The organism is Streptomyces sp. NBC_00038 (assembly GCF_026343635.1).
GTDB lineage: Bacteria > Actinomycetota > Actinomycetes > Streptomycetales > Streptomycetaceae > Streptomyces.
Genome location: NZ_JAPELQ010000001.1, coordinates 4,872,554 through 4,927,448, shown reverse-complemented (window position 1 = coordinate 4,927,448; position 54,895 = coordinate 4,872,554). Strand labels below are relative to the sequence as shown.

General features: G+C 69.8%; 53 protein-coding genes, 1 tRNA gene, 1 pseudogene and 1 riboswitch (2 of these 56 cut by a window edge). Of the genes and pseudogenes, 26 read left to right on the top strand and 29 right to left on the bottom strand.

The features are described from left to right. From ispF to OG219_RS22130, 4 genes are all read left to right on the top strand, one after another. Positions 1-509, top strand: partial view of a 2-C-methyl-D-erythritol 2,4-cyclodiphosphate synthase gene (ispF, locus tag OG219_RS22145; RefSeq protein ID WP_266829087.1) — the 3' portion only. 13 nt of this gene lie to the left of the window's left edge; only the last 509 of its 522 coding nucleotides appear in the window; its start codon lies off the left edge, out of view; it ends in the stop codon at positions 507-509. 201 nt (positions 510-710) lie between these two features. Then, positions 711-2,111 carry a cysteine--tRNA ligase gene (cysS, locus tag OG219_RS22140; RefSeq protein WP_266829085.1) on the top strand — a complete coding sequence of 467 codons (1,401 nt, stop codon included), beginning with the start codon at positions 711-713 and terminating at the stop codon, positions 2,109-2,111. A gap of 143 nt (positions 2,112-2,254) precedes the next feature. Then, complete coding sequence (gene rlmB, locus OG219_RS22135; protein WP_266829083.1) at positions 2,255-3,199, top strand: 23S rRNA (guanosine(2251)-2'-O)-methyltransferase RlmB; 945 nt, start codon at positions 2,255-2,257, stop codon at positions 3,197-3,199. A gap of 117 nt (positions 3,200-3,316) precedes the next feature. Further along, positions 3,317-4,996, top strand: coding sequence for a DoxX family protein (locus OG219_RS22130; protein WP_266829081.1), 1,680 nt, complete (start codon positions 3,317-3,319; stop codon positions 4,994-4,996). Between the two features lie 92 nt (positions 4,997-5,088). Here OG219_RS22130 and OG219_RS22125 read toward each other — a convergent pair whose 3' ends face one another. From OG219_RS22125 to OG219_RS22115, 3 genes are all read right to left on the bottom strand, one after another. Continuing rightward, the gene (locus OG219_RS22125; protein ID WP_266829079.1) at positions 5,089-5,820 is read right to left on the bottom strand and encodes a nucleotidyltransferase family protein; all 732 of its coding nucleotides are present in this window, start codon (positions 5,818-5,820) and stop codon (positions 5,089-5,091) included. A gap of 84 nt (positions 5,821-5,904) precedes the next feature. Further along, a complete protein-coding gene (locus OG219_RS22120) occupies positions 5,905-6,363 on the bottom strand; it encodes a hypothetical protein (RefSeq protein WP_266459454.1) in 459 nt (152 codons plus the stop codon). A gap of 264 nt (positions 6,364-6,627) precedes the next feature. Continuing rightward, positions 6,628-7,764 carry an ABC transporter ATP-binding protein gene (locus tag OG219_RS22115; RefSeq protein ID WP_266836181.1) on the bottom strand — a complete coding sequence of 379 codons (1,137 nt, stop codon included), beginning with the start codon at positions 7,762-7,764 and terminating at the stop codon, positions 6,628-6,630. A gap of 258 nt (positions 7,765-8,022) precedes the next feature. Between OG219_RS22115 and OG219_RS22110 the strand changes: the two genes are divergently transcribed. Continuing rightward, positions 8,023-8,099 (top strand) — tRNA-Thr (locus OG219_RS22110). 84 nt (positions 8,100-8,183) lie between these two features. Here OG219_RS22110 and OG219_RS22105 read toward each other — a convergent pair. The 3 genes from OG219_RS22105 to OG219_RS22095 all read right to left on the bottom strand — a co-directional run bounded on the left by OG219_RS22105 (position 8,184) and on the right by OG219_RS22095 (position 11,073). Next, positions 8,184-8,780: an ALF repeat-containing protein gene (locus OG219_RS22105; RefSeq protein WP_266829077.1), complete on the bottom strand. Its 597-nt coding sequence runs from the start codon at positions 8,778-8,780 to the stop codon at positions 8,184-8,186. 191 nt (positions 8,781-8,971) lie between these two features. Then, positions 8,972-10,384, bottom strand: coding sequence for a flotillin family protein (locus OG219_RS22100; protein ID WP_266829075.1), 1,413 nt, complete (start codon positions 10,382-10,384; stop codon positions 8,972-8,974). Between the two features lie 173 nt (positions 10,385-10,557). Beyond that, positions 10,558-11,073 carry a hypothetical protein gene (locus OG219_RS22095; RefSeq protein ID WP_266829073.1) on the bottom strand — a complete coding sequence of 172 codons (516 nt, stop codon included), beginning with the start codon at positions 11,071-11,073 and terminating at the stop codon, positions 10,558-10,560. Between the two features lie 585 nt (positions 11,074-11,658). Here OG219_RS22095 and OG219_RS22090 point away from each other — a divergent pair. Further along, positions 11,659-12,711 carry a CdaR family transcriptional regulator gene (locus OG219_RS22090; RefSeq protein ID WP_266829071.1) on the top strand — a complete coding sequence of 351 codons (1,053 nt, stop codon included), beginning with the start codon at positions 11,659-11,661 and terminating at the stop codon, positions 12,709-12,711. Between the two features lie 34 nt (positions 12,712-12,745). Here OG219_RS22090 and OG219_RS22085 read toward each other — a convergent pair. Continuing rightward, positions 12,746-13,540 (bottom strand): annotated as a pseudogene (locus tag OG219_RS22085) (aminoglycoside phosphotransferase family protein); the annotation flags it as partial. A gap of 51 nt (positions 13,541-13,591) precedes the next feature. Here OG219_RS22085 and OG219_RS22080 point away from each other — a divergent pair. The 3 genes from OG219_RS22080 to OG219_RS22070 all read left to right on the top strand — a co-directional run bounded on the left by OG219_RS22080 (position 13,592) and on the right by OG219_RS22070 (position 16,205). Beyond that, positions 13,592-14,239, top strand: coding sequence for a rhomboid-like protein (locus OG219_RS22080; protein ID WP_266829069.1), 648 nt, complete (start codon positions 13,592-13,594; stop codon positions 14,237-14,239). A 10-nt stretch (positions 14,240-14,249) separates the two neighbouring features. Further along, positions 14,250-15,647 (top strand): FAD-binding oxidoreductase, encoded by a 1,398-nt coding sequence (locus tag OG219_RS22075; protein ID WP_266829067.1) that lies wholly within the window; start codon positions 14,250-14,252, stop codon positions 15,645-15,647. A 75-nt stretch (positions 15,648-15,722) separates the two neighbouring features. Beyond that, the gene (locus OG219_RS22070; RefSeq protein WP_266829065.1) at positions 15,723-16,205 is read left to right on the top strand and encodes a GNAT family N-acetyltransferase; all 483 of its coding nucleotides are present in this window, start codon (positions 15,723-15,725) and stop codon (positions 16,203-16,205) included. Here the strand turns inward: OG219_RS22070 and OG219_RS22065 are convergent. The 3 genes from OG219_RS22065 to OG219_RS22055 all read right to left on the bottom strand — a co-directional run bounded on the left by OG219_RS22065 (position 16,194) and on the right by OG219_RS22055 (position 19,975). Further along, the gene (locus OG219_RS22065; protein WP_323183352.1) at positions 16,194-17,627 is read right to left on the bottom strand and encodes an MFS transporter; all 1,434 of its coding nucleotides are present in this window, start codon (positions 17,625-17,627) and stop codon (positions 16,194-16,196) included. The genes OG219_RS22070 and OG219_RS22065 overlap by 12 nt on opposite strands. A gap of 164 nt (positions 17,628-17,791) precedes the next feature. After that, positions 17,792-18,772, bottom strand: coding sequence for a zinc-binding dehydrogenase (locus OG219_RS22060; protein ID WP_266829061.1), 981 nt, complete (start codon positions 18,770-18,772; stop codon positions 17,792-17,794). 39 nt (positions 18,773-18,811) lie between these two features. Beyond that, entirely contained in the window at positions 18,812-19,975 is a 1,164-nt protein-coding gene (locus OG219_RS22055; RefSeq protein ID WP_266829059.1) for an NAD(P)-binding protein, read from the bottom strand. Positions 19,976-20,119: 144 nt separating this feature from the next. Between OG219_RS22055 and OG219_RS22050 the strand changes: the two genes are divergently transcribed. Beyond that, positions 20,120-20,800, top strand: a complete 681-nt coding sequence (locus OG219_RS22050) for a pentapeptide repeat-containing protein (RefSeq protein ID WP_266829058.1) — start codon at positions 20,120-20,122, stop codon at positions 20,798-20,800. A gap of 213 nt (positions 20,801-21,013) precedes the next feature. Here the strand turns inward: OG219_RS22050 and OG219_RS22045 are convergent, their stop codons facing one another. Continuing rightward, entirely contained in the window at positions 21,014-21,514 is a 501-nt protein-coding gene (locus OG219_RS22045) for a hypothetical protein (RefSeq protein WP_266829057.1), read from the bottom strand. Between the two features lie 37 nt (positions 21,515-21,551). On the opposite strand from OG219_RS22045, the gene OG219_RS22040 reads away from it, so the two are divergent. Then, a complete protein-coding gene (locus OG219_RS22040) occupies positions 21,552-22,994 on the top strand; it encodes a M1 family metallopeptidase (protein ID WP_266829055.1) in 1,443 nt (480 codons plus the stop codon). Positions 22,995-23,002: 8 nt separating this feature from the next. Here OG219_RS22040 and OG219_RS22035 read toward each other — a convergent pair whose 3' ends face one another. Beyond that, the gene (locus tag OG219_RS22035) at positions 23,003-23,968 is read right to left on the bottom strand and encodes a bifunctional GNAT family N-acetyltransferase/NUDIX hydrolase (protein WP_266829053.1); all 966 of its coding nucleotides are present in this window, start codon (positions 23,966-23,968) and stop codon (positions 23,003-23,005) included. Between the two features lie 104 nt (positions 23,969-24,072). Beyond that, the gene (locus tag OG219_RS22030) at positions 24,073-24,648 is read right to left on the bottom strand and encodes a TerD family protein (RefSeq protein WP_266829051.1); all 576 of its coding nucleotides are present in this window, start codon (positions 24,646-24,648) and stop codon (positions 24,073-24,075) included. Between the two features lie 202 nt (positions 24,649-24,850). On the opposite strand from OG219_RS22030, the gene arfB reads away from it, so the two are divergent. Both arfB and OG219_RS22020 read left to right on the top strand, forming a co-directional pair. After that, on the top strand, positions 24,851-25,279 hold the full coding sequence (gene arfB / locus OG219_RS22025) for an alternative ribosome rescue aminoacyl-tRNA hydrolase ArfB (protein WP_266459488.1): 429 nt from the start codon (positions 24,851-24,853) through the stop codon (positions 25,277-25,279). A gap of 79 nt (positions 25,280-25,358) precedes the next feature. Further along, a complete protein-coding gene (locus OG219_RS22020) occupies positions 25,359-26,267 on the top strand; it encodes a sigma-70 family RNA polymerase sigma factor (protein ID WP_266829049.1) in 909 nt (302 codons plus the stop codon). Between the two features lie 22 nt (positions 26,268-26,289). Here the strand turns inward: OG219_RS22020 and OG219_RS22015 are convergent, their stop codons facing one another. Continuing rightward, positions 26,290-26,865: a flavin reductase family protein gene (locus OG219_RS22015; protein WP_266829047.1), complete on the bottom strand. Its 576-nt coding sequence runs from the start codon at positions 26,863-26,865 to the stop codon at positions 26,290-26,292. A gap of 388 nt (positions 26,866-27,253) precedes the next feature. On the opposite strand from OG219_RS22015, the gene cdgB reads away from it, so the two are divergent. Together cdgB and OG219_RS22005 are read left to right on the top strand one after the other, a co-directional pair. Continuing rightward, the gene (gene cdgB, locus OG219_RS22010; RefSeq protein WP_266829045.1) at positions 27,254-28,993 is read left to right on the top strand and encodes a diguanylate cyclase CdgB; all 1,740 of its coding nucleotides are present in this window, start codon (positions 27,254-27,256) and stop codon (positions 28,991-28,993) included. 130 nt (positions 28,994-29,123) lie between these two features. Further along, positions 29,124-30,140 (top strand): carbohydrate-binding protein, encoded by a 1,017-nt coding sequence (locus OG219_RS22005; protein WP_266829043.1) that lies wholly within the window; start codon positions 29,124-29,126, stop codon positions 30,138-30,140. Positions 30,141-30,152: 12 nt separating this feature from the next. On the opposite strand, the gene OG219_RS22000 is transcribed toward OG219_RS22005, so the two are convergent. From OG219_RS22000 to OG219_RS21990, 3 genes are all read right to left on the bottom strand, one after another. Continuing rightward, positions 30,153-31,082, bottom strand: coding sequence for a 1-phosphofructokinase family hexose kinase (locus OG219_RS22000; RefSeq protein ID WP_266829041.1), 930 nt, complete (start codon positions 31,080-31,082; stop codon positions 30,153-30,155). Between the two features lie 162 nt (positions 31,083-31,244). Further along, positions 31,245-32,390 carry an N-acetylglucosamine-6-phosphate deacetylase gene (gene nagA, locus OG219_RS21995; protein ID WP_266829039.1) on the bottom strand — a complete coding sequence of 382 codons (1,146 nt, stop codon included), beginning with the start codon at positions 32,388-32,390 and terminating at the stop codon, positions 31,245-31,247. Further along, positions 32,390-33,340 (bottom strand): ROK family protein, encoded by a 951-nt coding sequence (locus OG219_RS21990; protein ID WP_266829037.1) that lies wholly within the window; start codon positions 33,338-33,340, stop codon positions 32,390-32,392. The genes nagA and OG219_RS21990 overlap by 1 nt, the downstream gene beginning before the upstream one ends. Before the next feature lie 129 nt (positions 33,341-33,469). Between OG219_RS21990 and OG219_RS21985 the strand changes: the two genes are divergently transcribed. From OG219_RS21985 to otsB, 3 genes are all read left to right on the top strand, one after another. Continuing rightward, the gene (locus OG219_RS21985; RefSeq protein WP_266829035.1) at positions 33,470-34,714 is read left to right on the top strand and encodes an extracellular solute-binding protein; all 1,245 of its coding nucleotides are present in this window, start codon (positions 33,470-33,472) and stop codon (positions 34,712-34,714) included. A gap of 32 nt (positions 34,715-34,746) precedes the next feature. Continuing rightward, positions 34,747-34,983 carry a DUF3263 domain-containing protein gene (locus tag OG219_RS21980; protein WP_266829033.1) on the top strand — a complete coding sequence of 79 codons (237 nt, stop codon included), beginning with the start codon at positions 34,747-34,749 and terminating at the stop codon, positions 34,981-34,983. Between the two features lie 209 nt (positions 34,984-35,192). Then, positions 35,193-36,020: a trehalose-phosphatase gene (gene otsB, locus OG219_RS21975; RefSeq protein WP_266829032.1), complete on the top strand. Its 828-nt coding sequence runs from the start codon at positions 35,193-35,195 to the stop codon at positions 36,018-36,020. 84 nt (positions 36,021-36,104) lie between these two features. Here the strand turns inward: otsB and OG219_RS21970 are convergent, their stop codons facing one another. Both OG219_RS21970 and OG219_RS21965 read right to left on the bottom strand, forming a co-directional pair. Next, positions 36,105-37,493: a trehalose-6-phosphate synthase gene (locus OG219_RS21970; protein WP_266829030.1), complete on the bottom strand. Its 1,389-nt coding sequence runs from the start codon at positions 37,491-37,493 to the stop codon at positions 36,105-36,107. 119 nt (positions 37,494-37,612) lie between these two features. After that, complete coding sequence (locus OG219_RS21965) at positions 37,613-38,587, bottom strand: glucosyl-3-phosphoglycerate synthase (protein ID WP_266829028.1); 975 nt, start codon at positions 38,585-38,587, stop codon at positions 37,613-37,615. Positions 38,588-38,766: 179 nt separating this feature from the next. Beyond that, a riboswitch (SAM riboswitch) is annotated at positions 38,767-38,914 on the top strand. A gap of 17 nt (positions 38,915-38,931) precedes the next feature. Between OG219_RS21965 and thrC the strand changes: the two genes are divergently transcribed. From thrC to OG219_RS21940, 5 genes are all read left to right on the top strand, one after another. Further along, entirely contained in the window at positions 38,932-40,242 is a 1,311-nt protein-coding gene (gene thrC, locus OG219_RS21960) for a threonine synthase (protein WP_266829026.1), read from the top strand. Positions 40,243-40,331: 89 nt separating this feature from the next. Beyond that, on the top strand, positions 40,332-40,607 hold the full coding sequence (locus OG219_RS21955; RefSeq protein ID WP_266829024.1) for a MoaD/ThiS family protein: 276 nt from the start codon (positions 40,332-40,334) through the stop codon (positions 40,605-40,607). A gap of 461 nt (positions 40,608-41,068) precedes the next feature. Further along, a complete protein-coding gene (locus OG219_RS21950) occupies positions 41,069-41,275 on the top strand; it encodes a cold-shock protein (RefSeq protein ID WP_164304865.1) in 207 nt (68 codons plus the stop codon). Positions 41,276-41,610: 335 nt separating this feature from the next. Continuing rightward, positions 41,611-43,236 (top strand): chaperonin GroEL, encoded by a 1,626-nt coding sequence (gene groL / locus OG219_RS21945; protein ID WP_266829022.1) that lies wholly within the window; start codon positions 41,611-41,613, stop codon positions 43,234-43,236. Between the two features lie 300 nt (positions 43,237-43,536). Further along, complete coding sequence (locus OG219_RS21940) at positions 43,537-44,658, top strand: NADH:flavin oxidoreductase (RefSeq protein ID WP_266829020.1); 1,122 nt, start codon at positions 43,537-43,539, stop codon at positions 44,656-44,658. 101 nt (positions 44,659-44,759) lie between these two features. On the opposite strand, the gene OG219_RS21935 is transcribed toward OG219_RS21940, so the two are convergent. From OG219_RS21935 to OG219_RS21925, 3 genes are all read right to left on the bottom strand, one after another. Beyond that, a complete protein-coding gene (locus OG219_RS21935) occupies positions 44,760-45,434 on the bottom strand; it encodes a Uma2 family endonuclease (protein ID WP_266829018.1) in 675 nt (224 codons plus the stop codon). Between the two features lie 62 nt (positions 45,435-45,496). Then, the gene (locus OG219_RS21930) at positions 45,497-46,309 is read right to left on the bottom strand and encodes a hypothetical protein (RefSeq protein WP_266829016.1); all 813 of its coding nucleotides are present in this window, start codon (positions 46,307-46,309) and stop codon (positions 45,497-45,499) included. Positions 46,310-46,922: 613 nt separating this feature from the next. Beyond that, a complete protein-coding gene (locus OG219_RS21925) occupies positions 46,923-47,756 on the bottom strand; it encodes a helix-turn-helix transcriptional regulator (RefSeq protein WP_266829014.1) in 834 nt (277 codons plus the stop codon). Positions 47,757-47,870: 114 nt separating this feature from the next. On the opposite strand from OG219_RS21925, the gene OG219_RS21920 reads away from it, so the two are divergent. After that, positions 47,871-48,935 (top strand): aldo/keto reductase, encoded by a 1,065-nt coding sequence (locus OG219_RS21920; protein ID WP_266836180.1) that lies wholly within the window; start codon positions 47,871-47,873, stop codon positions 48,933-48,935. Between the two features lie 46 nt (positions 48,936-48,981). Here the strand turns inward: OG219_RS21920 and OG219_RS21915 are convergent, their stop codons facing one another. Together OG219_RS21915 and OG219_RS21910 are read right to left on the bottom strand one after the other, a co-directional pair. Further along, positions 48,982-49,263 carry a DUF397 domain-containing protein gene (locus OG219_RS21915; RefSeq protein WP_266829012.1) on the bottom strand — a complete coding sequence of 94 codons (282 nt, stop codon included), beginning with the start codon at positions 49,261-49,263 and terminating at the stop codon, positions 48,982-48,984. Further along, complete coding sequence (locus OG219_RS21910) at positions 49,247-50,086, bottom strand: helix-turn-helix transcriptional regulator (RefSeq protein ID WP_266829010.1); 840 nt, start codon at positions 50,084-50,086, stop codon at positions 49,247-49,249. The genes OG219_RS21915 and OG219_RS21910 overlap by 17 nt, the downstream gene beginning before the upstream one ends. Before the next feature lie 114 nt (positions 50,087-50,200). Here OG219_RS21910 and OG219_RS21905 point away from each other — a divergent pair, with 114 nt between their 5' ends. Further along, entirely contained in the window at positions 50,201-50,590 is a 390-nt protein-coding gene (locus OG219_RS21905) for a hypothetical protein (protein ID WP_266836179.1), read from the top strand. Positions 50,591-50,728: 138 nt separating this feature from the next. Here OG219_RS21905 and OG219_RS21900 read toward each other — a convergent pair whose 3' ends face one another. From OG219_RS21900 to OG219_RS21890, 3 genes are read right to left on the bottom strand one after another with little or no spacing between them, the layout of a single operon-like run. Further along, positions 50,729-51,520 carry an ABC transporter permease gene (locus OG219_RS21900; protein WP_266829008.1) on the bottom strand — a complete coding sequence of 264 codons (792 nt, stop codon included), beginning with the start codon at positions 51,518-51,520 and terminating at the stop codon, positions 50,729-50,731. Beyond that, complete coding sequence (locus tag OG219_RS21895) at positions 51,517-52,488, bottom strand: ATP-binding cassette domain-containing protein (protein WP_266829006.1); 972 nt, start codon at positions 52,486-52,488, stop codon at positions 51,517-51,519. The genes OG219_RS21900 and OG219_RS21895 overlap by 4 nt, the downstream gene beginning before the upstream one ends. 12 nt (positions 52,489-52,500) lie before the next feature. Next, on the bottom strand, positions 52,501-53,166 hold the full coding sequence (locus OG219_RS21890; RefSeq protein ID WP_266829004.1) for a DUF4097 family beta strand repeat-containing protein: 666 nt from the start codon (positions 53,164-53,166) through the stop codon (positions 52,501-52,503). A gap of 245 nt (positions 53,167-53,411) precedes the next feature. Here OG219_RS21890 and OG219_RS21885 point away from each other — a divergent pair, with 245 nt between their 5' ends. Continuing rightward, a complete protein-coding gene (locus OG219_RS21885; RefSeq protein WP_266829002.1) occupies positions 53,412-54,167 on the top strand; it encodes a GbsR/MarR family transcriptional regulator in 756 nt (251 codons plus the stop codon). Between the two features lie 21 nt (positions 54,168-54,188). On the opposite strand, the gene OG219_RS21880 is transcribed toward OG219_RS21885, so the two are convergent. Then, positions 54,189-54,776, bottom strand: a complete 588-nt coding sequence (locus tag OG219_RS21880) for a hypothetical protein (protein ID WP_266829000.1) — start codon at positions 54,774-54,776, stop codon at positions 54,189-54,191. Continuing rightward, positions 54,773-54,895, bottom strand: the end of a protein-coding gene (locus OG219_RS21875) for a PTS transporter subunit EIIC (protein ID WP_266828998.1). 1,419 nt of this gene lie beyond the right edge of the window; only the last 123 of its 1,542 coding nucleotides appear in the window; the start codon falls outside the window, past its right edge; its stop codon occupies positions 54,773-54,775. Before OG219_RS21875 ends, OG219_RS21880 begins: the two co-directional genes overlap by 4 nt.

Here is a 54,895-nt window from a genome sequence, read left to right as displayed (position 1 = left end):
CGTCCGACGTCCGGCTGCCGCCGGGGGGTCCGCTGCTGCCCCAGGTCGGTATCGGCACCGACATCCACGCCTTCGAGGACGGGCGTGAGCTGTGGTGCGCCGGGCTGTTGTGGGAGGGGGAGGGGCCCGGGCTCGCGGGGCACTCCGACGCGGACGTCGTCTCGCACGCCGCGTGCAACGCCCTGTTCTCCGCCGCCGGGCTCGGGGACCTCGGTGCCCACTTCGGGACCGGGCGGCCCGAGTGGTCCGGGGCCTCGGGCGTCACGCTGCTGACGGAGGCCGCCCGGATCGTGCGTGCCGCCGGGTTCGTCATCGGCAACGTCGCCGTGCAGGTGGTCGGGGACCGGCCGAAGATCGGCAAGCGGCGGGACGAGGCGCAGAAGATTCTGTCCGACGCGGTGGGGGCGGCGGTGTCGGTCTCCGGGGCGACCACCGATGGGCTCGGGTTTCCCGGTCGGGGCGAAGGGCTGATGGCGGTGGCCACGGCGTTGGTGGTGCGGGTGGGTTGACCGGGTTGGAGGTGGTTTTTCGCCCCCTCCGCCCCTTCCCGTCCCGTTTCTGGGGCCCGCGGCGGAGCCGCCAATGGATGCGGCGCCCCCAGACCCCCGTTCGCCCGAAGGGCTCGTCCTCAAACGCCGGACGGGCTGAGTTGGGCTGAGTTGGGCCAGAAGGGTCGCTGGGCACTACCCACCGCCCACTACCCTGGAGTGGTGACGATTCGCCTGTACGACACCAGCGCCCGGCAGATCCGTGACTTCACCCCGCTCATTCCGGGCTGTGTCTCGATCTACCTCTGTGGTGCCACCGTGCAGGCCGCACCGCACATCGGGCACATCCGCTCGGGCCTCAACTTCGACATCATGCGCCGCTGGTTCGAGTACCGCGGCTATGACGTGACCTTCATCCGGAACGTCACGGACATCGACGACAAGATCATCGCCAAGTCGGCCGAGCAGGGCCGCCCTTGGTGGTCGATCGGGTACGAGAACGAGCGCGCCTTCAACGACGGCTATGCCGTGCTCGGCTGCCTGCCGCCCACCTACGAGCCGCGCGCCACCGGGCACATCACCGAGATGGTCGAGATGATGCGCGGCCTCATCGAGCGCGGGCACGCGTACGAGGCGGACGGGAACGTCTACTTCGACGTGCGGTCGTACGACGAGTACCTGGCGCTGTCCAACCAGGAGCTGGACAACCTGCTCCAGCCCTCCGGCGAGGGTGAGACCGGCAAGCGGGACCCGCGTGACTTCGCCATGTGGAAGACCGCCAAACCCGGCGAGCCGACCTGGGAGACGCCCTGGGGGCGCGGCAGGCCCGGCTGGCACCTCGAGTGCAGCGCCATGGCCCACAAGTACCTGGGCACCGCCTTCGACATCCACGGCGGCGGGCTCGACCTGATCTTCCCGCACCACGAGAACGAGATCGCGCAGGCCAAGGCGTTCGGCGACGAGTTCGCCAAGTACTGGGTGCACAACGCCTGGGTGACCATGAGCGGCGACAAGATGTCGAAGTCCCTCGGGAACTCGGTGCTCGTCAGCGAGATGGTCAAGCAGTGGCGGCCCATCGTGCTGCGCTACTACCTCGGCACCCCGCACTACCGCTCGATGATCGAGTACAGCGAAGAGGCCCTGCGCGAGGCCGAGTCGGCGTTCGCGCGCATCGAGGGCTTCGTACAGCGAGTGGTGGAGAAGGCGGGAGGCGTCGTCGAGCCCGCCGCCGAGGTCCCGCCCGCCTTCGCCGAGGCGATGGACGACGACCTGGGCGTGCCGCAGGCGCTCGCCATCGTGCACACGACCGTTAGGCAGGGCAACAGCGCGCTGGCCGCCGACGACAAGGAAGCCGCCGTGGCGCGCCTCGCCGAGGTCCGGGCCATGCTCGGCGTCCTCGGGCTCGACCCGCTCGACCCGCACTGGGCCGGCGAGAACGACCGCGGCGAGGATCTGCACGGCGCCGTCGACACCCTCGTACGCCTCGTGCTCCAGCAGCGCGAGGCGGCGCGCGGCCGCAAGGACTGGGCCACCGCCGACGCGATCCGCGACCAGCTCAACCAGTCGGGGCTCGTCATCGAGGACGGCCCGCAGGGGCCGCGCTGGACACTCGGGCCGCGCTGAGCGTCCCCCGGTCGACCCCCGTCGACCTTGATCGATTGTGCCGCCCGGCTCTCCGGGCGGCACACTGCATATACGTACGTACGCACGCGTCACGCTCTTCCATGAGCGATGAGCAACGAGCAATGAGTAGAGACGGGTAGGTCATGGCCGCTAACAACCGCCGCATGTCCGGCAAGAAGGGCGCGCAGGTCGGCAGTGGCGGCCAGCGACGCCGGGGCCTGGAAGGCAAGGGCCCGACCCCGCCCGCCGAGGCGCGCAAGGGTCACAAGAAGAACCGGGTCGCCAATGCCCAGGCCCGGCAGGCCGTGCGCCGTCCCGCCCCCACCAGGGGACGCGGCGGCAAGGGCACGTCCGAGATGGTCGTCGGACGCAACCCCGTCGTGGAGGCGCTGCGCGAGGGCGTCCCCGCGGTGACGCTGTACGTCCAGCAGTTCATCGACAACGACGAGCGGGTACGCGAGGCGCTCCAGCTGGTGGCGGACCGCGGCGGCATCCACCTCATGGAGGCTCCGCGCCCCGAGCTGGACCGGATGACCAACGGGCTCAACCACCAGGGTCTCGTCCTCCAGGTCCCGCCGTACGAGTACGCGCACCCCGAGGACCTCGTCGCCGCCGCCTACGACGCCGGCGAGGACCCGCTGATCGTCGTCCTCGACGGCATCACGGACCCCCGGAACCTCGGCGCCATCGTCCGGTCCGCCACCGCCTTCGGCGGCCACGGCGTGGTCGTACCCGAGCGGCGCGCGGCCGGCATGACCGCCGGTGCCTGGAAGACGTCCGCCGGCACCGCCGCCCGTACCCCCGTCGCCCGCGCCACGAATCTGACGCGCGCCCTGGAGGCGTACAAGAAGGCGGGCATCGCCGTCGTCGGTCTCGCCGCCGACGGTGAGGCCGAGGTCGGCGAACTGGCGGCCCTCGGCGGTCCCGTCGTCATCGTCGTCGGCAGCGAGGGCAAGGGGCTGTCCCGGCTCGTCGGGGAGACCTGCGACTACCGGGTACGGATCCCGATGCCCGGTGGCGCCGAGTCGCTGAACGCCGGTGTCGCGGCGGGAGTTGTGCTCTACGAGGCGGCGCGGCGACGCGCCTGAACACATGTGTGCGTAGTCACCCCCGTGGGGTAATCAGGATGTTCAGGTTGATGTTGACGCGGTCCGGACACATCGGCGCGGTCAAAGCAGTGTCCTAAACACACGTCACTCGGTTAGATGAGTGTGGACACCAGAACACCCCGCACACCCACGGGGGACCGCTCGTCGGGATTCGACGACGCTCCCGCGCTGAGCATGGTGAAGGTGCCGAGCGATCCGGCGCAGGTCATCGTCAATCATGCGAGCTTCCGCGTGCAGCTAGGCGCCCCATCGCGGAGCCAATCCCCGCGTATCGCACGGCACTTGAGTGCCACCGACGACACCGCGCGCATCGCCGCCGTCGGTACGGCGGGCAGAGCGGGCGCGGCCGGTGGGGCGGGCGCCGCCGCCGGTGGCCGCCGTCGCGCGCCCGTCGTCTGGAGCGGGAAGTCCGCGCCGGACGACACCGGCGCCCACCGGCTTCTCCAGGCCGTGCGGAGCACCAGCGTCGGCCACGGCGCCCCCGCCCCGGCGGGCGACGCCGGAGCGACCCAGGTCATCCCGCGCATCGACGAACACCACGACTACGACGCCGACATGACCGTCGAAACCGTCGAGACGCCCATCGTCGGCAGTCAGCGCAGCCACGACTCCGGCGACACCCGCCTGCTGCCGAACATGCGCTCGGTGGGCAGCGCGTACGACGAACCCGGCTACGCGGGCGAGGAGTTCGAGGAAGACCCGGAGCACTTCGACGACGGCGACACCCCCGCCAGGCGGCACGGCGCCGACCCCGTGCGGCACGCCTACTACCCCGGCCGCCGGATGAACCTCGGCGTCGTCCTCCTCCCACTGCGCGTCTTCCTCGGCTTCATCTCCATCTACGCCGGCATGGGCAAACTCTGCGACCCCGTCTACTTCGACGGCGGCGAACGCGGCTCCATGGTCAAGTGGCTCAACACACTGCACCCCTGGGAAGTCGCCGAGCCACTGCGGCAGTTCGCGCTCCACCACCCCGTCGGCGCCGGCCTCGTCATCGCCTTCCTCCAGGTCATCGTGGGCGTCCTCACGGTCCTCGGCCTGTGGCAGCGGGTCGCCGCCGTCGTCGGCGCGCTCCTGTCGGCCGCACTCCTGCTCACCGTCAGCTGGAAGACGGTGCCCGTCTACGACGCGCCCGACATCATCTACCTCGCCGCCTGGTCCCCGCTGATCATCGCGGGCGCCCCCGTCTACTCCGTCGACGGACGCCTCGCCGGCGAGGCCTGGCGCACCCTCGGACCGCGCGCCGAGATCTGGGAACTGCGCCTGCGCGTACTGCGCCGGGGCGCGCTCATCACGGCCATCGCCGTCGGCGTCACGCTGCTCGTCGGCTCGCTCCTCGGCGGAGCCGTCCGCGACGCCGACCGGATCGTCGTCCCGGGACCCGGCGAGGCCCCGCGCAACGAACTGCCGGGCTCCCCGCTCCCCGAGACGCCGGGCAAGCGCAGCGACAAGCCCACCCCGTCGGCCTCCGAGGCACCCACCCAGGGCGCCGCCTCGGCCCCGCCGGACACGGCGGCCACCACGCCGGGCGCGGCCCGCGACACCGGCACGGGCACCGCCACCAGCGGCCCCAGCCAGACCCAGGGCAGCAGCGGCCAGGCCCCGCCCCAGCAGTCCTCACCGGCCGACCAGGCGCCCAGCACCAGCGCCGGCCCGACGTCCAGCGGAGGCACGTCGAGCGGCGGCTCCACGGGCGGCTCGGGCTCGACCGGAGGCGGCTCCGACAGCGGAGGCTCCACCGGGCAGCCGGGGCTGGTGGGCGGCCTCCTGGGGTAACTCCCTTCGGGCGGTACGAGGATGGGGCCCCGCGCTTGTGATGCGCGGGGCCCCATCGTCGTAATCTCTGCGTCGTGCCGCTGGGGGGCTGCTCAACGCCCCAGCGCCGCAAGCTCCTTCGCCGCCTCCGTGAGGTCCTTCGCGGTGTCGATGGCGCGCCAGTAGGCGCCCTGCGGGAGTGAGAAGCCGGCCAGGCGGCGTTCGCGGGCCAGGTGCGGGAACGTGGTGCGCTCGTGGTCGCCGCGCTCGGGGAGCAGATCGGCGAACTCGGGGGCGAAGACGTACACGCCCGCGTTGATCTCGTGCTGGGTCGGCGGGGACTCGATGAAGTCCGTGATGTGCCCGAAGCCGTCCGTCTTGACGGCGCCCCACGGTATGCGCGGGCGGGCCAGCGCGAGGGTCGCGACGGCGTCGCGCTCGGCGTGGAAGTCCGCCATGTCGCGCAGCGAGAAACGGGTCCAGATGTCACCGTTCGTCGCGAACCAGGGCCGGTCCGGGTGGGGGAGGTGCGCGGCGGCGTACTTGAGACCGCCGCCGCGGCCCAGCGGCTCCGACTCGACGACCGTCGTCACATTGACCGGGAGGTCGGCGGAGTCCAGCCACTTCTGCAGGACCTCGGCGAGGTGGCCGCAGCTGACCACCACATCGGTCACGCCCTCTTCGGCGAGCCAGGTCAGCTGATGGCCGATGATCGGGGTCCCGGTGCCGGGGATCTCGACCATCGGCTTGGGCCGGTCGTCGGTGTAAGGACGCAGGCGGGAGCCCTGGCCACCGGCCAGGACAACGGCTTGAACGGGACGCGACGCGGCGTTCGGATCGGTCATGCCCGAACTGTACGTCGCGCCCCGCTCGCGGCTTTCGTCGGCAACCATTCCGTAACCAGCCGTATTTGAACGGTCGCCCTCGGCTCAGAAGTGCGTGGTCGCGACCCCCGAGGCGAAGGACGTGTCGCAGACCGGCCTGGCGAACGACTGGGCGCGCGTCGGGCCGTACGCACGGACCGCGGCGCGGCCCAGTGCGCGGGCGATGGAGACGCAGTGCTTCGCGAGCGACGGGCGGCCGTTCACCGCCTCCTGGAGGTGGGTGAGGGCGACGCCCGGGTTCTTCTCCTGGAGCTCCAGCAGGAGTTTGTCGCGCAGGATGTCCTGCGGGGTGCGGGACACGGCGCGAGTGGAGACATCCGCGGAGGACGCTTCGGCGGCGGTGAGCACCGAGTTCGAGGTGGTCCCCGACCAGTTGACTCGGGTGACCGCGAGGGTCCCGGAGAGCACCAGGACGACAGGCAGAACGAGGGCGAGGGTGCGGCCGACCCGACGGGCGGGGCCACGGCCACGCCGGGTCCGTTGGTTAGTGGTGGAGTGCTTCACGCGAGTGAGGGTAGCGCGGGGTGATGATTTGGCGACATTTAGTCACCGGTTCGAGGGACGGGAAAGCGGCGAATTCACGGCAGTGCGTTGACGTACACGTATCGAAATGACCGGTCTGCCGGGGTATTTGTCGACAACGAAGAAGGCCCCGCAGCAGGCTGCGGGGCCTTCTTCGTCAACTTGGGTGAATTCACCCCGTACGGGGGTGTTGAACGGCCGTGGCTTGCCTCGGCCTTGTGGCCTCGGCGCCCCGGTCGGAGGGCCTCAGTCGGAGAGGCGCTCGCCCGTGGAGGTCGAGAACACGTGGAGCTCGCCCGGACGCGGCACGACGTGCAGCGTGGAGCCCTTCTCCGGGACCGCGCGGCCGCTGACGCGGACGACCAGGTCCGTGAGGTTGTCGTCGACCTTCGCGCTGCCGTAGACGTAGCCGTCGGCGCCGAGCTCCTCGACGACGTTCACGGAGACGGCCAGGCCTGCCGGGGCGTCCTCGGTGTCCTTCGTCAGGGACTTCGCGGCCTCGCCGTTGTGCTCGACGATGTCGAAGTGCTCCGGGCGGACGCCGACCGTGACCGTGCGGTCACCGCGGTCGGCCGCGGTGGACAGCGCCTCACGGCTGACCGGCACCACGCTGTTGCCGAACTTCACACCGCCGTCGGTGATCGGGACCTCGACGAGGTTCATGGCCGGCGAGCCGATGAACCCGGCGACGAACAGGTTGTTCGGCCGGTCGTACATGTTGCGCGGCGAGTCGACCTGCTGGAGCAGACCGTCCTTCAGCACGGCCACACGGTCGCCCATGGTCATGGCCTCGACCTGGTCGTGGGTGACGTACACGGTGGTGATGCCGAGACGGCGCTGCAGCGACGCGATCTGCGTACGGGTGGACACACGGAGCTTGGCGTCGAGGTTCGACAGCGGCTCGTCCATGAGGAACACCTGGGGCTCACGCACGATGGCGCGACCCATCGCGACACGCTGGCGCTGACCGCCGGAGAGGGCCTTCGGCTTGCGCGCGAGGTAGTCGGTGAGGTCGAGGATCTTCGCCGCGTCCTCGACCTTCTGGCGGATCTCGGCCTTGTTGACGCCGGCGATCTTGAGCGCGAAGCCCATGTTGTCGGCGACCGTCATGTGCGGGTACAGCGCGTAGTTCTGGAACACCATGGCGATGTCCCGGTCCTTGGGCGGCAGGTGCGTGACGTCACGGTCACCGATGTGGATCGAGCCGGCGTTGACGTCCTCGAGACCCGCGAGCATGCGCAGGGAGGTCGACTTTCCACAGCCGGAGGGACCGACGAGGACGAGGAACTCGCCGTCCGCGACATCGAGCTCGAGCTGGTCGACGGCGGGCTTGTCGCCACCCGGGTAGATGCGGGTCGCCTTGTTGAACGAGACAGTGGCCATGGTGAGGGCCCCCTTCACCGGCAGGAACGTGCCGGACGATCCGTTGTAAAGGTGGTGGTCCACTACGGAGCGCGTCGAACGTTCCATAGTGGTGTAGTCCACATGGGTGAACTGGTTCTGGACGCTACCCCGCGTTCACCGGATCTGTCAGTACTCGGGCACCGATGAAGTTCGAGGAAATTTTCGACAGGCCGCGCCTGTGACGTGGGTACACTGCTCGGGCGTGCCTGCCCGCACGCCGAGCACGCGCGCGTGCAGGCCTCCTTAGCTCAGATGGCCAGAGCAACGCACTTGTAATGCGTAGGTCGTCGGTTCGAATCCGACAGGGGGCTCCACCTCATCACCCAAGACCAGGTCAGATGCCATCTGACCTGGTCTTTTGTGTCGGCTTCAGGTTGGTCGACCCGACCCGACCGCTCCTAGCCGTCCACCTCGTACTGCCCGACCTCCAGGAAGTAGCGCATCTCCTCCGGGGTGCCGTCTATCGCCTCTTCGGCTGCCGCGCGCAGGGCGGCGCTGATGTCGGGGTTGGCCAGGATCGTGGCGATGGCGACTCGGTCGTCCTCGGCCTGGGCGATTGCTCGGCCGGTTTCCAGGAAGTAGGTCCTGTCCGCGGGGGTGCCGTCGAGGGCCTTGTTGGCCTCCCTGCGGACGGCCTTGCCTGTGGTGGGGTCGGCCAGGATCTTGACGATGGCGAAGGAGTTGTCCTCGTCCTGGGCTATCCAGCGGCCCGTTTCCAGGAAGTAGCGCATGTCGTCGGCGGTGCCGTCGAGGGCTTCGTTGGCCTCCCTGCGCACACCCTTGCCGGTGCTCTCGTCCGCCAGGATGCGGGCGATCTCGATACGGAGTTCCTCCTCCGTCATCGAGTCGTACGGCGAGTCCGCGACTGTGTCCGTCGTGGCCGACGCCGTGACCGGTGAGGTCGTCGTGTCGGCGGCGAAGGCCGGTGTGGAGAGCAGCAGGGCCGGGGCCAGTGCGCCCGCGGTCACGATGAGCGCCGCGCGGGTCAGTCTCATGTTCTATCCCCCAGGTTGAAGAGTGGCTGACTGTTCATTGTCAGCGGGGAGATCGTTTCAGGGCGCGAAATTGCGGCACACGACCGGAACCGGCAGTCTTCGCCGCCGGTTCGTTGCCGACATGGGGATGGGGGTGCCGTCCCTGTCGGGCGGCACCCCCGTCGCCGTAGTGGCAGGGAACGGAGGCCACTTCAGCCGGTGACCTCGATCTTCCCGTTGGCCTCCACCGCTTTGGCCTTGGGTGCGGTGATGTTCTTCAGCAGTTCGGCGAGGTCGACTCCCGTGGTGGAGCTGAGGAGTTCGACGCCCTGGGCGACGTTGTCGGCGACGGTGCGTGAGAGTTGGCTCGCGCCGTCCGTCGAGATCACCGTCATCTTGTCGATCGCGCTGAGTGGCTCGGATGCCTTGGCGACGACCTGGGGCAGTACCTCGACGAGCATCTGGAGCACGGCGGCGTCGCCGTACTGGGCGAACGCGTCGGCCTTCTTGCGCATCGCCTCGGCCTCGGCGGCGCCCTTCGCGCCGATCGCCGCGGCCTCCGCCTCGCCCTCGATGCGGACGGCGTCGGCAAGCGCCGCGCGGTGTGCCTTCTCGCCCTCACCGGTCAGCCGGGATCGCTGGGCGTCCGCCTCGGCCTCCTTGACCAGGGCGATGCGGCGGGCCTCGGCCTCCTGCTCGGCCTGGTAGCGGGCGGCGTCGGCGGGCTTGCGGACCTTGGTGTCCAGCTCGCGGTCGGTCAGCGCGGCCTGGCGCTGGGCGACCTTCTCCTGTTCGGCGAGGACCTCCTGCGAGCGCGCCGCCTCGGCCAGCGGGCCGGCGGCCGCGGCACGGGCCGCCGCCTCGTCCGTCTCGGCCTTGATCTCCGCGGTCTTGAGGGCGAAGGTCCGCTGGGCGATCGCGATCTCCTCCTCGGCCTTCAGGCGGGCCTGTTCGGCGGCGCGCCGGGCCACGGCCTCGGCGATGTCGGCCTCCTGCTTGGCGCGGGCGGCCTCGGGGCGGCCGAGGTCCTCCAGGTAGGAGCCCTCGGTGGTGATGTCCTGGATCTGGAAGGCGTCGAGGACCAGGCCCTGCCCGGACAGGCTGGCCTCGGCCTCCTCCGCGACCTGGCCGGCGAACGCGGCACGGTCGCGGATGATGTCCTCCACCGACATGCGGCCGACGATGGAGCGCAGCGCGCCGGAGAGCACCTCCTGGGTGAAGCCGACGATTCCGTCCTGCTGCATCAGGAACCGCTGGGCGGCGGCGCGTATGGAGTCTTCGGTGCCGCCGACCTTGACGATCGCCACGCCCTCCAGATGCGCCTTCACGCCCCGCAGCGTGACCGCGCCGCGCACCGCGATGGGGATGTGCCGGCTGGACAGGTCGAGGGTGAACTTCTGCTGGACGAACGGCACGACGAACACGCCGCCGCCGACCACGACCTTCTGCCCGCTGTTGTCGGTGAACACGCGTCCGGTGTCCGGGTCGGTGGCCTTCTTGCCGCGCCGTCCGGTGACGATGAACGCCTGGCTCGGCCCGGCCACCTTGTACCGGGTGACGACGACGAGGGCGAGCAGTACGAGGAGGGCGACGACCCCCAGGACTGCGGTGATGACTGGACTCATGGTGAATTCCCCCCTGCCGCCCCGCGGGTGGCAGATCAGATCAGATCAGATCAGTACGGGCATACGGGCTATGCATGGCCTCATGGCCTCATGGCTTTTTGGCCTTTGGCCTTCTGCGTGTGAGTGACGAACGATGTGTGGTGGAGCGGCTGTTCAGGGCTCCACGGCGTTGCTCAGCGCTGGACCGGGCGGACCGCCACCGATGTCGGCGACAGGGATTCCGCGACCCAGATCTCGGTGCCCCGTGCCACCGGCAGGGGGCTCTTGGCCGCCAACTTCAGCGGCTGGCCCGCGAGATACACCAGCACCTCGCCGTACCCGTCGGCCGGGATCGGGGTGACGACGGAGCCCGAGCTGCCCACGAGGTCGGTGCCGCGCGGGGTGGCGGCGGGGTCGTCGCGCATCAGGGCGCGGCTGAACCTCCAGGTCAGCCAGCCCGCTCCGGCCCCCGCGCCGATGCCCACGGCGGTGGCGGGTCCGGCGCCGAGCCCGGTCGTGCCGAGGACGAGCGCGCCGCCGAAGCCGAGCATCGAGACGAAACCGGCGATGACGGGCAGCGAGAGCAGCCCGTCGAAGAGCCCGTCCAGGACGCCGGCCCCGCCGAAGAGGCCTTCGAGTACGCCGTCGAAGACGAGCGTCAGGAGCAGCAGAGCGATCCCCGCGATGCCGAGACCAAGAAACAGAGTCACCCGGTCCACCTCCTCCGTCCGCGCCGGTCACCTCGATCGATGAGCATTCTGCCTGGTTCGTACGTCTGTGCGCATTGCCGTGCTCCGGCAGTCTTTACGCGTTCTTGATGCCGGACCCGATCAGGCCTCGTTCATTCCGTTCGGGTGCCCGTTCGGGAGATGGGCCGGGCGCGGCGCGCGCGGGACCCTACGCATTCCTGACGTCGTGTTGGCAGGGAGTGGTGTCCGGCATCAAGGGCGCGTAAACGCTGCCGGGATCCGGCAATGCGGTGGGTGCTGGTGGCGGGTCAGGATGGGAGGGCAGAAACGGGGGGACGGATAGGGCCCCGGTGCCGGAGCGTCGACGGGGGAGACGGCCGGCACCGGGGACCAGCCCGGTCGAGTGTCCAGGGTGATCGGAGGCGGCCCTCGAATGAATCGCGTCGCTGTCGGTCGGCGTACCGCACACTCGTGAGGGTCCCGCCGCCACCCGGGAAGCCGTTCGGGCTGCCGTATCCCGGCAGTGAGCCCGTGCCCCGTCGGGTCGCGCCACAGCCTCATGCGTTAGAAAGGCGTCAACGGCTCATCAGGAATCCGGGGGCGCAGATGGCGGGGCGGGACATACCCGAGGAGTTTTTGGACGGGTATGCGCGGATCCTCGCCGACGCCTCCGCGACCGGTCGTCGGCTGACCCGTGACGAGCTGGACTCCCGCCGGGCCTTGGGCGAGCGGGCGGCCGAGGCGGGGTACGGGTTGCGTGCCCTGGTCGGTGCGTATCTGGCCGCCACTCGCGTCCACTGGCCGGTCGCCGCCTCCGACGGCACGCTGGCCGCTGTGGAGCAGGCCGTCGATGCTGTTGCCGAGGGCTATGAGCGGGCGCAACTCCTCGCCGTACGGCAGGAGGAGGCCGCGCGCCGGGAGTTCATCGACGATCTGCTCTACGGGCGCAGTGACTTGGGTCTGCTCGCCGAGCGGGCCGAACGCTTCGGGCTGCGTCTGTCGCACGCGCATGCCGTCGCCGTGGCCCAGGGTGATTCCGGGTACGACGAGGGGGACACCGTGCCGCGCGAGGTGGAGCGCGCGTTGATCGGCCGGTTCGGTGACCGCAGCATCCTGGTGACGACGAAGGACGGGCGCCTGGTGTGTATCGCGCCAGGTGACCAGGAGGACGTGCTCGCCTACTTCGCGAAGCAGGCGTACGCCGTGATGGACGGGGGGCAGGTCGCCATCGGTCGGCCGCAGCCCGGCCCGGGCGGGGTGGTCCATTCGTACGAGGAGGCCCTGAACGCTCTCGACCTGGCCGAACGCCTGGAACTCGATTCCCCCGTGCTGCGGGCCGCCGACCTGCTCGTCTACCCGGTCCTCACCCGCGACCGGCAGGCCATGGCCGACCTGGTCCTCAGTGCTCTGGGCCCTCTTCGGCAGGCCCGGGGCGGCGCTCAGCCGCTCCTGGACACCCTCACCGCGTACTTCGATTCCGGCTGTGTCGCCGCGGAGGCGGCCCGGCGTCTGTCGCTGAGTGTCCGTGCCCTCACCTACCGGCTGGACCGTATCCACAAGCTCACCGGCGCGAGTCCGGCCGACCCGGTGAACCGTTACACGCTTCAGACGGCGGTCATCGGGGCCCGGCTGCTGGACTGGCCGGCGAAGGAGTTCTGAGACGCCTTCGGCCGTGTACTCAGCACCACCCGAGTCAGCCGCGTCCCCGCGAATCCAGCAGCGTCCGCGCGATGGCCCGTTGCTCCGTGACCAGGCCCTGCCCGTCCTCCACCCGCCACAGCGAGTTCTGCAGGACGCGCCCCAGCGTCCAGGCCCGGGCCCGTTCCCGGTCGGCGTGCAGGGCTTCCGTCAGCAGGTCGAAGCGGCGTAGCAGCCGGCCTTCCTCGAAGCGGCTCCAGAGTGCGGGCAGCAACTCGAAGCAGGGGTCTCCGGCGAGCGGCTTCGGGTCGATGGCCAGCCAGGGTTCGCGGTCGGCCGCGAGGATGTTCTCGAAGTGGAGGTCCCAGTGCAGGAGGCGGTCTCCCGGCTCGTCGGCGACCTCGCGGAGCGCGGCGGCGCAGTTCCGCAGCAGCTGTCGGTCGTCCTCGTCGTGCAGGGTCTCCAACACCGCCGGCAGCCGGTCGAACATGCCCGCCGCGAGATCGCCGAGTCGCCGCAGTCCCGCCGGTGCCGGCAGGGACGCCAGGCGCGCGAGGAGGTCCGCGAGGATCCCGGTCGCCTCCATCACATCCGGTACGGCGGCCAGCGGGCGGTCCTCGTCGAGTCGCTCCAGGAGCAGCGTGCCGGAGTCCGGGTCCTCGTCGAGGAGGCGTACGGAACCGTCGCCGCCCCAGGTCCGCAGTGCGAGTGCCTCGCCGGCCGTCTCGTCGTCGAGGTTCTGGAGTTTGAGCGCGGCCCGTGTCCCGTCGCCGCGCACCACGGGCAGCACGACCGACGCCCGCCCGCTCATCGGCCGTCCCTCCTGCCGGAGCCCCCACCGCTCCAGAAACTCCGTTCCCCGTTCCAGCAGCCGGACGTCCCACGCCACCACAATCACCCCATGAGTCGAGTTTCGCGCGCCGCCCGGTCGTACGTCGGCCGTGCTCCGGGAACGTACATCTGGCTGGCGATCCTCTTCGTCACGACTGTGGCCATGCACCACATGTCGCCGGATTTCGAGGAGGACTTCCTGCGGCAGCGGTCCACCAACATCCATGAGTTGTCGAGCAATCCGGTGCGGGTGCTCTTCTCCAGCGCGATGTGGATCGACGGCGGGCACTGGCTGCCGTACGCCGTTCTGTACACCGTCTTCCACGCGCAGGCGGAGCACTGGCTGGGTACCGCGCGGTGGCTGGTGGTCTGTGTGGCCGCGCATGTGCTGGCGACGCTGATCAGCGAGGGGGCGCTGCTGTTGGCGATCCGGCACGGGATGGCGCCGCATTCGGCGGTCAACACCCTGGACATCGGGGTGAGTTACGCGCTGGCGGGGGTGATCGCGGTGCTGACGTACCGGATCGCGGTGCCCTGGAGGTATCCGTACGTGGTGGTCGTGCTCGTCGTGTACGGGGTGCCGCTGGCGACCGGCCGTACCTTCACCGATCTCGGGCATTTCGCCTCGGTGGTGATCGGTCTTGCCTGTTATCCGCTGGTCAGGGGGCGCGGAAAAGCATGGAATCCGAAGGAGACAGTGGCCGCCCTCAGGGGTTAGCGTCCCGGTCATGAGCAGCAGTACGGTCAACGGCGGCATCTCCTTCTGGTACGCGGACGACGGCATCCCCGCGCCGCGCGAGCCCCTGCCCGGTGACGCCTCCGCGGACGTGGTCATCGTCGGCGGCGGCTACACGGGTCTGTGGACCGCGTACTACCTGAAGAAGGCGGCGCCGTTCCTGCGGATCACCGTCCTGGAGCAGAAGTTCTGCGGGTACGGCGCTTCGGGGCGCAACGGCGGCTGGCTGTACAACGGCATCGCGGGCCGGGACCGGTACGCGAAGCTGCACGGCCAGGAGGCGGCCGTACGCCTTCAGAGGGCCATGAACGAGACGGTCGACGAGGTGGTGCGGGTCGCCTCGGACGAGGGGATCGACGCCGACATCCATCAAGGTGGCGTCCTGGAAGTGGCTTACACGCCCGCTCAGTTGGGGCGGCTCAAGGCCTTTCATGAGCACGAGTTGTCGTACGGGGAGAAGGACCGCGAGCTGTACGGCGCGGTGGAGACCGCCGAGCGGATCCGGGTCGCGGACGCGGTGGGGTCCACATGGACGCCGCACGGGGCGAGGCTGCACCCCGTGAAGCTGGTCAAGGGGCTGGCCGTCGCGGTCGAAGCGCTGGGCGTGACGATTCACGAGCAGACGCCGGTCACGGAGATCCGGCCGAAGCACGCGGTGACTCCGTACGGCACGGTCCGGGCGCCGTACGTGCTGCGCTGCACGGAGGGCTTCACGGCCTCCCTCAAGGGGCAGAAGCGGACCTGGCTGCCCATGAACTCGTCGATGATCGCGACGGAGCCGCTGACCGCCGAGCAGTGGGAGACCATCGGCTGGGAGGGGCGGGAGACCCTGGGCGACATGGCGCACGCGTACATGTACGCCCAGCGCACCGCCGACGGCCGGATCGCGCTCGGCGGCCGCGGTTTCCCGTACCGCTTCGGATCGCGCACCGACAACGACGGGCGTACGCAGCCGGCGACCGTCGAGGCGCTGCGCGAGATCCTCGTCCGCTTCTTCCCGTCACTGACGGGACTGGGGGTGGAGTACGCGTGGTCGGGCGTCCTCGGGGTGCCGCGCGACTGGTGCGCCACGGTGACCCTGGACCGTTCGACCGGGCTCGGCTGGGCCGGTGGTTACGTCGGTTCCGGTGTCGCCACCACCAACCTCGCCGCCCGCACCCTGCGCGACCTCGTCCAGCAGGACTCCGGGCAGTCGGGCGCCACTGAACTGACCGGCCTGCCCTGGGTCGATCACAAGGTGCGCAAGTGGGAGCCGGAGCCGTTCCGCTGGATCGGGGTGCACGGGATGTACGCCACCTACCGCACGGCCGACCGGCGCGAACTGACCACGCACAGCGCGGAGTCGTCGCGGCTGGCGCGGGTGGCTGATCGGGTGGCGGGGCGGCACTGACCCCGTGCCCGGTCGATGGCCGGCGGCGCTGAAATCCGCTGGGTCCGGCCCGTGCCCGTATGTGACACTGCGGCCATGATTCGCCCAGCGACCCCCGCCGATGTCCCCGTCATTCACGCCCTGGTGCGTGAACTCGCCGAGTACACGAAGGCGTTGGAGGAGGCGCGGGCCTCTGAGGAGCAGTTGCGGGAGGCGCTGTTCGGGGAGCGGCCCGCCGCGTTCGCGCATGTCGCTCAGGATGCGGCGGGTGAGGTGGTCGGGTTCGCGGTGTGGTTCCTGAACTTCTCGACGTGGCGCGGGGTGCACGGGATCTACCTGGAGGATCTGTACGTACGGCCCCAGGCGCGCGGCGGCGGGCACGGGAAGGCGCTGCTGACCGAGCTGGCGCGGATCTGTGTGGAGCGCGGGTACGAGCGGCTGGAGTGGTCGGTGCTGAACTGGAACCGGCCGGCCATCGAGTTCTACGAGGCGCTGGGCGCGCGGCCGCAGGACGAGTGCACGGTGTACCGGCTGACGGATGGCGCGCTCGCGAAGCTGGGCTCCCGGTCAGCGGACTGACTCGGGGACCGGCGCTCCCGTGGGTGCCGCGAGCTTGGGGGCCTTCGCCGTGACCATGAGGCCCGCGATCAGGCCCGCCAGGAGCAGGATGCCGGTGGCCCACCAGAGGGCGACGGTGTAGCCGTGGACGATGCCCTCGCGGGTGATCAGCTCCTGCTGGGAGGGGTCGGTCAGATGGGCGGTGATGTACGCCGCGCCGCTGGTGGTGGCGATGGTGTTCAGCAGCGCCGTGCCGATCGAACCGCCCACCTGCTGCGAGGTGTTGACGGTCGCGGAGGTCACGCCAGCGTCCTGCGGGGCGACCCCGGCGGTGGCGGTGGCGAAGACCGGCATGAAGGTCAGTCCCATGCCGAGGCCGGTGAGGAGCAGGCCGGGCAGCAGGTGGGTCGCGTAGGCGGAGTCGACGGTGAGCTGGGTGAAGACCAGCATGCCGCCGGCGGCGATGATCGTGCCGGGGACCATCAGGGCGCGGGGCGGCACGTGGTTCATCAGCCGGGCGGAGATCTGCGTCGAGCCGATGATGATCGCGGCGGTCATGGGGAGGAAGGCCAGGCCCGTCTTCACGGGGGAGTAGCCGAGGATGACCTGCAGGTAGTAGGTCATGAAGAGGAACATGCCGAACATGCCGATGACGGCGAGCCCCATGGTCAGGAAGCAGCCGGCGCGGTTGCGGTCCTTGACGATGTGCAGGGGGAGGAGCGGGCTCGGGGCCCTGGTCTGCCACCACACGAAGGTCGTCAGGAGCACGACGCCCGCCGCGAAGAGGCCCAGGACCAGTGAGTCCGTCCAGCCTCGCGACTCGGCCTCGCTGAACCCGTAGACGATCGCGACCAGGCCGCCGCAGCCCATCAGCGCACCGGGTACGTCGAGACGCGCGCCGGTGTTTCCCGGGCGGTCGTGCAGCAGCGCGAACGCGCCGAAGACCGCGATGACGGCGATGGGGACGTTGACGTACAGGCACCAGCGCCAGTTCAGGTACTCGGTGAGGACCCCGCCCAGGATGAACCCGATCGCGGATCCCGAGCCGGCCAGGGCGCCGTAGATCCCGAAGGCCTTTCCGCGCTCCTTCGGGTCGGTGAACGTGGTCGTGAGGAGGGACAGCGCGGAGGGGGCGAGCACGGCGGCGAAGACGCCCTGGAGTGCGCGGGCGGCGAAGAGCATGCCCGAGCCGGTGGCGGCGCCGCCGAGTGCGGAGGCGGCGGCGAAGCCGATGAGCCCGAAGATGAAGGTGCGCTTGCGGCCCACGAGGTCGGCGATCCGGCCGCCGAGCAGGAGCAGTCCGCCGAAGGCCAGGGTGTATGCGGTGATGACCCACTGGCGGTTGCCGTCGGACATGTTCAGATCGCTCTGTGCGGAGGGGAGAGCGATGTTCACGATGGTCGCGTCGAGGACGACCATCAGCTGGGCGAGGGCGATGATCACCAGGGCCCACCAGCGGCGGGGGTCGGCGCCCGCCGGGCCACCCGGTTCACCTGTTTGGGTGCGGCTCACCCGGTCAGAAGACCATGAATCGGGGTGTATCGCATCTCCGGTCTTGTGGTCCATGTCTCCGGTCCTGTCGTTCCTGTCTCCGGTTTTTCGGCCGCTCATGTCTCCAGCACCACCTTGCCGACCGTGGCCCGGTTCTCCAGGGCGCGGTGGGCGGCGGCCGCCTCGGCGAGCGGGAAGCGCGTCACGGCCGGGGTCAGCCGGCCCGCGGCGGCCTCGGCGAGGGAGCGCAGTTCCAGGGTGAGGACGGGGTTCGGGCCGCCCGCCTTCCGCATCATCACGGGCCCGAGGACCTCCTGGGACACGCCCTCGACGAGCAGCGGGGTGCCGTTGTGCAGGCCCTCGCCGGACCAGCCGAAGACGAGGTGCGTGCCGCCGGGGCCCAGGAGCCCGACGGACTCGCGGGCCGTGTCGCCGCCCACGCCGTCGAAGACGACGGTCGCCTTTCTGGCACCGAGGAAGGCGCGGACCTTCTCCGGCCAGTCCGGGTCCTTGTAGTCGACGGCCAGGTCGGCGCCGTTCTTCTCCACCCGGGCCACCTTCTCCGGACCGCCCGCGAGCCCGATCACGGTGGCGCCCGCGTGCTTCGCGTACTGCACGAGCAGCGTGCCGATGCCGCCCGCCGCCGCCAGGATCACGGCCACCGAGTCGGGGCCGAGTTCGGTGAACTGGAGTATCCCCATCGCCGTACGCCCGGTGCCGATCATCGCGACGGCCTGTGCGAAGTCCAGGTTCCCGGGGATCTCGTGGAGGCGGTCGACGTCGGTGACGGCGAGTTCGGCGTACCCGCCGGGAGCGAAGCCGAGGTGAGCGACGACGCGCTTGCCGAGCCAGAGTCCGGCGACACCCTCGCCGAGGGACTCGACGGTTCCGGCGACCTCGCGGCCGGGGATCGTGGGCAGGGCGGGGAGCTCCGGGAGCGGGCCCCGCAGGCCCTCCCTGATCGCGGTGTCGAGAAGGTGTACGCCCGCCGCGGCGACGGCGATACGGACCTGGCCCGGGCCCGGGCGAGGGTCCTCGGTCCGCTCGTACGAGAGGTTCTCGGCCGGGCCGAAGGCGTGCTGGCGGATGGCGTGCATGGGAGCTCCTCGGAGTCGTCGTACGGCCAGCCTCTGACCTCAAGCGTGCTTGAGGTCAAGGCGTTCCCGGATCCGGAGGGCCAGCGTCACGGCTTCGAGCGCGCTGTTGAAGGAGACCTCCGAGAGCACGCCGGGGGCGGCGACCTGGTCGCCCGCGAGGTAGACGCCGTCGCCGCGGTCGATGGCCGGCCGGTCGCGCCAGCTCGTGCCGGGCAGGTCGACCGCGCCGGTACGGCCGTTGGCGGTGGCCTCGCTCCGCCAGGTCACGCGCTCGCGCCAGCCGTCGAAGGCGAGGTCGAGCAGGTGCTCGGCGCGGGCGATCCCGTCGGCCCGGGACTCGTGCGGGGCGATCGGGATCTGCCCCTGGACGAGCTGCTCCCCGGCCGGCGCGAGGGTGCGGTCCTGCGCGGTGAAGCGTTCGATCCAGCCGGGTGCGTCCAGGTCGGAGACGGCGAACGCGTCGCCCCGCCGGGTGCGGACGGCCACGTCGATGAGTGCGGTACGGCCGCTCGTCCAGGTCAGCGAGTCGTCCCTGAGGAGGCGGCGGGCGGAGTCGAGGGAGGTGGCGACGACGACGGGGCCGTCCTGGGGCAGCGCGTCGACCTTCGACAGGGTCTCCATCCGGACACCGAGCTTCCAGGCGCGGGCCGCCATCCGGTCGATGACGGATGCCCAGCCGCCCCGCGGATAGTGCGCCTCCGGGGGCAACTTCGTGGCGCGGCGCAGGCGTTCCTGCACGAAGGCCGCGGAGAGGGAGCCGGGGTCGTGGTGGAAGAGGGCGACGGCGGAGTAGTGCGCCGCGGCCAAAGCGCCCTCCTCGCCCGCCTGTTCCGTCGCCCAGGTCATGAAGTCGACGTCCACGGGCGCCTGTCGGGACGTACGGCGCAGGAGCTTGAGCATCGCGAAGGGCGGGGTGCGGCGCAGGGCGCCCTTGTGGTGGAGCCTGAGGCGGGCCGCTTCCAGGGGCGGGAGCGGGGCGAGCGGTCCGAGCAGGTTCCGCTGCTTGAGCCAGCTCCAGTGCGGGCCGCCGCTGTACAGCGCGTGCGGGCCTTCGTTGGTCTTGTAGGGGCTCTCGGAGGTGCGGGCCCGGCCGCCGAGCGTGTGGTGGGCCTCGTGCACGGTGACCTTGGCACCGGTCTCGGCGGCGCTGACGGCGGCGGTGAGTCCGGCGAAGCCGCCGCCGATGACGGTGAGGTGGGGCATGGCTGGGGGTCTCCCTCTGCTCCGGGTGCGTTGCCTCTCTGGTGTGTTGACTGTTCCAGGGGGCCGGAATGTGACACGGGGAGGTGAACTGGCAGGTACTTGCAGGTCAGGGCTGTTGTCAGTGGTGGGGTGCACCATGGGGGCATGGTGCGGAAAGCGGCGGGCGACGCGAAGAAACCGGTCAAAGGGGCGCGGCGGCCGGAGCTGCGGTTGCCGCCCCTGGAGCCGTACGGCGGTGCGGGTCTTGAGCCCGACGGGGACTACGACGGTCTCGAGTTCCGGGACGTGGACTTCGTCGGGCAGGACGGCGGGGGCGCGCGGTTCATGGACTGCGCGCTGACCGGGTGCGCCCTTGACGAGACGCGGCTGCATCACGCGCGCTTCCTGGACTCGGTTCTGACGGGCATACGGGGCGTGGGCACCGATCTCGCCGAGTCGACGCTGCGTGATGTCGAGCTGGTCGACGCCCGGTTGGGCGGGGTGCAGCTCCACGGGTCCGTCCTGGAGCGGGTCCTCGTGCGCGGCGGCAAGATCGACTACCTGAACCTGCGCAAGGCCCGCCTCAAGGACGTCGTTTTCCAGGGGTGCGTGCTGGTGGAGCCGGACTTCGGGGGTGCGCGGCTGGAGCGGGTGGAGTTTGTGGACTGTGTGGTGAAGGGGGTGGATCTCACGGGGGTGACGCTGACGGACGTCGACCTGCGGGGGGCTGTCGAGTTCGCGATCGCGCGGGGGGTGGATCGGTTGGCGGGGGCGGTGATCAGTCCGGCGCAACTGGTGGATTTGGCGGGGGTGTTGGCGGCGGAGATGGGGGTGCGGGTGGAGTAGGGGGTGGTTTTTTCGCCCCCTCCGCCCCTACCCGTCCCTTGTTCCTGGGGCTCCGCCCCAGACCCCGCTCCTCAAACGCCGGAGGGGCTGAATGTCTTTAGCCCGTCCGGCGTTTGAGGACGAGCCCTTCGGGCGATCGGGGGTCTGGGGGCGGAGCCCCCAGGTACGGGACGGGTAGGGGCGGAGGGGGCGAAAAAACTCCCCGCCGTCACCTCACGGCACCCGAGGAAACCGAGCCTCCAACGTCCACACCGCCGGATTCTCACGAAGCCCTTCGTGAAGGTCGACGAGGTCGGCGATCAGGTCGTGGAGAAAGTCCCGCGCCTCACGCCGAAGCTCGGCGTGAGAGAAGGTGAGCGGCGCCTCCTCGACCCGCATCCAGTCGGCCTCGACATCCACCCACCCGAACCGCCGCTCGAACAGCATCCGATCCGTCGACTCGGTGAAGTCGAGCTCCGCCCGCTGCGGCCGCGAGGCCCGGCTACCGGCCGGATCCCGGTCCAGCTGCTCCACGATGTCGCACAAGGCCCACGCGAAGTCCAGCACCGGCACCCATCCCCAGGCTGTGGACAACTCCCGGTCCGCCTTGGCATCCGCGAGATAGACGTCCCCGCAGAACAGGTCGTGCCGCAGCGCGTGGACGTCCGCACGCCGGTAGTCGGTCTGCGGGGGGTCGGGGAAGCGGTTGGAGAGGGCGTAGCCGATGTCGAGCACGTAGGTGATGGTGTCACGCCCTCGTAGGATCTCGGACGTGCCCCGATCCTCCCCCGCCACCCCCTTTGCCCTGGCCATCGCCCTGGCGCTCACCGCGTGCAGCGGGGGCGTGCAGGGCAAGCCCGGCGCCTCCGGCGTGAGCGACCCGTACTTCCCGAAGCTGGGCAACGGCGGCTACGACGTCACGCACTACGACCTGACCCTCTCCTACGACCCGGGCACCAAGCGCCTGGACGGGACGGCGGAGATCACGGCGAAGGCCACCCAGGACCTGAGCGCCTTCAACCTCGACCTGCAGGGCCTGGACGTCGACGAGGTCACCGTCGGAGGAGTCGGAGGCGCCGGAATCGCCGAAAGCGAGGGAGAGCATGCCGACGCCCGCTGGAACCGCGCGGGCCACGAGCTGACCGTGCGCCCGCACGACGACCTCGACAAGGGCGAGACCTTCCGCACGACGGTCCGCTACTCCGGCACTCCGGAAACGCTCACCGACCCCGACGGCTCGGAGGAGGGCTGGCTGCGCACGGCCGACGGCGCCCTCGCCCTCGGCGAACCCACCGGCTCGATGACATGGTTCCCCGGCAACCACCACCCCTCCGACAAGGCGTCGTACGACATCGAGGTCACCGTCCCCGAGGGCCTGCAGGCCGTCTCCAACGGCGAGTTGAAGGACGAGACGACGCGGAACGGCCGCGCCACCTTCACCTGGCACAGCGCCGAACCGATGGCGAGCTATGTGGCGACGGTCGCGATCGGCACGTACGACATCACCCGGACCACGACGAAGAACGGCCTGCCCGTGATCGTCGCCGTCGACCCGACGCAGTCCGCGGCGAGCAAGAAGGTGCTTGCGAGCATCCCCGAGATCATGGAGTGGGAGGAGTACAACTTCGGCCCGTACCCCTTCTCCTCGACGGGCGCGATCGTCGACCGCCAGGACGACGCGGACTACGCCCTGGAGACCCAGACCCGCCCGGTCTTCCCCGGCGCCCCCGACACCGAGCTCCTCGTCCACGAACTGGCCCACCAGTGGTACGGCGACTCCGTCACCCCCAAGACCTGGCGGGACATGTGGCTCAACGAGGGCTTCGCCACGTACGCGGAGTGGCTGTGGCAGGAGGACCACGACGGCGACACGGCCGAGGAGACCTTCAACTCCCTCTACAGGGGCGACTACTACGACGACCCGGACCTCGACGAGGCCGTCTGGTCCTTCCCGCCTGCCAAGCCCTCCAGCGCGGCACACATCTCCGACAGCCCCGTCTACGAACGCGGCGCGATGGTCCTCCACAAGATCCGGCAGACCGTCGGCGACGACACCTTCTACGACATCCTCCAGGGCTGGGCCACCGCCCACCACCACGGCAACGCGGACACCGCCGACTTCACGGCGTACGTGGAGAAGTCCGCGCCGGACGAGGACTTCGATGGGATCTGGAAGGACTGGCTGTACGGGGAGGGGAAGCCGGCGAATCCGTGACCGCCCCCTCAGTCGGACGTCGCGGCATCGTCCAACTCGACGAGCAGCGAGGGTAGTTGGGGTGGCCAGATGGGCTCGGGCGAGGCGGCCAGCTCTTGCGGGGTCCACCAGCGATAGCCGAGGATTCCCTCCTCGGCGTGCGAGACGTCGAGATGGTCGCCGACGGGCTCGCGACGCGGTCCGCGTGCCACGTAGATGTGATCGTTCTGGCGCACGGGAATCCCGGCCCGGGTGAAGTCGTGTTCCCACGTGCACAGCAGGGCCCCCGGCTCCAGGTCGGTCCACCCGGTCTCCTCGTGCAGCTCCCGCAGGGCGCCCTCCCGCGGGCTCTCCCCGGGTTCGAGTCCACCGCCGGGCGTGGCCCAGTGGAGGCCCACCTCGTCGTTGTCGTACTGGAAGAGGAAGACCGAGCCGTCCGGATCGAGAACGGCGACGCGTGCCGCCGCGCGCGGGGTCCGCAGCGCCTTGCGCAACACCGCACAGGGGCGCCGGAGTCGCAGATCCTCACGCCGCCCGATGACCTCGTACCCGAGCGCGGTCCAGAAGGCGAGCCCCTTGGGATTGCTGTCGAGAACGGCAAGCCGCACTCCGACCCGCCCCGCACCCCGGAACCGCTCCTCGACGATCCCCGCCAACTCCCGCCCATATCCCCGACGTTGCTCGCCCGCATCCACGAGAAGCAGCCCGATCCAGGGATCGGGATCCGCCGGATCAGGATGGAGCGCGAGGGTGATCACAACCCCGACGAGCCGCCCTCCGGCACTGTCACGGGCCAGCAGAACCTCCACGTCCGGGTTCGCCAACTCCTCGCCCAGCGCGGCGGCAACCTGCTCCGGGCGGATGTCGTCGGGATCGGGAAAGTCGCCGCTGAGGGCGTGGAAGTCGCGGTTGGAGGCGTGGAGGGCGGTGAGTTCGGAGCGCAGAGCGCTGTCCGCCAAGGCCAGGTCCGCCAGGGCCAGGGGTTCGAGGATCACGCGAGGCAGATTATGGCGTGTCCGGCTGAACGGCACGGCCGCCCGGCCGGAGAACTCTCCCCGGTCGGGCGGCCGTTGACCACTCTGGTGTGCCGCAGCGAACGTCAGACGTTCACGCCGAAGTCCTGGGCGATGCCCACCAGGCCCGACGCGTAGCCCTGGCCGACGGCGCGGAACTTCCACTCGGCGCCGTTGCGGTAGAGCTCGCCGAAGACCATGGCGGTCTCGGTGGCGGCGTCTTCCGACAGGTCGTAGCGGGCGATTTCGGTGCCGCCGGCCTGGTTGACGATGCGGATGTAGGCGTTGCGGACCTGGCCGAAGTTCTGCGAGCGGGTCTCCGCGTCGTAGATGGAGACCGGGAAGACGATCTTGTCGATGTCGGCGGGGAGACCCGCCAGGTTGACGTTGATCGCCTCGTCGTCGCCGGCGCCCTCACCCGTGCGGTTGTCGCCGGTGTGGACGATGGTCTGGTCCGGGGTCTGCTTGTTGTTGAAGAAGATGAAGTGGGCGTCCGAGTAGACCTTGCCCTCGGGGTTGACCGCGATCGCGGAGGCGTCGAGGTCGAAGTCGGTGCCCGTGGTGGAGCGGACGTCCCAGCCGAGGCCCACGGTGACGGCGGTCAGGCCCGGAGCCTCCTTGGTGAGCGAGACGTTGCCACCCTTGGACAGGCTTACAGCCATTGTTGGGAGTCCCTTCCCTCGTTGCGTACGCGCACAGTGCTCGTACGTTTGGGCTTCGTACGGGCACGAAGCTACAGCTACCCCTAAGAACGCCACGAGGGGTACCGAAGGTTCCTGCCCTCTTTACTTTCTTTACCTAGGAGGCGAGGAGTCGCTGAAAAGCGGGTGACGTGGACCGGACATCCGAGCGACCATGTACCTCATGTCCGGTCCTTACGTCATTCGCGGCTCCGTCTCCCTCCCGGAGGCCGAGCTCATGTGGCGTTTCTCGCGCTCCGGCGGGCCCGGTGGCCAGCACGTCAACACGAGCGACACACAGGTGGAACTCGGGTTCGATCTCGCGAAGACCAACGCGCTGCCGCCCGTCTGGAAGGAGCGCGCCCTCGACAGGCTCGCCGGGCGGCTCGTCGACGGGGTCATCAGCGTGCGCGCCTCCGAGCACCGCTCGCAGTGGCGCAACCGGGAGACCGCCGCCGTACGGCTTGCCTCCCTCCTCGCCGAGGCGTCCGCGCCGCCGCCCAAGCCCCGCCGGGCCACCCGTATCCCCCGCGGGATCAACGAACGCCGGCTCCGCGAGAAGAAGCAGCGCTCCGACACCAAGCGCGGGCGCAACGGGCGCGACTGGGGTTAGGGGCGCCCACTGGCTCCTGTCACATCTGCAGCCTCCGGTCCGTCAGACCACTGACGGACCCCACGAGGAGATGTGACCCATGAGCGACAGCAACGTCGGCATCGACGGCGACAGCGAATTTCTCGCCGCCCGGTTCGAATCCCACCGCAGCCACCTCCGTGCCGTCGCCTACCGCATGCTCGGCTCGCTCGCGGAGGCCGACGACGCTGTCCAGGAGGCCTGGATCAAGCTCAGCCGGGCCGATTCCGGGCGGGTCGAGAATCTGGGCGGGTGGCTGACGACCGTCGTGGGGCGGGTGTGCCTGGACATGCTGCGCTCGCGCAGGACCCGGGGTGAGGAGCCGCTGGAGGACCCCGGGCCGGCGGTGCGGATGCCGGAGCCGTTGCTCAGCCCCGTCAGCGGGATCGACCCCGAGCAGGAGGCGCTGCTCGCCGACTCGGTGGGCCTCGCGCTGCTCGTCGTACTGGAGACGCTGACTCCCGCGGAGCGGCTCGCGTTCGTGCTGCACGACCTGTTCGCCGTGCCCTACGAGGAGATCGCGCCGATCGTGGGCCGTACGGCGACGGCGTCCCGGCAGCTCGCCAGCCGGGCCCGGCGCCGGGTCCAGGGCGGGGCGCCCGCGCCGGATCCCGACCTCGCCCGGCAGCGGGAGGTCGTCGACGCCTTCCTGGCGGCGGCCCGCGAGGGCGACTTCGACGCGCTCGTCGCGGTCCTCGACCCGGATGTGGTGGCGCGGGGCGGTGCCGGTGGCGCCGGCGGCGTGACGGTCGGCGCGATCGCCGTGGCCTCGGGGGCGAGCGCCTTCGCGCATCTGGCCCGGCTGGCGCGGCCCGCCCTCGTCAACGGGGCCGCGGGTTTCGTGGTGGTGTCGGAAGGGCGGCTCATCGCCGTCCTGGCCTTCACCGTCGTACGCCGCAGGATCGCCTTCATCGACATCCTCAACGACCCGGAGCAACTGGCAGGGGTCGACGTCTCGGTCGAGCTGTAGCGGCCCTCGACAGGCAGACGTCTCAGCCCAACTGCCGGTACCTGCCCTTGAAGTACGTCAGCGGGCCCCCGTCCTCGCTCGGCAGCCCCGCCGTCAGTACGCGGCCGATGACGAGGGTGTGGTCCCCGGCGGGCACCCGCTGCTCCGTGCGGACCTCCAGGGTCGCCAGGGAGCCGCCCACCAGCAGTGCGCCGGACGCCTCTCCGCGTACGTACGGGATGTCCTCGAAGAGGAGGCGGTCGCTGATGCGGCCCTTCATGGCGAAGCGGCCCGCGATGTGGCGCTGGCTCTCGGAGAGCACGGAGACGGCCCACAGGGGCTGTTCGGCGAGCAGGTCGTCCATGCGGGAGCCGTCGCGCAGGCTGACCATGACGAGGGGCGGGTCGAGGGAGACGGACATGAAGGCCGTCGCCGTCATGCCGATGTCCTCGCCGCCCGGTCCGTCCGGGTCGAGCGCGGGCTCGTGCGCGGTCACCAGGACCACGCCCGCGGCCAGCCGGGACATGGCGGCGCGGAACTCGTCGTTGCTCACCCCCTCAGCATGCACGGGTGAGGTGGGTGGAGTGGCGGGGGGAGCGAGAGGGGGAGTGTTGAGCACGCCGAAACGCTAGTCTCCGGTCCCGGGGCCGCACATCGGTCCCCCGCCCGAACCGGGTCCTAGGACCCGGGACGTAGCGAATGCGGAACGACTGTGGACCGGCCGCTCACCCGCATCGGACACAATCGCTCACAGTGCTTGCACAGCTCCCTAATATGCGCTCAATAGGCGCACGGAGAAACTGCAGAAACCCCACTCAATTGTTCACGTTACGCTGTGACTTGAGTCACAGGAGCCATATTTTGTTGACCCTGTGTACCGAGTGAGCAGCGCGCTGTGATTCAGTGACTGGGAAGCTACGCAAGAAGCTACCAACCGGTAGACAGAAGAGAACCAGGTACGCCGAAGAGAACCCTGGAGTTGCTGCGAGGTCTCGAGGGGAGGGCGAATGGAGACCGAGTCGGAGCCCTACGTCCGTCTTGCGACCCTGCGGCAGCTGCACACGGTGATGGCGGACATGAACACCGCGCGGAGCCTGGCGGACACGCTGCAGACGGTCGCCGACGGAGTGGTCACCGGCCTCGGCTACGAGCTTGCGTGTGTCAACCTCGTACGCCCGGACGGCGACCTCGTGGTCGCCGCGCTCGCCGGCAACTCCGCCGCCGAGGCCCTCATCACCGGCCGCGTCGGCTCCCGCGCCTCCTGGGACCGCCGGCTGAACATGGGCGAGGCCTGGGGCGACCTGCGGTTCATACCGCACACCGAGGGCTGGGTCCTCGACGACGACGACGTACCGCAGTGGTACACCGACGGTCCCGCGCCCCGCTTCGAGGACGAGTGGCACCCCGCAGACCGCCTCTTCGCACCGATGTACACGCCTGGCGTCTCCGGCAGCAGCAGCTGCGGCGAACTGATCGGCGTCCTGTCCGTGGACCGGCCGCGCAACGGACGGCGGCCCGGCGCGTGGGGGCGCGAGGCGCTCCAGATGTACGCGTTCCAGGGCGCCATCGCCATCAGCAACGCGCGTCTACGAGCGAATATGCAGCGTGCACTTGTCCGGCTGGAGCGTGAGCAGCAGGCGCTGCGGGCCAGCGAGGAGAGCTTCCGGCAGGCCTTCGAGTACGCACCCTCGGGCATGGCCATCGCCGAGATGGGCGGCGACCAGCACGGGCGGATCCTGCGCACCAACGACGCGCTCTGCCGCCTGCTCCTGCGCCCCGCCTCCGCGATGCGCCGCTACTCCTTCTCCGACCTGGTCCACCCCGAGGACATCGGCACCCTGCTGCGGACCTCGGCGGAGGGCGGTCGCGCGGAGCTGAGACTCTGCCGCCGCGACAACACCTACGTCTGGGTGTCCCTGCGCAACTCCGTCGTGGCCGACGCCGCCGACGGCCCCCGGTTTCTACTCACGCACGTCGAGGACATAGAGGAACGCAAGCGCCGCGAGGTCCAGCTCGCCCACCGCGCCTCCCACGACTCCCTCACCGGCCTGCCGAACTCCGCCGAGCTGCGCTCCCGGCTCAGCTCCCGCCTCTGTCAGCGCCCGCAGGCCCTCCCGCCGGGCGCGATCGAGTCGCTGGACGCGGCGTACGGGCACGGGCCCCAGCAGTATGCGGAGCTGCCGGGCGGCGAGCACGGCTCGTACGACGGGAACGGCAACGGGAACGGCGGCCAGGGCGGCTACGACGGGAACGGGCACAGCTTCGACCCGTGGCCCAGTTCCGAGGCGTACGACGCCTTCGACCACCATGTGCACACCATCGCGCCCGAGGGCGAGACGGACGACGGCACCAAGGGGCTCGCGGTGCTCTTCTGCGACCTCGACGGCTTCAAGTCGATCAACGACCGGTTCGGGCACAACGCGGGTGACGAGGTTCTCATCGAGGTCGCGCGCCGGCTGACCAACGTCGTCCGGGACGGTGACACGGTCGCCCGGCTCGGCGGTGACGAGTTCGTGGTGCTCGCCGACGGGCTCGGCCGGGCCGACGCGCAGGACCTCGCCGTACGGCTGCGGAACGCGATCATCCCTCCCATCAGGGTCGACGGCCGGGCCGTCCGGGTGGGCGCCAGCTTCGGCATCGGGTGGGCACACTGCGGTATGACGGCGGACGAGGTACTGAAGTCCGCCGACGAACGGATGTACATCGAGAAACGGTCTCGTCCCAAAGCACATCGGCGTGCCGGATAAGTCGCAGGTCAGTGGGTTGATGCGGCGAAGGACACCTGTTTGGCCCAGCGAGACCGGGTAGGCTCGCCATTCATCCATGCATGAATCTGCACCGTCCGCATCTGTACCGCACCCGCTAGGAGACCAAGGGATGACGCCCGGCAACAACGGCGCGAGCACGCCCGAGGACGATGACCCGTTCGGCTATCTCTACGAGGATGGCCAGGCCAACGGAGCCACCCCGCCCAGCGGGGGCGGCGGCTACGGTTACCCGGGCTCGGTCAACAGGGTGCGTGCGGTCGGCGAGCGCCGCAACGGACCGCAGCAGGGCGGGCAGGCCGCGTACGGCCAGGCCCCGACCGCGCAGTACGGTCAGCCGCAGGCTTTCGGCCAGCCCCCTGCCTACGGACAGCAGGTGCCGCAGCAGGCCGCCTACGGCCAGCCGAACGCGAACTACGCCGCACCCGAGACCGTCCCCGGAGGCGCGCCCACGACCCGGCACGCACCGGTCGGTGACGGCGGCGGGCGCGGCCGTGGATCGAACGGGCCGAACACCAGGGGCCTTCTCATCGGCGCGATCGCCGTGGTCGCCGCCGTCGTCATCGGCATCAGCATCGCCATGCTGAGCAGCGACTCGGGCGACGACGACAAGGACGCCGCAGGCGGGGCGAGTTCGACGCCCTCGACCTCCCAGAGTTCCTCGCCGAGCGAGACGGCCAGCGAGCCGGCCACGGTCGAGCTGCCCACGATCGACGCGAAGGCGCTGAACCTCGGCACCGGCGTGACCACGGCGACCGACGTCGAGGGCGCGCGGTCCGACGGCGGTGTCTATGTGACGGGCCTCAACCAGGTCGGCGCCCAGGTCACTTGGACCGTCAACGGCATTCCCGAGGACGGTGTCTACACCATCTTCACGCGCTACAGCGTGCCCGGCAGCGATCAGCAGATGACGCTCACCATCAATGGCAAGGATTTCGGCAGCAAGCTCAACCTGAAGAACTACGCCGAGGCCCCAGAGGGTGACTTCGCGAAGGGCTGGACGAGGACCTACTCCTGGCCCACCCTCACCAAGGGCACCAATACGATCTCCATCTCCTGCCAGAACGGCGACAGTTGCAACGTCCTGCTGGACCAGCTGCAGCTGAAGGCAGGCCAGGTCAAGGACTAGCGAAGGTGGCTGCTAGGCCGCGCTCGCGTCCCGCGTGACCGCGACCTGGTCGAGCAGCTCCTCGTACGTCCGGCGGTCGAACTCGCCCGCCACGGGGGCCAGTACGGCCGCCGCCGAGAGGGCCACGGCACGGGCCAGGCGGCCCGGCCAGTGGAGGCCGTCGACCAGTCCCGACAGCAGGCCCGCGACCGCCGCGTCGCCGGCGCCCGTCGGGTTGCCGCGGACGCGGTGCGGCGGGGTGGCCCGCCAGCGGCCCTCCGGGTTCTCCGCGAGGAGGCCTTCGGTGCCCAGGGAGGCCACGACGGTGTGGGCGCCGCGGCGGCGGGCGGCGCGGGTGGCCTGCAACGGATCGTGGGAGCCGGTGAGTTCGGCGAGCTCGTCGGAGTTGGGCTTGATGATGTCGGGGCGGGCGGCGACCGCGCGGCGCAGCGGCTCGCCGCTGGTGTCCAGGAGGACGGGGACCGCCGACGCGCGGGCGGTGCGGACCAGTTGGGCGTACGCGCCCACCGGCACCCCCGGCGGCAGGCTGCCGCACAGGGCCACCGCCGAGGCGGAGCGCAGCAGATCCTCGTACGCCTCCTGGAAGGCCGACCACTCGGCGGGTGTGATCGCCGGTCCGGGTTCGTTGAGCTGAGTCGTGTCACCTGTGGTCGTGTCGACCACGGCTATCGTGCGGCGCGTTGAGCCCTGGGTCGGTATCAGCGCGTCCACCACTCCTGGTGTGTGCGCGAGTTGGTCCTGCACGGCGCGGCCCGTCGCGCCGCCCGTGAAGCCCGTGGCCGTCACCTCGTGGCCGAGGGCGGCGAGCACCCGGGCCACGTTCAGGCCCTTGCCGCCGGGGCGTTCGGTCACCTCGGTGACCCGGTGCGAGGTGTGCGGGCGCAGGGACCGTACGTGATAGGTGAGGTCGAGGGCGGTGTTCAGCGTGACGGTGAGGAGCACGTCGGCCTCCCTCGAAGAGAATCAGCAAGCAGACGCGGGGAATGCGCTTGCCGGTTGTTCCGGAGGCTCGATCATGCCAAACGCGACGGCGGTCGGCCCAGTCCCACGGGCCGACCGCCGTACGCCGCAATGCTGTCGATCTGCTGTCAACAAGGGTGCGAATCAGCCCAGTTGGGGATCCACCACCCATTCGCCCCTGCGCATCACGCCCTTGAGCTCGAAGGCGGAGTCGAGGATCACCAGGTCCGCGTCCTTGCCCGGCTCCAGGGAGCCCACCTTGTCGTAGATGCCCAGGAGGCGGGCGGGGTTGGCGGAGAGTGCCGCCACGACGTCCTCGACCGGCAGCCCGTCGATCGTGACCGCGCGTTTGAAGGCGCGGTCGAGGGTGAGTGTGGAGCCCGCGATCGAGCCGCCCTCCACCAGGCGCGCGACGCCGTCCGAGACCTCGACCTCCAGCGGGCCGAGCATGTAGCGGCCGTCGCCGAAGCCCGCCGCGTCCATGGCGTCCGTGATGAACGCGACCCGCCCTGCGCCCGCGTGATGGAACGCCAGCTCCAGGGAGGCGTGGTGGAGGTGCGTACCGTCGTTGATCAGCTCGACCGTGATCCGCTCGTCCTCCAGCAGCGCCGCGATCGGGCCCGGCGCGCGGTGGCCGAGCGCCGGCATCGCGTTGAACAGGTGCGTCGCCACGGTCGCGCCCGCCTCGATGGCCTCGACCGTCTGCTCGTACGTCGCGTCGGTGTGCCCGATCGCTGCGATCACCCCGTGCTCGGCCAGCAGGCGTACGGAGTCGATGCCGCCCGGCAGTTCGGTGGCGAGGGTGACCATGCGCGCCTGGCCCCGGGCCGCGTCGATCAGCTTGCGGACCTCCGCCGGGTCGGGGTCGCGCAGCAGTTCCTCGGAGTGCGCGCCCTTGCGGCACGGCGAGATGAACGGGCCCTCGAAGTGGATGCCCGCGATGTCGCCCTGCTCGGCCAGTTCGGAGAGGAGCCCGGCGCGCTGGGCGAGGCCGTCCATGTCGCCGGTGACGGTGGAGGCGACGGTGGTGGTCGTGCCGTGCAGGCGGTGGGTGTGGATGCCCTTGAGGACGTCCTCGACCGTGCCCGAGGTGAAGGACGCGCCGCCGCCGCCGTGGTTGTGGATGTCGATGAAGCCCGGGACCAGCCAGTGGCCCGTCAGGTCGACCGTCCGCGCGTCTGCGGGAGCGCTCCCGGCGATCCGCGTGCCGTCGACGATCACGCGGCCGCCGTCCACGGTCCCGGTGGGCAGTACCACCTGTGCACCGGCGAAAACCTTGCTAGTGGCCATCAGGTGGTTACCTCCGAGGGGGTGGTAGCGGTGGTGGTCAGGAGATCCCAGGCCAGCAGCCCGGCGCCCAGGCACCCGGCGGTGTCCCCGAGGGCCGCGGGGACGAGGGACGGCAGCTTCTGGAAGGTGACGCGGCGTTCGACCGCGGCCCGCAGTGGTGTGAACAAGGTTTCCCCGGCCTCGGCCAGACCGCCACCGATGATCAGCGTGCGGGGGTCCAGCAGGGTGAGCGCCGTGACGAGTCCGTCGGCGAGCGCGTCGAGGGCGTCCTGCCAGACCCGTACGGCCCGCTCGTCCCCGGACTCGACCGCCTTCGCGCAGTCCGCCGCGTCCGCCTCCGGTTCCCCGGAGGCCGCGGCCCATGCCTTGCTGACGGCCGAGGCGGACGCGTACCGCTCCAGACAGCCGCGCTGGCCGCACGGACACGGGGCGCCCCCGGGCCGTACGACGATGTGACCGATCTCGCCCGCGAAGCCGTGCGCGCCCGTCTCCACACGGCCGCCGATGCCGATCGCGCCCGCGATCCCCGTGCCGAGCGGCACGAAGAGGAAACGGTCCGCTCCCCGCCCCGCGCCGATCCGGCCCTCCGCGAGGCCGCCGGTGCGCACGTCGTGCCCGAGCGCCACCGGCACTCCGCCGAGCCGGGCGCCGAGCAGTTCGCGCATCGGTACGTCGCGCCAGCCGAGGTTGGCCGAGTACACGGCGATGCCGCGGTCGGCGTCGACGATGCCGGGGACGGCGACACCGGCGGCCGAGGCTCCCTCGCCGAGGTGCTGCTCGCCGTACGCGCGCAGCTCGGCCGCGAAGTCGAGGATGCCCTCGACGACGGCGTCGGGCCCGCGCTCGCGCCCGGTCGCCCGGCGCGCCTGATGGAGGAGCTCGCCGTCGGCGCCGACGAGGGCGGCCTTCATCCCGGTGCCGCCCACATCGAGGGCGATGACATGTCTCACGAGGGACAGTGTGGCCCGTTGACCCGGAAGAGGTCTAGTCCACTTACGTGGTGTAGACCTTATGTCGAGATATCGAACGGTCGGTCGACAGAGTGTGGGGCAGAAGCGGTGCGGCGGCGTAGGACAGGAATGATCGCGGTGGTGTCCGCACTGGGTATGACAGCCTCCCTCGGAGGCTGCCGAAGCTCCGGCGACACCGGAGACGTGACCCTGAAGCTGGTGGCCGCCGACTACGGCGACTCCGACGCCAACAGCTCCCAGAAGTACTGGGACACGCTGGTCAAGGAGTACGAGGCCGATCACCCGGGGATCAAGGTCGAGGTCAGCGTCTACTCCTGGACCGACGTCGACCGCAAGGTCAAGGAGATGGTCGCGGCCGGGAAGGCGCCCGACATGGCGCAGATCGGCGCCTACGCCGACTACGCCGCGAAGGGGCAGCTCTACACCGCCGACGAACTGCTCTCCATACCCGTACAGGCCAACTTCGCCCTCCAGCTCACCGACGCGGGGGAGCGGCAGCGGGTGCAGTACGGCCTGCCCTTCGCCTCCTCCACCCGGCTGCTCTTCTACAACAAGACCCTCTTCGCCCAGGCCGGTCTCACCCCGCCGAAGACCTGGAACCAGCTTGCCGCCGACGCCGAGGTGCTCAAGGCCGACGGCGTGGAGTTCCCGTACGCGCTGCCGCTGGGGCCCGAGGAAGCGCAGGCCGAGACGATGCAGTGGATGCTGAGCGGCGGCGGTGGCTACACCGACGACGTCGGCACGTACGCCATCGACTCCGACGAGAACGTCAAGACGTTCACCTGGCTCAAGGACGAACTCGTCGGCAAGGGGCTCACCGGGCCGACCGCGCCCGCGAAGCTCAACCGGGCGGACGCGTTCGCCGCGTTCACGCGCGGTGAGGTCGGGATGCTCAGCGGGCATCCCACGCTGATGAAGATGGCCGCCGACAAGGGTGTGAAGTACGGCATGGTGCCGATGCCGGGCGCCGACGGCCAGAGCAAGTCCACGCTGGGCGTCGCCGACTGGATGATGGCCTTCAAGCAGAACGGCCACGCCGACCAGGTCGGCGACTTCCTCGACTTCGTCTACAGCGACAAGAACGTGCTCGCCTTCTCCCGCGAGTACGACCTGCTCCCGGTCACCACCTCCGCCTCCGAGGCCATGACCGCCGACACCGACGACCAGGATCTCGCCCCGTTCCTCGAGGAACTCCCCACCGCCGAGCTGTACCCCGTCGACAAGACCTCCTGGGCCGGTGTCAGCGCCGACATCAAGGAGCAGATGGGCAAGGCGGTGGGGGCGGACGGGAGTCCGGCGGGGGTGCTGGGGTCGCTGCAGGCCGAGGCGAGTGCGGCGGACAGCGGGTCGTAGTGGTGTCGGTGGCTGGGGCTACGGTGCTGTCCATGGAACCTGAGGAGTCGCTCGGTCCGCGGGAGCGGGGGATTCTTGCCATGGAGCGCCGGGGGTTCGGCGGGCCCGGGGCGAAGGAGCGGGCGATACGGGAGCAGTTGGGGTTGGCTCCTGTGCGGTACTACCAGCTGCTCAACGCGCTGCTTGATGATCCGCGGGCGCTTGCTCATGATCCGGTTACGGTGAATCGGTTGCGGAGGGTGCGGGAGGCCCGCCGGGGGGAGCGGTGAGGGGGGTTGCTGTAGGGGTTTTTCGCCCCCTCCGCCCCTGCCCGTCCCGTTCCTGGGGGCTGCGCCCCCAGACCCCCGCTGTCGCGCTGACGCGCTCGTCCTCAAACGCCGGACGGGCTGAACCGGGCGTAGCCCGGAAGTGCGGGACGGGTAGGGGCGGAGGGGGCGAAAAAACACCCCCCAACCCCCACGCGGATTAGGGTCACCGTATGGCCACCCCCACAACCCCCGCCGGCCGCGACGGCCTCGACGCCATCCTCGCCCGGCCGGGCCACGCAGTGATCGGCCTCGACTTCGACGGCACGCTCGCCCCGATCGTGCCGGACCCCGAGCAGGCCAGGGCCCACCCCGACGCGGTCCCCGCCCTCGCGGCCCTCGCCCCGAGGGTCGCCTCCGTGGCGGTCGTCACCGGCCGCCCGGCCGCCGTCGCGGTCGAGCACGGCGGCTTCGCGGGGGTGCCGGGACTGGAGCACCTGGTCGTTCTCGGGCACTACGGCGCCGAACGCTGGGACGCGAGGAGCGGCGAGGTCAGTGCCCCCGCCCCGCACCCCGGCGTCGCCGCCGTCCGGGCCGAACTGCCCGGGTTCCTCGACGCGGTCGGCGCCCGGCAGGGCACCTGGATCGAGGAGAAGGGGCGGGCCGTCGCCGTCCACACCCGCCGCGCCGCGGACCCGCAGGCCGCGTTCGAGGCGCTGCGCGAGCCCCTCACCGGCCTGGCCGCCCGGCACGGCCTGATCGTCGAACCGGGCCGCATGGTCCTGGAACTCCGCCCGCCGGGTATGGACAAGGGCGTGGCCCTCCTGGAGTACGTCCGCGAGACCGGAGCAGAGTCGGTCCTCTACGCGGGCGACGACCTGGGCGACCTCCCCGCCTTCGCCGCCGTCGAAAAACTCCGCTCCGACGGCATCCCGGGCCTCCTGGTCTGCAGCGGCAGCTCGGAGGTCGCCGAACTGGCGGAGAGGGCAGACCTGGTGGTCGACGGCCCAGCAGGAGTCGTAGACCTCCTGAGGTCACTGGCAAAGAGGCTCAGCCAGTAATCTCCGGCCAGCAGCAGCGCCCCGTCAGGGGCGCGGGGAACTGCGCGACCAGCCACAGCGCCCCCGCAGCCAAAGAACAACCCCTCACCCCTCCAACTCCCGCAACTGCTCAAGAAACCACTGCGCCGGAGGCAGAGCGGTAGCCGCGGCCGCGAGCCGTTTGGTTCGCTCAGCGCGTTCCCCCGCTCCCATCACCAACGCCTCGTGCAACGCCCCCGCCGTACCGACCACGTCGTACGGGTTCACCACGATCGCGTCCTCGCCCAGCTCCTCGTACGCCCCGGCCTCCCGGGACAGCACCAGCACGCACCCCTCGTCGGAGACGACCGGCACCTCCTTGGCGACAAGGTTCATCCCGTCCCGGATGGGGTTCACCAGCGCCACGTCGGCGAGACGGTACGCGGCGAGGGAGCGGGCGAAGTCGTCGTCGACGTGGAGGAGGACCGGGGTCCAACCGGGCGTGCCGTACGCGGAGTTGATCTCGTCGGCCACCCGCTGCACCTCGGCGGTGTAGTCGCGGTAGACGGCGAGGTCCTGCCGGGACGGGTAGGCGAAGGCCACGTGCACGACCTGCTCGCGCCAGGACGGCTGGTCCTCCAGGAGCTGCCGGTACGCCAGCATGCCGCGCACGATGTTCTTCGACAGCTCGGTCCGGTCGACCCGCACGATCGCCTTCCGGCCCTCGCCGATCTGCTCACGCAGTGTGACCATGCGTGCGGCGACGTCCGGCTCGTGCGAGCGCCGCCGCAGGAAGTCCGCGTCCGCCCCAAGGCCGTGCACCCCGACCCGGGTGTCACCGAGGCCGCCGACCAGCTCCTGCGCGCACGCGGTGAACGCGGACGCCCAGCGCTGGGTGAGGAAGCCGAGCCGGTCCGCGCCGAGCATGCCGCGCAGCACCTGCTCGGCGATGTCGTCGGGGAGCAGGCGGAAGTAGTCGACCGGCGCCCACGGGGTGTGCGAGAAGTGGCCGATGCGGAGATCCGGGCGCAGCTGCCGCAGCATGCCGGGGACCAGGGTCAGGTGGTAGTCCTGTACGACCGCCACGGCGCCCTCGGCCGCCTCGTCGGCCAGCGCCCGCGCGAAGGCCCGGTTGTACTCCTCGTACGACGCCCACTGGCGCCGGAACTCCTTGTCGAAGACCGGCTCCAGCGGCGTCTGGTACAGCATGTGGTGGACGAACCACAGCACGGAGTTCGCGATGCCGTTGTAGGCGTCCGCGTGCACCTCGGCGTCGATGTCCAGCATCCGCACGCCGTCCTCGCCGACCCCGCGCGCCACCGCTTCGCGGTCACCGTCGCCGAGCGCGGAGCACACCCACAGGGCGCCCCTGTCCGGGCCGATGGCCGACAGGCCGGAGACCAGGCCGCCGCCGCCGCGCTTGGCCTGTAGCTCGCCGTCTTCGCGCACGTCGTAGGAGACCGGGCCGCGGTTGGACGCGACGAGGATCTGATGATTGCCGTACGGAGAAGCCATGCCTCGAAATCTAGCCCAGCGCCTAAACGCTCAAACGTTCCAGTCTGCGGGTGGTGGGGGCTGGTCGCGCCCCGCGGCGGAGCCGCAGATGTCACAGCCCCGCGCCCCTAAAGGGGCGTTTACGCAGCCTTGCGTTCCTGGTACTCCGAGATTTCCGCCATCGGAGGCCGTTCCTCCGTATCGACGGAGTAGGTGCGCGGCTCGAAGCCGGACTCCCCCCGTTCGAACTGCGTGATGGCCGGGCGGATGAGGTGGCCGCGGGCCAGCCTCAGCTGGGCCGTGCGGTAGATCGCGGCGGACATCCGGCCAAGGGCCTGCCCGTCCTGGTGCCGGTGCTTGCGCACGCCGACGTCTACCTGGGCGAGCGCGTCCAGGCCCACCAGATGCAGCGCGTCGACGAGCATGCCCAGCTCAACGCCGTATCCGACCGGGAACGGGAGCTGTTCGAGGAGCGAGCGGCGGGCCGCGTACTCGCCGCCGAGCGGCTGGACGAAGCCGGCCAGCTGCGGCCAGTGCATGTTCAGCAGGGGGCGCGCCATCAGCTCGGTGACGCGGCCGCCCTGGCCCGCGGCGGTTCTGCCGGAGGTGGGCTCATTGGGCAGGTTCAGGGGGCGGTCGTACATCGCCTTGACCAGGTCCACACCCGGATCGGTGAGCAGCGGCCCCACGATCCCGGAGACGAAGTCCGACGAGAACTCCTTGAGGTCCGCGTCGATGAAGCAGACGATGTCCCCGCTCGTCACGAGGAGTGACCGCCACAGGACCTCGCCCTTGCCGGGCACGGCCGGGATGCGGGGGAGTATTTCGTCCCGGTGAACGACCCGGGCGCCCGCGGCGGTGGCGACCTCGGAGGTGCGGTCCGTCGAACCCGAGTCGATGACGACGATCTCGTCGACCAGGGGGACTTTTCGCGTCATCAGGTCGCGGCGGATGATGGAGACGATCTCACCGACCGTCGCCTCCTCGTTGAGCGCGGGCAGGACCACGCTCACCGTGGAGTTGGCGGATCGCTTCGCGGCTATCAGCTTCTTGAGCGGGCGGTCACTCACGGACCAGGAGCGCGTGCTCAGCCAGCGCTCGACGTCTTCCAGCACGTGCGGCTCTCCCTTGCGTTCATTGGGATGCTTGTGCCCGTCGCCGCGCCAGCGGTTGGTGTGTCGCTGTCATCTCGCGGTTCGGACGGCTCTCTCCACCATCCAGGCCTTCGGTTACAGTCTTGAACAACGCTGATGACCATCGCATGTCGGGGGTCGTCCAGCCCACAACTGAATACCGCTCATCCAGAGGGGCAGAGGGATACGGCCCGTTGAAGCCCCGGCAACCCTCCAGCTGGTTCTTGTCACGTCGACGTGGTGAGGCTCCCGGCTCGGGAAGGTGCCAAATCCGTCTCACGGCGAAGTGCGTCGTGAGGAAGATGAGGAGAAAGGGCCTCGCCTCCATGGCTGCGCAGACAGATGCAAGCACCACGAACACCGTGACCTCCCCGGATTCCGCGAACTCCGTCGATCTGGGCCCCGCCGCCGCGCTCTCCTGCCGCGAGTGCGGACACCGTGTGCCGCTCGGCCCGGTCTTCGCCTGCGAGGAGTGTTTCGGCCCGCTGGAGATCGCGTACGACTTCTCGGCCTACGACACCGAGGACCTCCGCAAGCGCATCGAAGCGGGCCCCGCGAACATCTGGCGCTACGCGCCGCTCCTCCCCGTTCCGGCGGACGTAGCGGAGAAGCCGAACATCAACCCCGGCTGGACCAAGCTCGTCCAGGCCGACAACCTCGCCCGCGAGCTGGGCGTCACCCCCGGCAAGCTCTTCGTCAAGGACGACTCCGGCAACCCGACGCACTCCTTCAAGGACCGCGTCGTCGCCCAGGCCATCGAGGCCGCGCGCGCGTTCAACTTCACCACCCTCTCCTGCTCCTCCACCGGCAACCTCGCCGGCGCCGTCGGTGCCGCCGCCGCCCGTGCCGGCTTCCGCTCCTGCGTGTTCATCCCGCACGACCTGGAGCAGGGCAAGATCGTCATGGCCGCGGTGTACGGCGGCGAGCTCGTCGGCATCGAGGGCAACTACGACGACGTGAACCGTTTCTGCTCCGAGCTGATCGGCGACCCGGCCGGCGAGGGCTGGGGCTTCGTCAACGTCAACCTGCGGCCGTACTACGCGGAGGGCTCGAAGACCCTCGCGTACGAGATCTGCGAGCAGCTCGGCTGGCAGCTCCCCGACCAGCTGGTCATCCCGATCGCCTCCGGCTCCCAGCTCACGAAGATCGACAAGGGTCTGCAGGAGCTGATCAAGCTCGGGCTCGTCGAGGACAAGCCGTACAAGATCTTCGGCGCCCAGGCCGAGGGCTGCTCGCCGGTCTCCGTGGCCTACAAGGCCGGGCACGACGTCGTACGGCCCCAGAAGCCGAACACCATCGCCAAGTCGCTCGCCATCGGCAACCCGGCGGACGGGCCGTACGTGCTCGACATCGCGCGGCGTACCGGCGGTGCGGTGGAGGACGTCGACGATGAGCAGGTCGTCGAGGCGATTCGGCTACTCGCCCAGACTGAGGGCATCTTCGCGGAGACCGCCGGTGGCGTGACTGTTGGCGTGACGAAGAAGCTGATCGAGAACGGTCTGCTGGATCCGACGCTGACGACTGTTGTGCTGAACACCGGCGATGGTCTCAAGACGTTGGATGCGGTGGCCGGTACGGGGCTTACCGCGACCATTCGCCCCAGCCTTGAGTCCTTCAGGGAAGCTGGGCTCGCGTAAGAGGTCGTTGTTCTTCTGCGGGCCGGTAGGGGCTGGTCGCGCAGTTCCCCGCGCCCCTGAGGGCGACTACCTGACCGGAGGTCATAAGTATGAGCGTCAACGTCCGCATCCCCACCATCCTGCGCACCTACACCGGCGGCAAGGCCGAGGTGACGGCCGAGGGTGGCACCCTCGCCGAGGTCATCGCCGACCTTGAGAAGAACCACACCGGCATCGCCGCCCGCGTCCTGGACGACCAGGGCAAGCTGCGTCGCTTCGTCAACGTGTACGTGAACGACGACGACGTCCGCTTCGAGCAGGGCCTGGAGACGGCTACGCCGGACGGCGCCGGCGTCTCGATCATCCCGGCCGTCGCCGGAGGCTGACCGTCACGCGCGGTGATTGCGGTTACCTTGGGTAATGGCAATCACCGAGAGTTCATCTGATTGCCCCCTCCGTGAGAGAAGCGGAGGGGGCAATTCTGTATGGTTGAGCGCGGTACAGTTGGGGAACGTGCTTCGCTTTCCATGTTGGTTTCATGCCGGGCGCATATGAGTTCTTGCCCGATGTCCGACAAGAAGTAGCCAAAGTGCCCCGCATTTTTGAGCCTTTTATGGCATTTATGGGGCCCGACTTGCCCTGAATCTTTGCGAATTCTCCGCATATTCCCCGATCGGTCGTGCCCAGAATTCTCGTCCGATTGACCTGTTGCAGAGGGCAGTTGGACAGATACATTCAGCCGCGGTCGACGCGTTCCGGCGCACACCCCCAATCGTTGGGGGGTGAGGTCTGACCCGGGCCCGCGAAGTGCGGTCCTGTGCAAGGGCCAGTAATAGGGGAGTTAGGCATGGCTCAGGGCACCGTCAAGTGGTTCAACGCGGAGAAGGGGTACGGCTTCATCGCGGTCGACGGTGGTGCGGATGTATTCGTCCACTACAGCGCGATTCAGATGGACGGCTACCGCACCCTTGAAGAGGGCCAGCGGGTCGAGTTCGAGATCTCGCAGGGCCAGAAGGGGCCGCAGGCGGACATGGTCCGGCTGGCGACCAGCTGAAGCACGCGCCGACTGACTGTTCTAGTTCGACGTGACGAAGGGCTCGCATCCCCGGCAGGGGGTGCGAGCCCTTCGGTCTGTCCGTCTCTCCGGCTGTCCTCGCGCCGGTGCGCGCCCCCCTCTCCACCTGGGGATCTTCCGGAGCCGCTTGCACTCGGCATGGGCGAGTGCTAATCATTGGCGTTAGCACTCTGCAGGTGAGAGTGACAACGAGGACCGGGTCGGTGAGGCCCGCAGGCCAAGTGGGGCAAGGAACCACGAGGCACGCAGGCCGTCCGTCGCGGGCGCGGGCGCGGTCCGGAGCAATCCACCCCAGTCCGGGAGGACCACTTCACATGGCCAAGATCATCGCGTTCGACGAGGAGGCACGGCGCGGTCTCGAGCGCGGGATGAACCAGCTCGCCGACGCCGTCAAGGTCACCCTTGGCCCCAAGGGCCGCAACGTCGTCCTCGAGAAGAAGTGGGGCGCCCCCACGATCACCAACGATGGTGTTTCCATCGCCAAGGAGATCGAGCTCGAGGACCCGTACGAGAAGATCGGCGCTGAGCTGGTCAAGGAAGTCGCCAAGAAGACGGACGACGTCGCCGGTGACGGTACGACCACCGCGACCGTTCTGGCGCAGGCGCTGGTCCGCGAGGGCCTTCGCAACGTAGCCGCGGGTGCCAACCCGATGGCCCTCAAGCGCGGTATCGAGAAGGCCGTCGAGGCCGTCTCCGGTGCCCTGCTCGAGCAGGCCAAGGATGTCGAGACCAAGGAGCAGATCGCCTCCACGGCCTCCATCTCCGCCGCCGACACCCAGATCGGCGAGCTCATCGCCGAGGCGATGGACAAGGTCGGCAAGGAAGGCGTCATCACCGTCGAGGAGTCCCAGACCTTCGGTCTGGAGCTGGAACTCACCGAGGGTATGCGCTTCGACAAGGGCTACATCTCGGCGTACTTCGCCACCGACATGGAGCGTATGGAGGCCGTCCTCGACGACCCCTACATCCTGATCGCCAACTCGAAGATCGCCAACGTCAAGGACCTGCTCCCGCTCCTGGAGAAGGTCATGCAGTCGGGCAAGCCGCTGCTGATCATCGCCGAGGACGTCGAGGGCGAGGCTCTGTCGACGCTGGTCGTCAACAAGATCCGTGGCACCTTCAAGTCCGTCGCCGTCAAGGCTCCGGGCTTCGGTGACCGCCGCAAGGCCATGCTCGGCGACATCGCCATCCTCACGGGCGGCGAGGTCATCTCCGAGGAGGTCGGCCTCAAGCTGGAGAACGCGGGTGTCGACCTGCTGGGCCGTGCCCGCAAGGTCGTCATCACCAAGGACGAGACGACGATCGTCGACGGCTCCGGCTCTGCCGACCAGGTCGCCGGCCGGGTCAACCAGATCCGCGCCGAGATCGAGAACTCGGACTCGGACTACGACCGCGAGAAGCTCCAGGAGCGCCTGGCGAAGCTGGCCGGCGGCGTGGCCGTCATCAAGGCCGGTGCCGCCACCGAGGTCGAGCTCAAGGAGCGCAAGCACCGCATCGAGGACGCCGTTCGCAACGCGAAGGCGGCCGTCGAGGAGGGCATCGTCGCCGGTGGTGGCGTGGCTCTCATCCAGGCTTCCTCGGTCTTCGAGAAGCTGGAGCTCACGGGTGACGAGGCGACCGGCGCCAACGCCGTGCGGCTCGCCCTGGAGGCCCCGCTCAAGCAGATCGCCGTCAACGGTGGTCTCGAGGGTGGCGTCATCGTCGAGAAGGTGCGCAACCTGCCCGTCGGTCACGGCCTGAACGCCGCGACCGGTGAGTACGTCGACATGATCGCCGAAGGCATCATCGACCCGGCGAAGGTCACGCGCTCTGCCCTGCAGAACGCCGCGTCCATCGCCGCGCTGTTCCTCACCACCGAGGCCGTCATCGCGGACAAGCCGGAGAAGGCCGCCGCCGGCGGCGCTCCGGGCGGTATGCCGGGCGGTGACATGGACTTCTGATCCACCTCGGGGCTCCGGCCCCCGGTTGATCACCGTCCTTCGTACCGAGGGCGGCACCCCTTCTCGCAGGGGGTGCCGCCCTCGGTCGTTTTCGTACGTCTGCCTGCGTGCCTGTGTGTCCGGGATCACCCGGCAGTGTGCCGGGGGCCGGAATGCGGTGACGGGTGAGGCGGTTGAACCTTGACGCGGGATTGATGCGCATGCACATATTCATCACCTGCACAATTCATCAACTGCATGTATGCATGAGCATCACTCCGCCCGATCGACCTCCGACCGACCTCTCCGAGGAGCCCCCACGTGACACTCGCCCCCTCCCGCGCGGCCCAGATCCTGTCCCGCCCCCTGTCGCTCAACGGCCTGACCGTCCCGAACCGGATCGTCATGGCGCCGATGACCCGCCAGTTCTCCCCGGGCGGCATCCCCGGCGAGGACGTCGCGTCGTACTACGCCCGCCGCGCCGCCGCGGGCGTGGGCCTCATCGTCACCGAGGGCACGTACATCGGCCACGAGTCGGCCGGGCAGAGCGACAGGATCCCCCGCTTCCACGGCGAGGAGCAGCTGGCGGGCTGGGCGAAGGTCGCCGAGGCCGTGCACGCGGCGGGCGGGAAGATCGTGCCGCAGCTGTGGCACATCGGCATGGTGCGCAGCGCGGGTGAGCCGCCGTTCGCGGAGGCCCCCGCGGTCGGCCCGTCCGGCCTGCGCATCAACGGCACGGCCGGCGAGGGCAAGGAGATGACCCAGGCCGACCTGGACGAGGTCGTCGCGGCGTTCGCCGAGGCCGCGGCCGCCGCCGAGCGCATCGGCTTCGACGGGGTCGAACTGCACGGCGCGCACGGCTACCTGATCGACCAGTTCTTCTGGGAGGGCACCAACCGCCGCACGGACGAGTACGGCGGTGACCTGGTCGCCCGTACCAAGTTCGCGACCGAGATCGTCGCCGCGGTCCGCGCCGCGGTCTCCCCCTCCTTCCCCATCCTCTTCCGCTACTCGCAGTGGAAGCAGGAGGCGTACGACGCCCGCCTCGCCGAGACGCCCGAGGAACTCGGCGCCCTGCTGACCCCGCTCGCCGAGGCCGGAGTGGACGCCTTCCACGCGTCGACGCGCCGCTACTGGCTCCCCGAGTTCGAAGGCTCCGACCTCAACCTCGCGGGCTGGACGAAGAAGCTCACGGGCAAGCCCACCATCACCGTCGGCTCGGTGGGCCTCGACGGCGGCGACTTCCTCCGCTCCTTCGCCGGCGAGGGCGCCCAGGCGGCGAACCTCGACAACCTCCTCGACCGCCTGGAGCGCGACGAGTTCGACCTGGTCGCGGTGGGCCGCGCCCTCCTCCAGGACCCGGAGTGGGCGGCGAAGGTCCTCGACGGACGGTTCGGAGAGCTGGGGGCGTACGAGGCGGCGTCGCTGAAGTCGCTGAGCTGAAGGTTCTTGTTTCTTGCATGTACGCCGAGGGCGGCACCCTTTTCTTGAGGGGTGCCGCCCTCCGGCGTTGCTCGGGCGGGTCGGTACCTGCGTGCGGGATGTCAGTCGGCGTAGTCCTTGAGCTTTTCGGTTGCCAGGGCCATGTTCACGGGGGCGGGGAGCTCGACCATGGCCCCGTACGGGTACGAGGGGCTCTGCTGGTACGCCCCGTTCTTCAGGTCGCTGTGCACGACGAGGGTGTCGTTGTCCCGGTCGATGAGCAGGTAGACGGGGATGCCTGCTTCAGCGTATCCGCGGACCTTGTCGATGCGGTCGCGCCGGTCGGTGTCACGGTCGCGGGAGGTGACTTCGACGACCATGAGGACGCCCTTCGGATCGGCCCATTCGCCGTCCTGGGCGATGAAGTGATCGAGCGGCGCCAACGCCGCGTCCGCGCATGCGTTGCCTTTGCGATAGGCGCTGATCTTGAGCCCTTGCTCCGGATAGAGGGCCAGCTCAGGACGGTGCTGCATGAACAGCCGGCTGAGCCACATCACGATGGCCCTGTGGCGCTGATCCGGCAACGGTTTGACCTCTAGCTTTCCGTCGATGAGTTCGAGCTTGACGCCCTCAGGGGCCCTGCGGGCGAGTTCCTCGAAGTCCTCGACCTCGATGTGGTCGCCCTTGACGTACAGCCGCCCATCGAGGAATTCGAGCTGAACGTTCTCCGGGGCCCTACTTGCCAGCTCTTCGAAGTCCTCGATGGACATCTGCGGGCGCCTGGTGCCAAAGGTCATGGTGGTGTCGCCTCCTTCCCACCATGGTGCCCCGGCCGTGTGCTTCCGGACCGTGGGAGCGGTCATAGGCGTGGCCTTTCTCGTCGGTTGACCATCGCCGCGCGGGCTGCGGCGGCGTGGGCGTGGACTGCGGAGGAGGCCAGTGGGGTGGAGGGCCGTGGGGCGGTCTCGCCCCGGCACGGGCCGCAGATGCCGCCCGGCAGGGCCTCCGGGCGGCCCGGGGTGCCGCACTTCGCGCACTCCAGTACGCGCAGGGGCGAGCGTGGGGCCGGGATAGGTTCGGGCGGGAGCTTGGACGTCAGGCGGGTGCGGACGAGGGCGACCGGGCTGTGCACCGGGGTCGGGAGACCTGCGGTGAGGGCCTGGAGTACGTGGTCGTCGGAGGCGCCCCTCGCGAACCACTCGGTCAGCAGGGGCGCGAGTTCCGCGCAGGCCGCGGCGGGCAGGGACAGGGCCGGGGTCGTGCGGCCCAGCGCCGCCAACAGGATGTAGGCCCGGGAACGGGTCGGGACGGGGAGGTCGGGCTGCTCCGGTGGTACGTCGCCCCGCGTGAACGCCGCCCACCAGTCGTCGTCCCTCGCTGTGCGCGAGAACCACGTTCGGGTGATCCATCGCGGGCTGCCCGAGTCGGCCAGGTGTTCGCGGCCCCGGCGCAAGTGGCCTGCCCGTTGGAGGTTGTTGAGGGCTGTGCGCAGGGCGCATTGGCCGTACGGGAGTGTCTTGGCCAGCGTCTTTACGGAGATGTCGGCGCCGCCCGGGAGGCGGTCGATGTACGCGGCGATGGCTGCTTCGCGGGGCGGGAGGTGCGCGAAGTCGTTCGCTGTACGGGGGAGTTGGTGCGGGGCGTCGCGTTTTCCGTAACCCGGGTTGGCCATGGGGTGTGGGAGGGCGTGCGCAGGGCGGAAGGCAGCACTAAGCTTGGCGTTAGCCACGGGATCAGTCCTTGTAGCGGATCTCGTCGGTCAAGCCCCCGCAGGTGTTGCTAGCGCCTGGCGGGGGCTGTTTGCGTATTTGGGCACGCTAAGCCTTTGTGACTGTCCGTGGCAAGCCGGTCGCTTCAAGTCAACTCGCGGGGTGGGAGGGCGGGTTGAGGCCCGCCTCCCAATCCTTGAAAAGAGGGCTCGGAGCTGGGGGCTTGAGCTTCGGGGTGCCGCCGTCGTCGAGTGGCTGACCCCCGCCCCGTCCTGGGCGGGAGGTGATTGGCAGATGTGTCCCAGGATGGGGGCGCTTCACCGAGGACGAGCCGCGCCCAACCCGGGTTGAGTCGGCCCTGATGTAGCGAGCCCCTGGTCAGGTGCAGGTCACGCGAGAGACGCCAGGCTCCGGTGTCAGGTGGTCAGCTTGGCGAACAGCAGTTGCTGGAGGCGGGTTTCGACGTCGTCGCGTGTGGGGCGGATCGGCATGCTTTCGGCTCGGATCTCACCGGTGGATCCCGGAGCCAAGCCGGAGCGACGGTTCGGTCTCGGTGAACGAAGGGGCGGTTCGCCATCATCGTGTGCGCAACCGGTCCAATGCCGACCGGCTCTCATCGTCGGCGGCGCGGTAGATCACCAACAGCTGGTCCGGATCTTGAAGCGGTGTCAGCGTTTCGAAGTGGACTGCGATCACACCGGCGTCGGGATGCCGCATCATCTTGCGCCCGCGGCCGTTGACCTTGACGTCTCGTTCGGCCCACAATCGCGCAAACTCCTGGTCATGAGTGATGCATTGGGTAATGAGGTCGGTCAACGCCTGGTCCTCTGGATGCGCGGCCCACGCAGTGCGCAGGTGGGCGATCCCCTCTCGCACGACACGTTCGCGGTCGACGTAGAAGTCCCGTGTCTCCGGATGCATCAGGCACAGCCACATCGCATTGCGCTGCTGCGGCGACAGGGTGTCGAAGTTCGGTAGCAGCTTCGCCATTTCGCTGTTCCAGGCCAGGATGTCGTAGCGGTGGTTCATCAGCATTGCCGGCAGCGGCGACAGATCGGCGACCAGCTGGGCCAGCAGCGGCTCTGCGACGGTGGCGAGCTTGTCAGCGCTGCGGGGCCGCTGCCGGGCCAGGCCGAAGAGGTGGGCGCGTTCGTCGGGGGTCAGGCGCAGCGCTTGGGCCAGCGCCTCCACCACCTCCGCTGAGGGCCGCAGCCCGCGGGCCTGTTCCAGCCGCACGATGTAGTCAGTGCTGACCCCGGCCAGTTCTGCGACTTCTTCGCGGCGCAGTCCCGGGGTCCGTCGGGTCTGCCGACGCGCCGGTAGGCCGAAATCCCGTGGGTCCAGGCGTTCGCGTCGGGTCCGCAGGAATGCGGCCAGTTCGTGTGTCACGTCCACGGTGCCGGGGATCATGGCTGGTCCAACAGTCGGGGTAGGACTGGTGTTCCCAGGAACTTCCTTCCCTTACCCCTGGCTCTGGGGGGTCGCAGGCTGTGCTGACGACGTTCACGAGCACAGGAGGACATGATGTCGCTCTCCCTCGACACATACCGGCTGCTGGGCCGCTCCGGGCTGCGGGTCTCACCGCTGGCCCTGGGCACGGCGACCTTCGGCACGGAGTGGGGCTGGGGCGCCGAGCAGGACGATGCGCGCAAGCTGTTCGACCTCTACGTCGAGCGCGGCGGCAACTTCATCGATACCGCCAGCACCTACACCGACGGCAGCTCCGAACGCATGCTGGGCGAATTCACTCGCGACAACCGCGACAGCCTGGTGTTGGCAACGAAATACACGACGCAGCGCCGACCCGGTGACCCCAACTCCGGGGGCGCTCACCGCAAGAGCCTGCTCGCGTCTGTGGAGACCAGCCTGCGGCGGCTGAATACGGGCTACATCGATCTGCTCTTCCTGCATGTGTGGGACTTCACAACACCGGTCGAGGAGATCCTGCGTGGCATGGATGATCTGGTCCGGCAGGGCAAGGTCCTGTACGTGGCGATGTCCAACGCTCCGGCCTGGGAGATCTCCCGCATGCAAGCGATCGCCGACCTGCGCGGCTGGTCACCGCTGGTCGCACTACAGATTGAATACAGCCTCATCAGCCGAGGCGGAGAACGTGACCTGATCCCGATGGCACGGGCGATGGGGCTGGGGGTGACCCCGTACTCACCGCTGGGCGGCGGCGTGCTTTCCGGCAAGTACAGCCGCGCCGATCTGACCGCGACGGGCGCTGACTCCGGTGAAAGCAACCGCAAGAGCTTCAACGCCGGTTTGGGCATGGTCACCGAACGCACCCTCGCCATCGCCGACGTCGTGCGGGAGGTAGCCGCGGAGGTGAAACGCACACCCGCTCAGGTCGCCCTGGCCTGGACCCTGCAGAACCCGGCCGTGACGGCACCCGTCATCGGCGCTCGCACCCCCGAGCAGTTGTTGGGAAATCTGGGTGCCTTGGAGGTCGGCTTCGCCGCCGATCAGCTGGCCCGCCTCGACAAGGTCAGCGCGATCGACCTCGGCTACCCGCACGACCTGCTCGCCAGTGACCACATCCGCACCGTGACCGCAGGCGACCTGAAGATCGAAACCCGCCGCTGATGGGTGCGGCTCGTCCGTAGCAACCTCGCTGAGCTGGGCGGATCCCTCACCGAAAAGGAGCCGCGCCCGAGTCCTTTACGCCCGCGATGAACGCCGACCAGGTCTCGGCCCGGAACGCGAGCTTCGGGCCGTGGGGGGTTTTGGAGTCGCGGACGGGGACGAGGGCGGGGTGGCCGTCGGCTACTTCGAGGCAGTCGTCGCCGCTGCCGCCGCTGTACGTCGACTTGCGCCAGCGGGCGACCTCCAGGCAGTCGCCGCCGCTGCCGCCGCTGTAGCTCGACTTGTGCCAGACGGCCGTGTTCAGGTCGTAGTCAGGGAAGTTCCTCATGGGCGTAATCCTGCGCCAACGCCTCGATCAAGGCCAGGGACTTCTCCGGCGAGAGCGCGGAGGCCGCGAGGAGTTCGAAGGTGAGCCTCATCTGGGCGACGGTGGCCGGGTCGTCCTCCAGTCGGCCAGTGCCGACTCCCTCGAAGTAGACCAGCGGAGGGGCGTCCTCGAAGTCCATCAGCTTCAGGGAACCCTCCATCGCCGTGTGCGCCCCCGCGCTGAACGGCAGTACCTGCACGATGACCCGGCTCCGGCGGGCCAGACCGGCGACGTGGTGCAGGGCCTCCGCCATGACCGCTCGCCCACCGGTCTCCCGGCGCAACGCCGCCTCGTCAAGCACCGCCCACAACAACGGCCTTGTTGGGTCGTCGAGTAGACGCGTCCGCGCCATCCGGCCTTCCACCCGCTCGTCGATGGTCTCCTCCGGTGCCGTCGGGGCGTACGCCCGATTCACGGCCCGCGCGTACTCCGGTGTCTGGAGTAGCCCTGGGATCAGCATCGGCGCGTACTGGCGGATCGCCGTGGCCAGCGCCTCCGCCTCCGCCGCCTCGGCGAAGTGCTCGGGATAGCGGGACTTGTCCGTTGCCCCACAGTTCCGCTGGAAGAAGTCACCCGTGCCCAGCGCCTCGTCCAGCAGCCGCGCGTACTCCGGCTGGATCCGCCGCGTCGCCGCCTCCAACTGCCCAATGAACGAGCCGCTCACGAACAGCAGCGCCCCCAACTCGTCTTGGCTCAGCCCGGCTTTCTCTCTGGCGTGACGCAACTCCGCTCCCAGCAGCGCGCGCGGTGACGACGACGGGTCGAGGTCCTTCGGTCCTGCCATCGCAACTCCCTGTCCCGCGGACGATGTTGTTGGGTCGTCCCCTCTGGCCAGGTTAGAGGCGCGACGGACACGCTGTGTTGCGAAAAGCAAACTCTGCGTGGAGGTGGAGGAATGATGCGGTCGACGGAAGAGATCGTGGCGTCGCTGCGGGAGGCGCTCACGGGCGTGGGTGTCGTCCTGCCGTCCCTGTGCGTCGACCCGGTGACCGGCGCGAGCGACGAGCCGTTCGCCCTGGTCGTCCTGGGGCGCTGCAACGTTCGTACGGCCGAGAAGCTGGCGTCCGTGCTGCGCGGGGAGCGGCCGCCGGTGGGGGCGCACGTCGTGGACGTACGGGACGGGCGGGTCGGGGAGGTGATGGGGCATGTGGGCGGGAAGGTGCAGTTGCGGCCCGTGGGTGGGGGCCGGGAGTGGGACTGCCCGCCGGAGTCGACCGGGCCTGTGGCGCAGGGGGAGGTGCTGCGGGCGCGGGTGCGGGAGAGGAACCGTGAGGTACGTCTCCCCTGAGGTGGCCGACCTGATCGGCTGGATCCCATGACCGGACTCACCGCGAACGCTGACAGGGCGGCGTACGTCGACGCGGTGTCGGGGTACGCCGCCCTTGGGCGGGACGAGTTGCGGGGGTGGCCCGCGCTTTCATGGCGGTTACTTCGGGTCGCTGTTGAACTTTGAGGTCGACCAGAAGTAGCCGAGTGCGGTCAGGGCCAGGCACCAGGCGATGGCTATCCAGCCGTTGTTGCCGATCTCGGTGCCTAGGAGCAGGCCGCGCAGGGTTTCGATGGCGGGGGTGAAGGGCTGGTATTCGGCGATCGGTTGGAACCAGCCGGGCATGGTGTTGGCCGGGATGAAGGCGCTGGAGATGAGCGGGAGGAGGATCAGGGGCATCGCACTGTTGCTGGCCGCCTCGGCGTTCGGGCTGGCCATGCCCATGCCGACCGCGATCCAGGTGAGTGCCAGGGAGAACAGCGCGAGCAGTCCGAACGCCGCCAGCCACTCCAGGGCGGTTGCGTCCGTGGAGCGGAAGCCGATGGCCACGGCGACGGCGCCGACGAGGACCAGGCTGGCGAGTACCTGCAGCACGCTGCCGACGACGTGCCCGATGATCACGGAGCCGCGGTGGATCGCCATTGTGCGGAAGCGGGCGATGACGCCCTCGGACATGTCGGTTGCGACGGACACCGCGGCCCCGATCACAGTGGAGCCGATGGTCATCATCAGGATGCCCGGGACGATGTAGGCGATGTAGTCGGAGCGGTCGGCGCCGCCGTCCCCGATGCCCGCGGCCATCACGTCGCCGAAGATGTAGACGAAGAGCAGCAGCAGCATGATCGGCGTGAGCAGCAGGTTCAGGGTGAGGGACGGGTAGCGGCGCGCGTGCAGGAGGTTGCGGCGCAGCATCGTGTTCGAGTCGCGGACGGCGAGGGAGAGGGCGCTCATCGGACGTTCTCCTTGGGCTGGTTCGGCTGGTTGGGGACGCTGGTGGGGCCGGTCAGGGCGAAGAACACGTCGTCGAGGTCGGGGGTGTGGACGGTCAGTTCGTCGGCCTCGATGCCGGCCGAGTCCAACCGGTCGAGGATGGAGCGCAGTTCGCGCTGGGTGCCGTCGCTGGGGATGGTCAGGGACAGTGACTCGTCGTCCTTGGTGACTTTGCGCAGGGCGAGGGCGGCGGACTGGTAGGCGGTCGGGTCGGTGAAGCGGAGTCGGACGTGGCCGCCTGGGATGAGTCGCTTGAGCTCCTCGGCGGTGCCCTGGGCGGCGATCCTGCCGTCGTTGAGTACGGCGATGTGGTCGGCGAGCTGGTCGGCCTCCTCCAGGTACTGGGTGGTGAGGAAGACGGTCACCCCGTCGGAGACCAGCTCGCGGATGATCTGCCACATGTTGTGCCGGGCACGCGGGTCGAGGCCGGTGGTCGGCTCGTCGAGGAAGATGATCCGCGGGTTGCCGACCAGCGTCATGGCGATGTCCAGGCGGCGCTTCATGCCGCCGGAGTAGGTGGACGCGGGCTTCTTCGCCGCCTCCACCAGGCCGAACCGTTCCAGGAGTTCGGCGGCGGTGCGGCGGCCCTCGTCGCGGGAGAGGTGGTGGAGGTCGGCCATGAGGAGCATGTTCTCCTCGCCGGTGATGAGGCCGTCGACGGCGGAGAACTGGCCGGTGACGCCGATCGCGGCGCGTACGGCCTGGGGGTCGGTGGCGAGGTTGTGGCCGCCGATGTTGATGTCGCCGGTGCCCGGGTCGGCGGTGATGAGGGTGGAGAGGATCTTGACGGCGGTGGTCTTGCCGGCGCCGTTCGGGCCGAGCAGGGAGAAGACCGTGCCGGTCGGCACCGTCAGGTCGATGCCGTCGAGGACCGTTTTGTCGCCGTAGGACTTGCGCAGCCCGTTCGCCGCGATGGCTGGGTTGGTCATGGTGGGGCTCCTTCAGAGGCTGCGGGCGGTGATGTCGCCGTGGGAGGTGGTGGCGTGGATGTCGAGTTCGGTGGTGCCGTCGTTCTTGAGTGAGTTGCTGACGCGGCCGTGGGCGGTGCCGGCGTCCAGGGCGGCGGAGACTCCGGCGGCGGCGGTGACCTGGATGCTGCCGGACTGGGTGCGGAGCACGACCGTGCCGCGTACGGCCTCGGTGATCCGGATGTCGCCCCGTGTGGTGCTGATCTCCGAGGAGCCGTTGAGTCGGCCGACCTCGATGTCGCCGTCGACCGCGGTGAGGCGCAGGCTCGCTGCCTCGTCGATCTTGATCCGGCGGTACGCGCCCTCGAAGGCGACGTCACCCAGGCGTCCGACGCCTCGGAGCTCGGCGGCGCCGGCCTTCGCCTCGATGCGGGAGCCGGCGGGCAGCTGGACGGTCACCTCGACGGAACCGGAGGGGCCGAAGAGCTGGTTCTTCCCCGCCGGGGCTTCGATGCGCAGGATGCCGTCGGCGTAGGCGACCGTGGTCTGCTCCGCCGCCTTCACGTCGCGGTCCTTGGTGGCGTCCGCGGGCAGCACCTCGACCGTGGTGTCGGCCCGGTCTGCGGCGATGAACTGGACGCGTCCCGCGGGGATGTCGAGGACGGCGGAGACGGGGGTGGGGGTGTCGAACTTCTGCATGGTGCTCTCCTTCATCTGCGTCGCGCGCTCCGTCGGACCGCGTCGTTTCCGATGATGGAAAAGCTACGTTGCGTTCAAAGATCCTTCAACAGGTTCGTTGCGCACGATCGCAGTAAATGCAGGTGGGAGACGGGAAATTGTTGCAACGACTCTCGAAGGTAACGCAACGGCGATCACGTCTGCATTGCAATGGAGTGAAGATGAACGCTACGATGGGGGCATCAAGGGGAACGAAGGAGACCGCAATGCCCGGAGGCAGGCTCACCCAGCAGGAACGTCGGCAGATCGCGCTGGGGCTGGCCGACGGCCTCGCCTACGCGGAGATCGCCAGAGGTCTCGACCGTCCGACCTCGACGATCACGCGTGAGGTGATGCGCAACGGCGGCCCCACCGCCTACCGCGCCGAGGTGGCCCACCGTGCAACCGAACGCCGCGCCCGCCGGCGTACGCAGGCGGCGCCCCGAGGTGCGGAGGCGCCCCCGCAGCCCTACGGACGCGACGCGGAGGCCGTGCGAGAGTACGAAGAGACGTTCACCACCGTCATGCTGGCTTCGGGCATGACCACGATGACGGCCCGGGTGATGGCCTGTCTCACCCTCACCGACTCGGGCAGCCTCAACGCGTCCGAGCTCGTCCAGCGTCTCCAGGTCAGCCCGGCGTCCATCTCCAAGGCGATCGCGTTCCTGGAGAGCCAGGGCATGGTCCGCCGGGAACGCGACGAACGCCGCCGTGAGCGCTACGTCGTCGACGACGACATCTGGTACGAGTCGATGATGGCCAGCGCCCGGTCCACCGCCCAGATCGTCGAGATCGCACGGCAGGGCGTCGGCGTCCTCGTCCCGGGCACCCCGGCCGCCACCCGCCTGGAGAACGTCGCCCGCTTCCTCGACTTCGTCAGCGAGGCCATCGCCCGCGCCGCGGAGCAGGCCCGCGAGGTCCTCCGGACGAAGCCTGAAACGACCTCGGACGGCACTGCCGAGCCGAGTTCGGACAGGCCCTGAGCCGCCCTGCGGGCGCGATGCCTACAGGTTCCCCATCGGCTCGATGTCGATCTTCACGGGGGTGCCCCAGATGCGCAGCACCTCGTAGTCCGTGAACTCGTGGACCAGGCGGTAGGCCATGCCGGGGCGGGGCGTCTTGCGCTCGGCGGCGAGGTAGCGCTCGGCCTCGATGCGGTCGCGGCGCGGGGTGCCGCACAGCTGCCACGCCTGGCCGTTCCAGACTTCCGGGAGCCAGCGCTGCTGGGGCTGGGGGCGGTCTTCGCGCAGGCCGTAGCGGGACTTCGTGCGCTCGGGGGCCTCTTCGGGGCTGGGCGCACGGCTGTGGGAGTAGGAGTCGTTCACCTGGGAGCGGCGGGCGGTGCGGCGGCGGGTCTCGCAGAGCAGGCAGAGGTCGGGGGCGGCCTCGTCGACCGGGCCGTTCGGGTGCTCGGCGCAGCGGGTGGTGGGCGCGGCCGTGGTGACCGTCTCGTCCAACAGGTCCAGGGCCCGCTTCAGGTCGGCCTTCACCTCGTGCAGCTTCGCGTCGGGGGTGTCGGCGTTCAGCGCGTCGCCGTGCTCGCCCAGCACGCGCAGGGCGCGGCCGAGGGCGGTGAGCTGTGCGTGGTTCACGGTGTTCGGTTCCCTCCCCGGGCGTTTTCCTGACTGTCCGAAGCGTCGCACACACCACTGACAGTGCCGTCGGCAGAGGCAGAGGCAGAGGCGGGGGCACCCGCCTCAGAACCGGTCTC

What these genes read in the sequence shown, in the direction of transcription:
- rlmB (WP_266829083.1), top strand. Translation starts at nt 2,255, where the DNA reads ATGGCCGCTAACAACCGCCGCATGTCCGGCAAGAAGGGCGCGCAGGTC.
- OG219_RS22130 (WP_266829081.1), top strand. Translation starts at nt 3,317, where the DNA reads ATGAGTGTGGACACCAGAACACCCCGCACACCCACGGGGGACCGCTCG.
- OG219_RS22125 (WP_266829079.1), bottom strand. Translation starts at nt 5,820, where the DNA reads ATGACCGATCCGAACGCCGCGTCGCGTCCCGTTCAAGCCGTTGTCCTG.
- OG219_RS22115 (WP_266836181.1), bottom strand. Translation starts at nt 7,764, where the DNA reads ATGGCCACTGTCTCGTTCAACAAGGCGACCCGCATCTACCCGGGTGGC.
- OG219_RS22105 (WP_266829077.1), bottom strand. Translation starts at nt 8,780, where the DNA reads ATGAGACTGACCCGCGCGGCGCTCATCGTGACCGCGGGCGCACTGGCC.
- OG219_RS22100 (WP_266829075.1), bottom strand. Translation starts at nt 10,384, where the DNA reads ATGAGTCCAGTCATCACCGCAGTCCTGGGGGTCGTCGCCCTCCTCGTA.
- OG219_RS22090 (WP_266829071.1), top strand. Translation starts at nt 11,659, where the DNA reads ATGGCGGGGCGGGACATACCCGAGGAGTTTTTGGACGGGTATGCGCGG.
- OG219_RS22080 (WP_266829069.1), top strand. Translation starts at nt 13,592, where the DNA reads ATGAGTCGAGTTTCGCGCGCCGCCCGGTCGTACGTCGGCCGTGCTCCG.
- OG219_RS22075 (WP_266829067.1), top strand. Translation starts at nt 14,250, where the DNA reads ATGAGCAGCAGTACGGTCAACGGCGGCATCTCCTTCTGGTACGCGGAC.
- OG219_RS22070 (WP_266829065.1), top strand. Translation starts at nt 15,723, where the DNA reads ATGATTCGCCCAGCGACCCCCGCCGATGTCCCCGTCATTCACGCCCTG.
- OG219_RS22060 (WP_266829061.1), bottom strand. Translation starts at nt 18,772, where the DNA reads ATGCACGCCATCCGCCAGCACGCCTTCGGCCCGGCCGAGAACCTCTCG.
- OG219_RS22055 (WP_266829059.1), bottom strand. Translation starts at nt 19,975, where the DNA reads ATGCCCCACCTCACCGTCATCGGCGGCGGCTTCGCCGGACTCACCGCC.
- OG219_RS22050 (WP_266829058.1), top strand. Translation starts at nt 20,120, where the DNA reads ATGGTGCGGAAAGCGGCGGGCGACGCGAAGAAACCGGTCAAAGGGGCG.
- OG219_RS22030 (WP_266829051.1), bottom strand. Translation starts at nt 24,648, where the DNA reads ATGGCTGTAAGCCTGTCCAAGGGTGGCAACGTCTCGCTCACCAAGGAG.
- arfB (WP_266459488.1), top strand. Translation starts at nt 24,851, where the DNA reads ATGTCCGGTCCTTACGTCATTCGCGGCTCCGTCTCCCTCCCGGAGGCC.
- OG219_RS22020 (WP_266829049.1), top strand. Translation starts at nt 25,359, where the DNA reads ATGAGCGACAGCAACGTCGGCATCGACGGCGACAGCGAATTTCTCGCC.
- cdgB (WP_266829045.1), top strand. Translation starts at nt 27,254, where the DNA reads ATGGAGACCGAGTCGGAGCCCTACGTCCGTCTTGCGACCCTGCGGCAG.
- OG219_RS22005 (WP_266829043.1), top strand. Translation starts at nt 29,124, where the DNA reads ATGACGCCCGGCAACAACGGCGCGAGCACGCCCGAGGACGATGACCCG.
- nagA (WP_266829039.1), bottom strand. Translation starts at nt 32,390, where the DNA reads ATGGCCACTAGCAAGGTTTTCGCCGGTGCACAGGTGGTACTGCCCACC.
- OG219_RS21985 (WP_266829035.1), top strand. Translation starts at nt 33,470, where the DNA reads ATGATCGCGGTGGTGTCCGCACTGGGTATGACAGCCTCCCTCGGAGGC.
- OG219_RS21980 (WP_266829033.1), top strand. Translation starts at nt 34,747, where the DNA reads ATGGAACCTGAGGAGTCGCTCGGTCCGCGGGAGCGGGGGATTCTTGCC.
- otsB (WP_266829032.1), top strand. Translation starts at nt 35,193, where the DNA reads ATGGCCACCCCCACAACCCCCGCCGGCCGCGACGGCCTCGACGCCATC.
- OG219_RS21970 (WP_266829030.1), bottom strand. Translation starts at nt 37,493, where the DNA reads ATGGCTTCTCCGTACGGCAATCATCAGATCCTCGTCGCGTCCAACCGC.
- thrC (WP_266829026.1), top strand. Translation starts at nt 38,932, where the DNA reads ATGGCTGCGCAGACAGATGCAAGCACCACGAACACCGTGACCTCCCCG.
- OG219_RS21955 (WP_266829024.1), top strand. Translation starts at nt 40,332, where the DNA reads ATGAGCGTCAACGTCCGCATCCCCACCATCCTGCGCACCTACACCGGC.
- OG219_RS21950 (WP_164304865.1), top strand. Translation starts at nt 41,069, where the DNA reads ATGGCTCAGGGCACCGTCAAGTGGTTCAACGCGGAGAAGGGGTACGGC.
- groL (WP_266829022.1), top strand. Translation starts at nt 41,611, where the DNA reads ATGGCCAAGATCATCGCGTTCGACGAGGAGGCACGGCGCGGTCTCGAG.
- OG219_RS21935 (WP_266829018.1), bottom strand. Translation starts at nt 45,434, where the DNA reads ATGACCTTTGGCACCAGGCGCCCGCAGATGTCCATCGAGGACTTCGAA.
- OG219_RS21930 (WP_266829016.1), bottom strand. Translation starts at nt 46,309, where the DNA reads ATGGCCAACCCGGGTTACGGAAAACGCGACGCCCCGCACCAACTCCCC.
- OG219_RS21925 (WP_266829014.1), bottom strand. Translation starts at nt 47,756, where the DNA reads ATGATCCCCGGCACCGTGGACGTGACACACGAACTGGCCGCATTCCTG.
- OG219_RS21920 (WP_266836180.1), top strand. Translation starts at nt 47,871, where the DNA reads ATGTCGCTCTCCCTCGACACATACCGGCTGCTGGGCCGCTCCGGGCTG.
- OG219_RS21915 (WP_266829012.1), bottom strand. Translation starts at nt 49,263, where the DNA reads ATGAGGAACTTCCCTGACTACGACCTGAACACGGCCGTCTGGCACAAG.
- OG219_RS21910 (WP_266829010.1), bottom strand. Translation starts at nt 50,086, where the DNA reads ATGGCAGGACCGAAGGACCTCGACCCGTCGTCGTCACCGCGCGCGCTG.
- OG219_RS21905 (WP_266836179.1), top strand. Translation starts at nt 50,201, where the DNA reads ATGCGGTCGACGGAAGAGATCGTGGCGTCGCTGCGGGAGGCGCTCACG.
- OG219_RS21900 (WP_266829008.1), bottom strand. Translation starts at nt 51,520, where the DNA reads ATGAGCGCCCTCTCCCTCGCCGTCCGCGACTCGAACACGATGCTGCGC.
- OG219_RS21895 (WP_266829006.1), bottom strand. Translation starts at nt 52,488, where the DNA reads ATGACCAACCCAGCCATCGCGGCGAACGGGCTGCGCAAGTCCTACGGC.
- OG219_RS21890 (WP_266829004.1), bottom strand. Translation starts at nt 53,166, where the DNA reads ATGCAGAAGTTCGACACCCCCACCCCCGTCTCCGCCGTCCTCGACATC.
- OG219_RS21885 (WP_266829002.1), top strand. Translation starts at nt 53,412, where the DNA reads ATGCCCGGAGGCAGGCTCACCCAGCAGGAACGTCGGCAGATCGCGCTG.